The 40478-nt window shown below is 55.6% G+C and carries 39 protein-coding genes and 1 pseudogene; 19 read left to right on the top strand and 21 right to left on the bottom strand.

Going from position 1 to position 40478, the window contains the following annotated elements; translation table 11 throughout:
* Together ACR0AU_RS21110 and ACR0AU_RS21105 are read left to right on the top strand one after the other, a co-directional pair.
* Window positions 1-254: hypothetical protein (locus ACR0AU_RS21110; protein WP_480796255.1), on the top strand; the 254-nt coding region annotated here is incomplete at its 5' end.
* A gap of 224 nt (window positions 255-478) precedes the next feature.
* On the top strand, window positions 479-772 hold the full coding sequence (locus ACR0AU_RS21105; RefSeq protein WP_170425344.1) for a hypothetical protein: 294 nt from the start codon (window positions 479-481) through the stop codon (window positions 770-772).
* A 579-nt stretch (window positions 773-1351) separates the two neighbouring features.
* Here the strand turns inward: ACR0AU_RS21105 and ACR0AU_RS21100 are convergent.
* Entirely contained in the window at window positions 1352-1576 is a 225-nt protein-coding gene (locus ACR0AU_RS21100) for a hypothetical protein (RefSeq protein ID WP_217354367.1), read from the bottom strand.
* A 140-nt stretch (window positions 1577-1716) separates the two neighbouring features.
* On the opposite strand from ACR0AU_RS21100, the gene ACR0AU_RS21095 reads away from it, so the two are divergent.
* The 4 genes from ACR0AU_RS21095 (at window position 1717) to ACR0AU_RS21080 (ending at window position 7530) form a co-directional block, all read left to right on the top strand.
* Window positions 1717-3687, top strand: coding sequence for a BTAD domain-containing putative transcriptional regulator (locus ACR0AU_RS21095; RefSeq protein ID WP_480796256.1), 1971 nt, complete (start codon window positions 1717-1719; stop codon window positions 3685-3687).
* A gap of 704 nt (window positions 3688-4391) precedes the next feature.
* Entirely contained in the window at window positions 4392-5363 is a 972-nt protein-coding gene (locus ACR0AU_RS21090; protein WP_170512729.1) for an ABC transporter substrate-binding protein, read from the top strand.
* 67 nt (window positions 5364-5430) lie between these two features.
* A complete protein-coding gene (locus tag ACR0AU_RS21085; RefSeq protein ID WP_170512731.1) occupies window positions 5431-6459 on the top strand; it encodes an ABC transporter permease subunit in 1029 nt (342 codons plus the stop codon).
* A gap of 12 nt (window positions 6460-6471) precedes the next feature.
* Window positions 6472-7530: an ATP-binding cassette domain-containing protein gene (locus tag ACR0AU_RS21080; protein ID WP_170512733.1), complete on the top strand. Its 1059-nt coding sequence runs from the start codon at window positions 6472-6474 to the stop codon at window positions 7528-7530.
* A gap of 33 nt (window positions 7531-7563) precedes the next feature.
* Here ACR0AU_RS21080 and ACR0AU_RS21075 read toward each other — a convergent pair whose 3' ends face one another.
* Window positions 7564-8487: a LysR substrate-binding domain-containing protein gene (locus tag ACR0AU_RS21075; RefSeq protein WP_170512735.1), complete on the bottom strand. Its 924-nt coding sequence runs from the start codon at window positions 8485-8487 to the stop codon at window positions 7564-7566.
* A 235-nt stretch (window positions 8488-8722) separates the two neighbouring features.
* Here ACR0AU_RS21075 and ACR0AU_RS21070 point away from each other — a divergent pair, with 235 nt between their 5' ends.
* The 6 genes from ACR0AU_RS21070 to ACR0AU_RS21045 all read left to right on the top strand — a co-directional run bounded on the left by ACR0AU_RS21070 (window position 8723) and on the right by ACR0AU_RS21045 (window position 16844).
* The gene (locus tag ACR0AU_RS21070) at window positions 8723-10327 is read left to right on the top strand and encodes a fatty acid--CoA ligase (RefSeq protein ID WP_170512737.1); all 1605 of its coding nucleotides are present in this window, start codon (window positions 8723-8725) and stop codon (window positions 10325-10327) included.
* On the top strand, window positions 10324-11010 hold the full coding sequence (locus tag ACR0AU_RS21065) for a dimethylsulfonioproprionate lyase family protein (protein WP_170512739.1): 687 nt from the start codon (window positions 10324-10326) through the stop codon (window positions 11008-11010). The genes ACR0AU_RS21070 and ACR0AU_RS21065 overlap by 4 nt, the downstream gene beginning before the upstream one ends.
* 11 nt (window positions 11011-11021) lie before the next feature.
* Complete coding sequence (locus ACR0AU_RS21060; RefSeq protein WP_170512741.1) at window positions 11022-13142, top strand: 3-hydroxyacyl-CoA dehydrogenase NAD-binding domain-containing protein; 2121 nt, start codon at window positions 11022-11024, stop codon at window positions 13140-13142.
* Window positions 13139-14323 (top strand): acetyl-CoA C-acyltransferase, encoded by a 1185-nt coding sequence (locus tag ACR0AU_RS21055; protein WP_170512743.1) that lies wholly within the window; start codon window positions 13139-13141, stop codon window positions 14321-14323. Before ACR0AU_RS21060 ends, ACR0AU_RS21055 begins: the two co-directional genes overlap by 4 nt.
* 128 nt (window positions 14324-14451) lie before the next feature.
* The gene (locus ACR0AU_RS21050) at window positions 14452-15471 is read left to right on the top strand and encodes an AraC family transcriptional regulator (protein WP_170512745.1); all 1020 of its coding nucleotides are present in this window, start codon (window positions 14452-14454) and stop codon (window positions 15469-15471) included.
* 194 nt (window positions 15472-15665) lie between these two features.
* Complete coding sequence (locus ACR0AU_RS21045; protein WP_170512747.1) at window positions 15666-16844, top strand: acyl-CoA dehydrogenase family protein; 1179 nt, start codon at window positions 15666-15668, stop codon at window positions 16842-16844.
* 227 nt (window positions 16845-17071) lie between these two features.
* Here the strand turns inward: ACR0AU_RS21045 and ACR0AU_RS21040 are convergent, their stop codons facing one another.
* A complete protein-coding gene (locus ACR0AU_RS21040) occupies window positions 17072-17392 on the bottom strand; it encodes a hypothetical protein (protein ID WP_480796254.1) in 321 nt (106 codons plus the stop codon).
* Window positions 17393-17744: 352 nt separating this feature from the next.
* Between ACR0AU_RS21040 and ACR0AU_RS21035 the strand changes: the two genes are divergently transcribed.
* Window positions 17745-18665 carry a heparin lyase I family protein gene (locus ACR0AU_RS21035; RefSeq protein ID WP_480796253.1) on the top strand — a complete coding sequence of 307 codons (921 nt, stop codon included), beginning with the start codon at window positions 17745-17747 and terminating at the stop codon, window positions 18663-18665.
* A 130-nt stretch (window positions 18666-18795) separates the two neighbouring features.
* Here the strand turns inward: ACR0AU_RS21035 and ACR0AU_RS21030 are convergent, their stop codons facing one another.
* The 18 genes from ACR0AU_RS21030 to ACR0AU_RS20945 all read right to left on the bottom strand — a co-directional run bounded on the left by ACR0AU_RS21030 (window position 18796) and on the right by ACR0AU_RS20945 (window position 34006).
* Entirely contained in the window at window positions 18796-19761 is a 966-nt protein-coding gene (locus ACR0AU_RS21030) for a DUF4238 domain-containing protein (RefSeq protein WP_480796252.1), read from the bottom strand.
* 411 nt (window positions 19762-20172) lie between these two features.
* Window positions 20173-20367, bottom strand: coding sequence for a YqaE/Pmp3 family membrane protein (locus ACR0AU_RS21025; RefSeq protein ID WP_209251525.1), 195 nt, complete (start codon window positions 20365-20367; stop codon window positions 20173-20175).
* An 80-nt stretch (window positions 20368-20447) separates the two neighbouring features.
* Window positions 20448-22340 carry a type IV secretory system conjugative DNA transfer family protein gene (locus tag ACR0AU_RS21020; RefSeq protein WP_480796251.1) on the bottom strand — a complete coding sequence of 631 codons (1893 nt, stop codon included), beginning with the start codon at window positions 22338-22340 and terminating at the stop codon, window positions 20448-20450.
* 12 nt (window positions 22341-22352) lie between these two features.
* The gene (locus ACR0AU_RS21015; RefSeq protein ID WP_480796250.1) at window positions 22353-23366 is read right to left on the bottom strand and encodes an ATPase, T2SS/T4P/T4SS family; all 1014 of its coding nucleotides are present in this window, start codon (window positions 23364-23366) and stop codon (window positions 22353-22355) included.
* A gap of 102 nt (window positions 23367-23468) precedes the next feature.
* Window positions 23469-24302 (bottom strand): TraB/TrbI/VirB10 family type IV secretion system protein, encoded by an 834-nt coding sequence (locus ACR0AU_RS21010; RefSeq protein WP_170425218.1) that lies wholly within the window; start codon window positions 24300-24302, stop codon window positions 23469-23471.
* Between the two features lie 11 nt (window positions 24303-24313).
* Entirely contained in the window at window positions 24314-24994 is a 681-nt protein-coding gene (locus ACR0AU_RS21005; RefSeq protein ID WP_170425215.1) for a hypothetical protein, read from the bottom strand.
* On the bottom strand, window positions 24994-25812 hold the full coding sequence (locus ACR0AU_RS21000) for a TrbG/VirB9 family P-type conjugative transfer protein (RefSeq protein WP_170425213.1): 819 nt from the start codon (window positions 25810-25812) through the stop codon (window positions 24994-24996). Before ACR0AU_RS21000 ends, ACR0AU_RS21005 begins: the two co-directional genes overlap by 1 nt.
* Window positions 25812-26456, bottom strand: a complete 645-nt coding sequence (locus ACR0AU_RS20995) for a VirB8 family type IV secretion system protein (protein ID WP_480796249.1) — start codon at window positions 26454-26456, stop codon at window positions 25812-25814. The genes ACR0AU_RS21000 and ACR0AU_RS20995 overlap by 1 nt, the downstream gene beginning before the upstream one ends.
* 17 nt (window positions 26457-26473) lie before the next feature.
* On the bottom strand, window positions 26474-27538 hold the full coding sequence (locus ACR0AU_RS20990) for a TrbL/VirB6 family protein (protein WP_480796248.1): 1065 nt from the start codon (window positions 27536-27538) through the stop codon (window positions 26474-26476).
* Window positions 27535-28035, bottom strand: coding sequence for a hypothetical protein (locus tag ACR0AU_RS20985; protein WP_480796247.1), 501 nt, complete (start codon window positions 28033-28035; stop codon window positions 27535-27537). The genes ACR0AU_RS20990 and ACR0AU_RS20985 overlap by 4 nt, the downstream gene beginning before the upstream one ends.
* Window positions 28032-28778 carry a type IV secretion system protein gene (locus ACR0AU_RS20980; protein ID WP_480796246.1) on the bottom strand — a complete coding sequence of 249 codons (747 nt, stop codon included), beginning with the start codon at window positions 28776-28778 and terminating at the stop codon, window positions 28032-28034. The genes ACR0AU_RS20985 and ACR0AU_RS20980 overlap by 4 nt, the downstream gene beginning before the upstream one ends.
* Complete coding sequence (locus tag ACR0AU_RS20975) at window positions 28778-28915, bottom strand: hypothetical protein (RefSeq protein ID WP_480796245.1); 138 nt, start codon at window positions 28913-28915, stop codon at window positions 28778-28780. The genes ACR0AU_RS20980 and ACR0AU_RS20975 overlap by 1 nt, the downstream gene beginning before the upstream one ends.
* Window positions 28912-31278, bottom strand: coding sequence for a VirB4 family type IV secretion/conjugal transfer ATPase (locus ACR0AU_RS20970; RefSeq protein ID WP_480796244.1), 2367 nt, complete (start codon window positions 31276-31278; stop codon window positions 28912-28914). The genes ACR0AU_RS20975 and ACR0AU_RS20970 overlap by 4 nt, the downstream gene beginning before the upstream one ends.
* Window positions 31271-31549 (bottom strand): VirB3 family type IV secretion system protein, encoded by a 279-nt coding sequence (locus tag ACR0AU_RS20965; RefSeq protein WP_480796243.1) that lies wholly within the window; start codon window positions 31547-31549, stop codon window positions 31271-31273. Before ACR0AU_RS20965 ends, ACR0AU_RS20970 begins: the two co-directional genes overlap by 8 nt.
* A 3-nt stretch (window positions 31550-31552) precedes the next feature.
* A complete protein-coding gene (locus tag ACR0AU_RS20960; RefSeq protein WP_480796242.1) occupies window positions 31553-31834 on the bottom strand; it encodes a hypothetical protein in 282 nt (93 codons plus the stop codon).
* Entirely contained in the window at window positions 31831-32451 is a 621-nt protein-coding gene (locus ACR0AU_RS20955) for a lytic transglycosylase domain-containing protein (protein WP_254443024.1), read from the bottom strand. Before ACR0AU_RS20955 ends, ACR0AU_RS20960 begins: the two co-directional genes overlap by 4 nt.
* A gap of 736 nt (window positions 32452-33187) precedes the next feature.
* The gene (locus ACR0AU_RS20950) at window positions 33188-33601 is read right to left on the bottom strand and encodes a thermonuclease family protein (RefSeq protein WP_480796241.1); all 414 of its coding nucleotides are present in this window, start codon (window positions 33599-33601) and stop codon (window positions 33188-33190) included.
* A gap of 48 nt (window positions 33602-33649) precedes the next feature.
* Window positions 33650-34006 (bottom strand): hypothetical protein, encoded by a 357-nt coding sequence (locus ACR0AU_RS20945; protein WP_480796240.1) that lies wholly within the window; start codon window positions 34004-34006, stop codon window positions 33650-33652.
* A 419-nt stretch (window positions 34007-34425) separates the two neighbouring features.
* On the opposite strand from ACR0AU_RS20945, the gene ACR0AU_RS20940 reads away from it, so the two are divergent.
* The 6 genes and pseudogenes from ACR0AU_RS20940 to ACR0AU_RS20915 all read left to right on the top strand — a co-directional run.
* Window positions 34426-34884 (top strand): hypothetical protein, encoded by a 459-nt coding sequence (locus ACR0AU_RS20940; protein WP_480796239.1) that lies wholly within the window; start codon window positions 34426-34428, stop codon window positions 34882-34884.
* Window positions 34885-35252: 368 nt separating this feature from the next.
* Window positions 35253-36521: a helix-turn-helix domain-containing protein gene (locus tag ACR0AU_RS20935; RefSeq protein ID WP_480796238.1), complete on the top strand. Its 1269-nt coding sequence runs from the start codon at window positions 35253-35255 to the stop codon at window positions 36519-36521.
* A gap of 209 nt (window positions 36522-36730) precedes the next feature.
* Entirely contained in the window at window positions 36731-37684 is a 954-nt protein-coding gene (locus ACR0AU_RS20930; protein ID WP_480796237.1) for an autoinducer binding domain-containing protein, read from the top strand.
* 260 nt (window positions 37685-37944) lie between these two features.
* A complete protein-coding gene (locus ACR0AU_RS20925; protein ID WP_480796236.1) occupies window positions 37945-38625 on the top strand; it encodes a DNA-processing protein DprA in 681 nt (226 codons plus the stop codon).
* The gene (locus ACR0AU_RS20920) at window positions 38615-38998 is read left to right on the top strand and encodes a hypothetical protein (RefSeq protein WP_480796235.1); all 384 of its coding nucleotides are present in this window, start codon (window positions 38615-38617) and stop codon (window positions 38996-38998) included. Before ACR0AU_RS20925 ends, ACR0AU_RS20920 begins: the two co-directional genes overlap by 11 nt.
* Before the next feature lie 290 nt (window positions 38999-39288).
* A pseudogene (locus ACR0AU_RS20915) lies at window positions 39289-40119 on the top strand (ATP-binding cassette domain-containing protein); the annotation flags it as partial.
* Between the last annotated feature and the right edge of the window lie 359 nt (window positions 40120-40478).

Here is a 40478-nt window from a genome sequence, read left to right as displayed (position 1 = left end):
AGTTCCTGGCCCGCTACAACGATCATGACAGCGTTTCAGTTGGCACAACGGCGACTTGGAAAGACGCGGATGTTTCCACCGCTGCTGCCCAGTTCAACAGCCAAGGCGTTCCGGACAGCTACGAGCGCGCCGAGGCCGTTGTCGGTGAGCTGCACCAAGTTTCATCCAGCAAGATTGCCGCCGTGGTGCATGAGATTGCCCATACCCGCGAACAGGCCGCCCACGTCCATGAAGATGATGGTCACAGCCTTTAACCACGGAGGACATGATAGATGATTGTTCGCACTCTGATCTTGTTCGCCGCAGTCGCAGGGACTTGGTACGCGACGAAAGCACATACAGAAAAGCGCCTCACTACTCAGTGGCGGTTGGCGGTTGTGAAATGCGTTGCCGGGAATGCTGAGATTGCTGGATTGGAACAATGTGTCGTCCAGGCCGTCCGTCCATCGTCTGGTACATCTGTTGCAGGAGGCGAATGATGTTGGCAACAAATCAAAACCACTGTGCAGTGCCTTCAACTGCACAGATTGCGTCGATGATGGGGCATAACAACCCGCCCCCTGAGAAAGTCATCAAGCCGTCGCCCGACAGTGTTTTCGGGCTTCGGGCTGCATGGCTTCGGTTCGCGGAAAAGAGGGAGTTAGTCCGTCTTGCTAAGCTGCACGTTCGGATCGAGCGGAAAGAGCAAGCTCTGAAGGATCTGCGAGCCGAGCGCACCAAGATCATGAGCAGGTGTATCCGTCGAATGCGCCGGGCCTCTGGCAAGAACTGAGTGCCACGCATCGCCAGTGAAAAAGCCGCCCCAGGGCGGCTTTTCTTTGTTTGGGGTGGTCAACACATCAGGGGAGCCAGGTTGCACCGGTTTTGTCAGCAACGGCGAATAACTGCAGCTCTACTGTTCTCTGTCGTTCAGGGTCCACATCATAAAAGGCCGCTCTGAGCCCATAGCGGAAGTGTTGAATTCTCGCTGCGCGCACTCGCAGAGAAATCGTCGCCGCAACATCGCGAAATCCGCCTCTGCAGCGCGGCGAGATTATCCGCCATTCGTGCATGCCGCAGCGAGAATTTGACAGAATAGGACCGTGTTGCGGACGAAGCCGCCACCTCTCGAATGAAGGTTGTTGGCGGCAGCGTTGACTGACCAAAGCTGCACCGCAGTCTTTGCTCGAACGAGGATACGCGGAGATCGCCCGTGACCACGCCCGATGCCCTTTGCACCCTGACGTCCAATTCGCCGGCCGCCCGGATTCCTCCTGGACGCCTCGCTATTGCGATTTGATGGGCTTGGGAAGCATCGCGTCGTTCGGCCTTCTCCTTGTTTCAAGTGGCGACCACGCGAGCCGCGTTGCCCTCAAAAGACGAGCCAGAGCAGAGCCATCGCGCATAGCGCGACCGGTCCGAGCCGCCGTAGATGCTTGGGCAGGATGGGAGCAGCGGCAACCGGCTCCTTTCGTCGGACGGGCGTATGGGACCTACGCGCCACTTCTGCTTGGGTTCGAGCGACAGCGCCGAAGGCATCGATGAGCATGCTTGCCTTGTTGGGCGTCCAGTTGGGGCGGTTGTAGACATCGCGCATGGTGCGGTCCTCTTTTCGAGCGGTGATTGGGGCGATCCGGGTGTAAGAATTGTTGCGGGGGTCCGGGAGGCGGGCGTTACCGACGCGTGAAAAACGTGATAATACTTTGGCGTTTCGGTCACGGGAGGTTCACAAGAGTGATGCGTTACAGCCTGAAGCTCATGGGTCGCTTTCAGCTAGCCGCGCTGGGTGGAAGCCCAGTAGAAATGGCGTCGCATCGGATGCAGGCGCTCGTCTTAGCCCTGGTGCGGGCCCAAGGTCGACCGCTGCCGCGTCAGCGCCTGCGCGACCTGCTCTGGGAGGATCGGGGCGAAGAACAGGGGCGGAACAGCCTCCGCAAGTTGCTCTCCGATCTCCGGCGGGCGTTCGAGCCCACGATGGATCTTCCGTTCCGCATTACGACGAGCGACGTCGCTCTGGAACCGGAGGCCGTAGTGACGGACCTGGAGGAGCTCGCCTTGTTCGACGCCCCATCCGCCGGGCGTGAACTCGCTGCCCGACCCTACGCCGAACTGCTGCAGGGCGTCGACCTCCCGGGTGCAGAGTTCCAGCGTTGGCTCACGACCGAGCGGCAATGGGCGCTGGATCTTTACCTCGGTGCCATGTCTGGGCGCATGGGAATCCTCGAAGCGCGTGGCGATCTCTATGAGGCTCGGCAGTTCGCCGAAGCAGTCCTCTCCGCCGACCAGGCGAACGAAGCCGGGTTCCGCATTCTCATGCAGGCCGCGTGGCTCGACGGCGACCGGTCGGCGGCGATCCGGTATTTCGAGCGTTGCCGAGCGAATTTGGCGGCGGAGTTTGGCGTTGGGCCGGACCAGCGAACGATGGCGCTTCTGGAAACGATCCGCTCTGAGCCCGCCGAAGGCGTCAAGGCCTCGCCTCGGCGAGACGGTGTCCAGATGTCCCCGTTACAGGAGAAACCCTCGATCATCGTTCTGCCCTTTGATGCGCTTTCGGAGGAACCCGGCAATCAACATCTGAGCGATAGCCTGACCGACATGATTACCGGAGAGCTCTCGCGCTTTCACGACCTGCATGTGATCGGAAGCCGTTCGGCCTTCGAGTATCGTGATCGTGAGGACAGCGTTTCGCAGATATGTGCCCGCCTCGGAGTTGCCTTCGCGCTCACTGGAAGCGTCCAGCATGCCGGCAAACGTGTTCGGGTCGTTGCGCAGCTAGTCGACGGACCGACAGGCCGCGTGGCCTGGACCGACCGTCTCGACCGCGATCTCGAAGATGTTCTGGCGCTTCAGGACGAATTGAGTGAGACGATCGCCGCGCGGCTGGCATCTGGCTATGGCGGGCAGTTGCGCAGGGCCTGGCAGCGTTCCAGACAATCGACCCAACCAGCCGACATGGCTGCCTATGAGTGCTTCTCCCGGGCACAGGATGCGATCGATGACAACTGGTCGCCAGAGGGAGTGGCGCTTGGTCGGAACCTCCTGGTCCGGGCAGTGGATCTCGACCCAGGGTTCACGAAGGCCCGGGCAAAGCTCGCGTGGACTTACCTTCTGGACGCCTCCGAAGGGTGGAGCGCGGACCCAGAAGCCGACATCTTGCGCGCCGTCAAAGTCGCCCGCGACGCTGTTACCACCGACCCCTACGAACCTTGGGCCGTCTGGGTGATGGGAGCCTGCGAAATCTATGCTGGGCGCCACCGCGACGGCCTTGACTGGTTCGAGCGGGCGATCGAGCTCAATCCGAACGACGCGGATCTCGTTTGCGACTATGGCTACTACCTCGGGCTCGCGGGAGAGCCGGAGGCTGGACTTCGCGCGACGGAAAAGGCGATGCGTCTCCAGCCGCACCATCCGAGCTGGTATCTGATGCAGTATCAGCAGGTCCAGTTTGATGCGCGCCTCTACGCCCAGGCGATCGCAACAGGCGCACGATTGCGCGGATCGGAGACGCGGATCACTTGGATGTTGCTTGCGGCCGCACACGCTGGCTTGGGCGACATGGCGAATGCACAGGAAGCACTGGCTCGACTTCGGATCATGGACCCAAAGACCACCCTCAGCAAATGGACCGACCCCAGACTGCTGCCATACGCCGATGCCACTGCGCGGGAGCATCTTGAGGAATGTCTTAGCAAAGCTGGTCTCGACTGACAAAAGAGCAATGTGCGGAAAAGCAGCCGTTCGATCGCAGGCCTCGAGTGGCTGGCCCGCGCTCACAGCCGACTTGCGGCGTCGCGGCAGGGCGAGCCTCAACCGCGAACCGAAAGCCGCCGCTTCCAGTAGGCGGATGAGTCCACCCTTTCAGTGTAATGGTGTTGCACCCGGACGCTCGGTGGTCGGAAGCGGTCGCTCAATTGTCAAGGGAGCAACAGCGGCTCGGAGCCCAAAGTTACCGGGTGCTGTAGCCCGCGCTAACGACGGCAATGCGCAGATAGCGGACTTTGCAAAGTTTAATGGGCGGCTTAGCGCCACATAACGGCCGCCCGTTAAAAAAGCGCGAAGGTCTGTTCCGAGCCCAAATCTACCGATGCTGCAGCTAGCTCGAATGGGCGTGATGAACATGGAGCGGACGTCCTCGGGTGTGATCACTCTTCCTGCCGTCTTTTGAAAAGAGTCAAAAATTCACACGCATATGCCACCTAGGGATACACATCTGAGATGCTATCGTTGGAGCGAAGGTCATTAAATTCGAACCTGGCTTCATCTCTCCACCTGTAAACAATTGTACATGATTCAAAATTCTTTTCAGTTCTTTGCTCATAGGCCTGTCGGTACAAATCATTGCTACAAACAAGGCGAATTTTGGCTTGGAGCGTTTCTCCGTCCCTGTTTCGCCGACAACAAGGAGGAAAGAAATGTTCAAGATTTCAACGGGACTCGGGTGTGTATTTGCTGCGGCAATTACCGCCTCGGCGGCCCAAGCGGACGAATGCGGCGAAGTATCTATCATGCAAGGCGACTGGGGGTCTGCGCAGATCGTCACAGCGGTTGCGAAGTTCCTGATGGAGCAAGGTTACGGGTGCGACGTCACCGCAATGCCGCTCTCGAGCAACCCCGCGCTGGCATCCGTATCCGAGACCGGAGAGCCCGATATTCTGACTGAAATCTGGACAAACGGCGCGCCGGCTTACCAAGGGCTGGTTGACTCAGGTGCGATCATTCCTGTGACCGAAGTTCTATCAGATGGCGGTGTCGAAGGGTTCTTTGTTCCGAACTACCTTGTGGAGGAGCATCCGGAACTGGCAACAATTGAAGGCATCGCAGCCAACCCCGAACTCGTCGGAAATCGATTTCACAACTGCCCCGAGGGATGGACTTGTCTGAATGTCAGCACCAACCTGATGAAGGCAGGCGGGCTGATTGATGCAGGCATTGAAAACTTCGTGCATGGATCAGGCGAAACCCTTGCCGCTTCGATCGCTGCCGCCTACGAAAACAAAGAGCCATGGTTCGGCTTTTATTGGGCGCCGACTTCAGTACTGGGTAAATACCCGATGACTCTGGTCGATATGGGCCCCCATGACCCTGAAAAGCATGCCTGCAACATCACAGCGGAATGCGGGACGCCAGCAATGAGCGCCTTCCCTCGCAGCGAAGTGGTTACAGTTCTCTCCAAGGAATTCATGGCCGAAAACGCAGCAGTGTCTGAGCTGATGACAAATCTGTCCTTCACCAACGCACAGATGGGCGAAACGCTGGCATGGGTCGAGGACAACAATGCCTCCTACGATGAAGGTGCGGTGCACTTTCTGACGACCTACAAGGATGTCTGGGGGGCGTGGCTTAACAATGCTGCGCGCGACAAACTTTCCGCATTGCTGCAGTAATCTGCACGGAAAGGGGCATCCTCAGTGATGCCCCTAACGTACTGAAGAAGATCGGAAAGTGTAGATAATGGCCTTCTATGACAAGTTATTTAGCGTATTGGGTTTGAGCGAATGGTGTGGCACGTCAGACGATAAAGCGCCTCTTTCGCTGGCGGAGCTTGCGGCGCAAGCAGGAGGAGAAGAGGCCTCTGGGTCGCTCATTCCAATTCCCTCGTTTGATAATCTGCATGAAAGCTGCAACCGCATATGGCAGTCGCGCGATGTAACCAACGGGATCGAAGAAGGGTTTCTGGCAGCCAAACCGGTCCTGAAAACTGTTCTAGACCCGATCACACAACCATTGAGCTGGATGCTGGATGGCGCACTTTGGCTGTTTGAAGCGACGCCGTGGTTCATCATGGTTCCGCTTCTGGTGGCGATTTCCTGGTACGCGTCGCGTTCGCGTCCTGTGACGATCTTCGTCGCCGTCTCGATTATGCTACTGGCCGTCGTAGACCACTACGATGTGGCGATGCAGACCCTGTCGATCATCTTTGTATGTACGACAATATCGGTGCTGTTCGGTGTGCCCATTGGAATTGCCATGTCGAAATCCGACCGGTTGCAAAAAAGCGTCGTTCCGTTACTCGACCTGCTGCAAACGCTGCCGACCTTCGTGTACCTGATCCCTCTGATTTTCTTGTTCTCGGTCACGGAGTCCAAACTCTACGGGATTGCGATCATCCTTTACGCGATTGTTCCAGTGATCCGCCTGACAGATTTGGGCATTCGGCTCGTGGATCGGGACGTGATCGAGGCGGCCAATGCCTTTGGCATGAATGACCGCCAGAAATTGATGCGAGTACAATTGCCGCTGGCGCTGCCGAACATCATGGCCGGGATCAACCAGACCATCATGATGAGCCTTGCCATGGTCGTGATCGCCTCTCTTGTTTCGGCCCCAGGCCTTGGCGTGAACGTGTTGCGCGGAATCCGAAACCTTGAACTGGGTGTGGGCATCGTCGCTGGCATCGGCATCGTGCTGCTGGCCGTGATCCTTGATCGCGTGTCCAAAGCGGCTCTCACACGGGTCGATAAAACCCAAGTCAAGCATTAAGGAGCCGGTTCGATGACACAACCAATGGTCAGCCTGCGCGGGCTCTACAAGATCTTCGGTTCCAGCGACAAGGACGTGTTGCACCATGTCCAGCGTGGCATGGGCAAGGAAGAGCTGCTAGCGCAGCACAAACATGTTCTGGGCCTCAACAACATCAACGTCGATATGCAGGCCGGCGAAATCACAGTGGTCATGGGCCTGTCGGGTTCGGGAAAATCCACGCTGATCCGCCACCTGAACCGGTTGATCGAACCCACTGCAGGCGAGATCATCGTGCAGGGTGAGGACGTGATGGGCCTTTCAGAGGACGGGCTGCGCCATGCCCGTCAGGAAACGATGTCGATGGTGTTCCAGAAATTCGCACTTTTGCCGCACAAGACCGTGCTGAAGAACGCAGGCATGCCCTTGTCGGTACGTGGCGAGTCTGAGGCTGATTGCGATAAGGAAGCCGCCAAGTGGCTGGATCGCGTGGGTCTGAGCGGGTTCGAGAACCATTATCCAGCGCAATTGTCCGGTGGGATGCAACAGCGTGTGGGCATTGCCCGGGCGCTGACCGCGAACACACCGATCATGCTGATGGACGAGGCTTTCTCGGCTCTTGACCCACTGATCCGAACCGACATGCAGGACCTGCTGCTCGAGCTGCAAAAAGAGCTGCACAAGACCATCATCTTCATCACTCACGATCTAGATGAGGCGTTGAAGCTGGCCGATCACCTTGTGATCCTGAAGGACGGCTTTGTCGTGCAGCAGGGTGAGCCGCAGCATATCCTGCTGAACCCCAACGATCCTTACATCGAAGACTTCGTGAGTGACATCAACCGCGCACGGGTTCTGCGGGTCCGCTCGATCATGACCCCGCTTGTCGGCGGCAACGTGCCAAGAGAAGCCCATGGCGAAGTGGACGTGAACGACACGCTCGAAAGCATGATCGCGCGGTCCGGCGGGGATACGTCACACGCCTATCTTGTCAAAGATGGGGGGCAGACGGTCGGCACACTGGATATGACCGAACTGGTGCGCGCTCTTGTCCCTCGCGTCGCATCCGAGGCCGGTGCGCGTCAGTCCTGACGCGCGCTGACGGCAGAGCTGGAATTCAACAGATCAGGCCCGAAATAGCCGCATGGTTGGGTCGGCCTCGATCTGTTCGAACAGCCAGTCGATAAATGTATCGAGCTTGGGGTTGGGTGCACGCTCTTTTTGCGTCGCCAAATACCAGCGGCCTGGCTCGGGTACTGAAATGTCGAAGGGTCTAACCAGACGCCCCCTCTCAAGATCACGCGCGCAAAACGGTGCCCTTGCGACGCTGATACCGTGATTATTTAGAACAGCCTCACGGACAAGCGGGTAATTGTCGAAAACAGAGCCAAATTTCATCGTTTCGCGATCTAAGCCCGCCGCATCCAACCAGCAGTCCCAGTCATCCGGCTCATTCCATGTGTTTGGGACACTCAGCAACAGGAAATTTTTTAGCTCTTCCAGCGGCATTCCACCGCTTGCCGTTTTCAAGGCCTCCGGAGCACATACCGGGTAGATATCGGTTTCGAACAACGGGCTATAGTCAAAACGTTTGTCAAATGGTGGTGCATTGAACACGCCCACATCGAACCGGTGCATGTCATAATCACCGTCTTCAAAGGTAGAGACTATGCGCACGCGTGTGTCTGGATTATCCTGAAGAAATTCAGCCAATCTGGGCTGTAACCACATTGTATTGAAACTTGCGTAGGACTGAACGAGCAACACGTCCGGTTCTTCAGGTGTCTGGATGCGCCGTGTGGCTTTGATGATTCCCTGAATGTGTTCGCGTACTGGCGGGTAATACTGCTCGCCAGCCGGTGTTAGCTCGACCGAACGGCTTGTGCGTTCCAGTAGTTTAACGCCGATTGATGTTTCCAGTGCTTTGACTTGGTGGCTGACTGCCGCATGCGTCACACAAATCTCGTCCGCGGCCTTTCGGAAACTTTTGTGACGCGCCACCGCCTCAAAAGCGCGCAGTGAAACCAGCGTGGGCATGTGGGTGGTCATTGCAGCATCTCCTCGATGAAATCAATCGCTTACCCTCAAGCAGAGTTATCCGACGACCGGCGCGAATTTAGCAGGGTTTTGATACTGTTTTTCATAACCTGTCAGGGGGTAGCACGCAATTCGCGGTGCGATGTTATCGGTTAGAATTTCTTGATGAAAGGAAATTTCTTTCAATTCTTCGACTGGGTGAGAAATGCCAGATTAGCAGATAGAAATGTTATGGGATTCCACCGTCATGCCACCACTTTCACCATCGCCAAATGCATATGGCTATCCGTTGCTGATCAAACACTTGCTGGCCGGATCCCAGCTCTCGTCAGCCAGCCAAGAGATCGTCAGCGGCACCGAAATGCGGCTGAGCTACGCGGAGTTGGGCAAACGCGTGCGCCAACTTGCCAATTCTCTAAAGGCCAGCGGGATACATGAGGGCATGCGCGTCGGTGTCATGGATTGGGATACGCACCGCTATCTTGAATGTTTTTTTGCGGTCCCGATGATGGGCGCAACCCTTTTCACGATCAACGTGCGGCTGTCTCCTGCGCAAGTACTATATACGATCAACCACGGCAAACCGGACCTGATCATCGTGCATCGCGATTTCATGCCGCTCATTGAGGGTATCAAATCGGGCTTTGATCGGGACATCATCGTTGTACCGATTGGAGACGGTGAAGGGTATGAAGAGTGGATAGGTAAGGCCCCAGGCAGCTTTGACTTCCCAGACTTCGATGAAAACCAAACGGCAACCTTGTTTTACACAACCGGGACCACCGGCAATCCCAAGGGGGTGAGCTATTCACACCGGCAGTTGGTCCTTCACACGTTGGGCCTGATTGCCGGCTTCGGTGCGTGGCCCGGAAATGCCGGATTTCATCGCGGCGACGTTTACATGCCGCTGACGCCCTTGTTTCACGTCCACGGCTGGGGATTTCCATATGCCGCAACGATGCTGGGGCTGCGTCAGGTCTATCCCGGTCGATATGACCCTGACACAATCTTGCGATTGATTGCAGACGAAAACGTCACCTTTTCCCACTGCGTGCCCACGGTTCTGTCAATGGTGCTCGACCATCCGGGCTGCCCGCAAACTGACCTAAGCCAATGGAAGGTCATCATTGGCGGGGCCGCTATGCCGCGCAATCTGCAGGACCGGGCGGCGGCGGCGGGCATATCATTGCATGCGGCCTATGGGATGTCCGAGACCTGTCCGTTTCTGACGGTGACCGATTTGTCCAGCAATGATCCAGGGGTGCAGGCGCAAACCGGCTTTCCCGGCCCGCTTGTCGACCTTCGTGTTGTGACACCGGATATGAAAAACGTCCCGCATGACGGCGAAACAACCGGCGAAGTTGTTGCTCGGGCTCCCTGGTTGACACAAGGCTATCTGGACAACGCGCAAGCCTCAGATGAACTTTGGGATGGTGGGTATCTGCATACCGGGGATGTTGGGTGTATCCGCGAGAATGGGTCGTTGCAAATCACTGACCGCCTCAAGGACGTGATCAAGACCGGCGGCGAGTGGATTTCATCACTGGCACTGGAAAACATAGCATCGTCTTGTGGTGGTATCGAGGACGTCGCCGCGATCGGACTGCCGCACGCGAAGTGGGGCGAACGGCCAGTGTTAGTCGCTCAAGTCGCAAAGGATGCCGACCCGGATCTTGTACGCCAGAGCGTTGTGGAAGAAATCCAGTCGCGTGTCGACGCAGGTGAGATATCAAAATGGGCAGTTCCGGACGAATTAATCTTTGTCGACCGCCTTCCTAAAACCAGCGTCGGCAAGCTCGACAAGAAACTCGTGCGGCAAGATATTTCAACGCGCTCGGACTTAAAATCATGACAGACAAACAACACCGTATTCAGGCGCTTATCGGGTCCATTGTCACCTATCTGCAGGCTCATAGAGCCGTCACGCCCGGCGTCGATCTGACGTTGGACAAGCTGGCAACCATGGACCTGTCTGACGAGAGGCTCATTGACTTACCCTCCCAAGGAACCCGGCATGATGAGGTTCTGAAGAACGCCATCGACGGGGTTGTCGCCCCCGAATTGCAGGAAATCGCAGGTTGTCTGAAAGCGGCGAAGGATGATCTGATCTGGCGCGAAGACAACGCCCAATTCTATCCCCCTGGTGCCGAATTGGGCGAGGGATACACAAAGTGTAACCTACATACTCTGCTGATTGGGCCAGACGCATGTGGACATCACCATCCCGATTTCAACCTTGGCATTTTCATGCTGGGTCCACGGACGCTGTATCGCGACCACAACCACGACGCGCCAGAGCTTTATCTGAACCTGTCCGAAAAATCGGGTTGGCGGTTTGGCACTCGCGATTGGCAGGATTATCCGGCTGGATCACTTATCTGGAATGCGGCGGGCGATCCCCACGCCACCCGGGTCTATGATCAACCGTTCATCTCGGTCTTTGTCTGGCTCGAGAACGTGCATTCACCCTGCAATGTAATCCATTTCGACGACTGGGCAGAGGTCGAACAGGATCTTGCCAAACAGTCCAATTGAGGTTTCCGAACATGATTTCCATTAAACACACTGAGGGTGTCGCTTTCATTGAGCTGAATGCCCCACCGGTGAACGCCCTTGGCCTGAAGATGCGGCAGGCGCTTTCCTCGGCCATCCACGAGTTGGACGCCGATGAACAGGTCCAAGCTATCGTTCTATGCTCGGCTCTGCCGCTCTTTTGCGGCGGCGCTGACATCGTCGAGTTCCGAACCGGGGCAGTTTGGGACAAACCGGACCTGCCAGACCTGTGTGTAACGATTGAAACCAGCAAAAAACCCATTATCGCCGCGATTGCAGGCCCCGCTATGGGTGGTGCGCTGGAGATCGCGCTTGCCTGTGATTACCGTGTCGCCACGCCGGATGCATTGATGGGGCTGCCCGAGATCAAGCTGGGGCTGCTGCCAGGCGCCGGGGGCACCCAAAGGCTGCCACGGACTGCCGGGCTGGAAGCGGCAACGCAAATGATCCTTTCGGGTGATCCCGTGAAAGGCGAATATGCCCTGTCTTGCGGGTTGGTCGACGCACTGTTTGAAAACAACCAGGATTTTCGCGCGCATGTTTTGGGTTTCGCCACCCGTGTCAGCCATGAGGGCGATCCGAAACGCAGTTGCGCGGATATGACCGTCACACACCCTGATCCAAAGGGTTTTCTGACGCGATTCCGAGACCAGATAGTACCAAAGTCCAAAAACCTCGTCGCCCCTGAACGATGCTTGGTATCCATCGAGGCCGCGTGCGAATTGCCGCTGGTCGAGGGGTTGGCACAAGAGAAGGCAGGTTTTGCCGAACTGCTAGACACACCTCAATCGCGCGCCGGGCGGCATCTGTTCTTTGCAGAGCGTGAATGCACCAAGGTTCCGGGCGTTACTCGTGCTGACCGACCACGTGACATTTCATCGGTCGCCGTGATCGGCGCAGGAACAATGGGGCGCGGCATTGCCATCGCCTTTCTGCAGGCGGGGTATCCGGTCACGCTTCTGGAAACCACACAAACTGCGCTGGAACAGGGGCTGGATCAGGTCAGGGAGCATTTCCAACGCGCGGCCCAAAAAGGCCGGCTCAGTGCCGATCGGGCAGAGGCAATCGCCGCCAACGCCACAGGAACGCTCAACTACGGCGACCTTACAGAGGCCGACCTGATCATTGAAGCGGCGTTTGAGAGCATGAATGTCAAACGCCAGATTTTCGAAGCGTTGGACCAGCACGCCAAACCTGGCGCGATACTGACCTCAAACACATCGACGTTGGATCTTGATGAAATCGCCGCAGTCACGTCACGCCCGGAGGATGTGATTGGTCTCCATTTCTTCAGCCCGGCGAACATCATGCGCTTGCTAGAGGTGGTGCGGGGCGCCAAGACCGCTGCGGACGTCATTGCAACGGCAATCACGGTAGCAAAGAAGATCCGAAAGCTCCCTGTAACGGTTGGCGTGTGCTACGGCTTTGTTGGAAACCGGATGCTGGAACCATACTTCCGCGAAGGATCCCGTCTGCTTCTAGAGGGGGCGACGCCGAAACAGGTGGATGACGTCCTTGAAGGCTTCGGCATGGCCATGGGCATTCATGCGATGGCAGATCTGGCGGGAGTCGATGTGGGCGCCCGCGTGCGTCAGGAGCGGCGTAGTGAAATCGCGCATGACCCGACATACCAGGCTGTGCAGGACAGGTTGTTTGAACTGGGCCGACTGGGTCAGAAAACCGGGCGAGGAAGCTATGTCTACGAGGGGCGGACACGGGTCGAAGACCCTGAGATAGTTCAAATCAGTGCCCATTTGGCGGACCTGCATGGTGTGAAGCGCAGGGACATTGACGATCAGGAAACCCTTGAACGGTGTCTGTTTCCCCTGATCAACGAGGGCTTTCTCATCCTTGAAGAGGGCATTGCAACGCGCCCGGGTGATTGCGACCTGATCTGGACTAATGGCTATGGCTTTCCGAACTGGCGCGGCGGCCCAATGCACTATGCCGACGAGATTGGGTTAAGCCAGATTCTGGAACGCATGAACCACTATCGGCAGTCGCTTGGCGCCTATGGTGAGATGTGGTTCACGCCTGCGCCTTTGTTGGAAGAACTCGCAACCTCGGGCGTGACACTTGCCGCGCATTTTGATGCCAAAAAGGAAAAATCATGAGAGAAGCCGTTATCGTCTCAACCGCACGAACCCCTATTGGGGTGGCCTTCAAAGGTGCGCTGAACAACATCAAATCCCCTACCATGATGGGGCACGCCATTCAGCACGCGGTTGAACGTGCAGGCGTGGACCCCGGTTTGATCGAAGATGTCGTCATCGGATCGGTCCTGACTGCGGGAACCGCAGGCATGAATGTCGCTCGTTTGTCGACGCTGGCTGCGGGCCTTCCCAATACGGTGGCAGGACAGACGATCGACAGGCAATGCTCCTCCGGGTTGATGGCCATAGCGACGGCTGCAAAGCAGATCATCGTGGATGGTCAGAACGTCGCCGTGGCTGGCGGGCAGGAGAATATTTCCGCCCTGCAGAATGCCTATCTGAATTGGGCTGGCGATGAGAAAGATCCAAACGTTATCGCCCGATCTGAGCATGCCTACATGCCGATGCTGATGACGGCGGAAAATGTGGCGCGGACCTATGGGATCAGCCGCGAAGCGCAGGATGAATACGCCGCCCTGTCGCAAGCCCGGACGGCCCAGGCTCAGGCCACTGGCGTTTTTGACGACGAGATTGTCGCGATCACTGCGATCAAACGCGTCAAGAACCGCGAAACCGGAGAGGAAACCCTGGAAGAGGTGACCTTGTCAAAAGACGAAGGCAACCGGCCGGGCACGAGGGCCGAAACACTCGGGGCATTGAACCCGGTCGTCGAAGGAGGCCTGATCACTGCCGGAAACGCAAGCCAGCTTTCTGACGGGGCCTCGGCTTGTGTGCTCATGGACCGCAAAATGGCTGAGCAGCAGGGCCTGACACCGCTAGGTGTCTATCGCGGTATGGCAGTTGCTGGAAACGCACCGGAAGAGATGGGAGTCGGCCCGATCTATGCCATTCCAAAGCTGCTGAAGACGGCAGGTCTCCGCACGAGCGACATCGGCCTTTGGGAGCTTAACGAAGCCTTTGCCTGCCAGGTTCTCTATTGCCGCGACCATCTTGGGATCAATCCCGAAATCTATAATGTGAACGGCGGTGCCATCTCGATCGGCCATCCCTATGGCATGACGGGCGCGCGGCAAGTCGGGCATGCTCTGCTTGAGGGGAGGCGCCGTGGCGTAAAATACGTGATTACGTCCATGTGTGTTGGCGGAGGCATGGGGGCCGCAGCGTTGTTCGAAGTCGCCTGACCCTGCTGAAATGAGTTCAAGCAGAGCGTTATCTGGTTGAGACATTGACATTCAGTCATCTGCGAAAGCCACCATCTGCAAGCCTGCGTTTCATGTCGACCGGAATTGGTGATACCTCCTGAGGCGTTATGACCAATGTCACGCCAACGATCCTTTCCACGGTTTCCAGCCAGTTTGTCGATGACTGGCTGGCGGCGCTGCGTGCCCTGTGCCCAGAGGCGCAGATGGCGGCGCTGCTTAGCCGGTCCGGTCTGAACGCGGATACGCGCTCGCCGAATGGTCGCGTCACGCTGGATCAGATCGTTTGCCTCTATCAACTTGCCGCAGTTGAGACCGGTGATGAGATGATGGGGCTTTGGAGCAGACCCGTCCGGCCAAGGGCCCTACAACACCTTCTGACGACTGTCAGAGAGGCCACGTCTCTTGCATCTGCACTCTACCGGTTTTCGACCTTCTGGAACTTGCTGTTGGATGATTATCAGTTTGATCTGGATGACGCTGAAGGTGCGTTGGTGCTTACCCTGAAACCACAAGGCGATGTGCCGGTTCAGCGCTTTGGGCATATGCTGATCCTTAAGCTGGCGCATGGGCTTATGTCCTGGCTGGCCGGGCACGAGGTGCCGGTCAGAGGCGTCGATTTCGCATTTGATCGCCCAGCGTTTGATCAGGATTACGCGATCATCTTTCCCGCACCCTTTCAGTTTGGCCAGCCCGCCACCGCGATCTCGTTCGATCCGAATGCACTGGGCCGTGTGCAGGCGCGCAGCACATCTGATCTTGATCGGTTTTTGCAAAACGCGCCCCGGGACTGGATCTTCACCTCTTCGCGTGAACACACACAATCGCTGCGGGTGCGCACATATCTGGGTCAAACGGGTTGGGAGGCGGCGACCCTGACTCGGACTGCATCCGCGATGCACATGACCCCGCGCACCCTGATCCGCAGGCTGCAGGCGGATGGGACGTCGTTTCAGGCCATAAAGGATGCCCTGCGGCGCGACATCGCGATCCGCGACCTGCAGGCGGGGCGCAAAAGCGTTGAGGCCATCGCACATGATGTCGGCTTTTCCTCGGCTGCCAATTTCCACCGGGCCTTTCAACGCTGGACCGGCAGCACCCCCAGTTCGTACCGCAAGACGAATATCTGAGACGCGCTTTTTGTCACTTTTGGACAATACCCTGTCACCACGCGAGATAGAGCGAAGAAGTCTCTCCTGCTAAATCTTGCGCAATACAAAGCGTTCTCACCTAGTTCTCCTCTAGAAGCTTGACCCGCTGCCTGCTCAGCAGGTGCTGAAGTGTGGCGTCATGTGAAAGGAGCCGCTCACAAAAGGACCGACCAATGTCAGACAAACTCGCCACCATACTCCAAGCCGCACGCGACCACGCCGAGCAGGTCATCCTGCCCAATGTGGACGCCTGGAACGCCGCAAAGACATGGCCGCGCGAGGCCTCGGACAAGGCCGGGGCCGCTGGCCTGACGGGGCTCTATGCCCCCGAAGAGTTTGGCGGGCAGGGCTTGCCGCTGGCAGAGGGCATTCAGGTCTATGAACAACTGGGGCTGGGGGACGGCGCTTATGCCTTTGCCCTGTCGATGCATAATATCTGTACCTTCGCGGGCTGCGGCTATGGCACAGATACCTTCAAGGAAAAATGGGCGCGGGATCTGACCTCGGGCCGCAAGCTGGCGAACTTTGCACTGACCGAACCGCAATCGGGGTCGGACGCAACAAACATGTATTCGCGGGCCGTGATCAATGATGACGGCACTTGGACGATCAGCGGTGCGAAGGCATGGGTCAGCTTGGCGACCGAGGCTGATATCTATTTCACCGTGGTCAAAACCAGTGATGCACCCGGCCACAAGGATATGGCGATGATCGCCATCCCGGCCGACACCCCGGGCCTCAGCTTTGGTCCGCTCTACGATACCCCATCCTACAACTTCCTGCCTCTGGCCGAGATGTACATGGACAAGGTGGTGGTGAGCGAAGACAACATCATCCTGCCGATCGGTCAGGGCTTGCAAGGCTCGCTCATGGCGATCGATATCGCCCGTGTGTCGATTGCGTCAGGATGCTGTGGATTGATGCAAGCTGCCTTGGATACGGCTCTGTCCTATTCCAGGAACCGCAAGATGTTTGGCGGCCAGAACCTCGATCTGGACGGAATCCAGTGGATGCTGGGCGAGGTTGCAACCGATCTTGAAGCCTCCAAGCTGCTTTATCGAAAGGCGGCAGAATCCCTTGGCACACCCGAAGGCCCTCTGATGGCCGCCCATGCCAAACGGTTTGTTCCAGATGCAGCGGTGAAGGCTGCGAACACCTGTACGCAAGTGTTGGGCGGTATGGGGCTGTTGCAGCCTTATGGTCTGGACCGTTTGTCCCGCCTCGCGCAAATGCTGCGGATCGTGGACGGGACGACGGAAATCAGCCGCGTGGTTATCGGACGGGCCTTGCAAAAACGTGCTGCAGCCTTGCCTGATCTGCCAGTACCATTAGGATTTGGTGAGACCAGCTGAACGTCCCAACCTGCCGGAGAAGCGGAACCGAACTGAAAAAACCCTCAAGGATCGGTAAAATCGAAAGACCGGCCGCACATTTGCGGCCGGTTACTCGAACATTGCAGACCTTGGTGCAAACGCAGCGAATTTATCCTTCGTCCGCGTTTGGTGAGTTCGTGCGATGTGCAGCGAAGGATCACTATACTGCCAATCCGGAGTAAAATCCTTACCGCCCTATTCTGCACTCAGCCTGAATCGACCCCCTTCTCAATGACTTTCGTCACAGCATTGTTCACGATAGACGAACCCACTAGCTTCTTTTTTTCATCCGTTTCGGCGTCCATAATCTGAGCGCCCCGGTTGATTTCTGCGACAAGCGGTGTGATTGCAAAATCCCAAAGCACCGTGCACCAGATTCTCATTCGACTGTGCGCACAATCCTGCTGGGATCGTGCGTCAGAACTGCTGGCTATTGCTGTCGCAATGTTTGGTTGGGCGTTCAGAGCCCATTGCTGCCGTTCATCACGCTTCAGTCCTTTGCTCGTGCAGCGGGTTGCGAAGCGCACTGACCGGACATTCTCTGAGTGGTACTCAGATGGCGGTGACGCGGACAAACCGGACTTGCACAACTGCAGAAATTGCTGATGCAGCATTCGTTGGCAGGCGCAGCGAGCCTCTCGTTGTATCGCAGTCCAGATCACCGAAACGTTAATACGAATGCTGCGGATTCGCCCAAACCCAGACCGCCTTTTTGTTGCAAGCTGGTCTGACCATCGAGACGTGGACGAAGCTGCCTTCACCAAAACTAGGTCAGTATTGCAAGGGGTTGCATGCTGGGATGCTGCCGCTCGTATTTTGAGAATTCGCCGTGATCTGTTACTGTCGATAGGGTTTTAACAAATCTCTGAGAATAGTCTTATGTATGGGCGCATTGTGATTTTCGCGATATTCGTTTCGGCATTTGTAGCGGCCTGCCAAACAACCACCGGCGAGAATGAAAGCGCGGAAGTCGGGCGCGCGTTCATAAAGTCGTCATTTGTTACCAACAACATAGGAAGATTGAAGGCGCCGCATGGTCACCGCGTCACAAACGAGAGAGTGCGGCGTGGCAACCGCTCAGACCGCTTCGAGATGCGGCATAACGATTGTGCATACGTAAACAACAAAGAACTCGATTGCATTGAAGACCGACAGCGTGTCGAGCGCGAAGAAAACCCCCGTGGTAGATTCCAGAAAGTCGGGACATCAGCCTGGTATGGGTTTTCCTTGTACGTGCCAACCGATTTTCCGCAGCTCGATCCAGTGTCAGTTAACGTGCTGCAAGCAAAAATTCCTGGCTTCAACCCGCTTTGGCATCTGAATCTGCGCGGCCCGGCTGTAGTCCACTTTTATGATGATCGAACCAAATGCACTGTCGCAACGTTGAACAGTCTACGCGGACGTTGGACCGATTTTGTGATATATGCTGACTACAGTGCACAACCCACTAACCCTTCCTTTCAGATATGGTTAAACGGCGAACTACGTTGCCAAAAGTCATACAATTTCTTTCGAAACGAGTATGGCGCAGCTGGGAACAAACTGCACATGCGGCATGGGATTTACCAAGCCTATATCAGTCGTTGGCTCAAAAATAATGCCACCAAGCCGGTCAATATCAGTCGCTGGAGGGACCCAAACTCGAGCAGCTCCAGCTGGACCGGCACACCATTTGCACACGACTGGGGCGTCGAGTTACCCACGCAAGTTCTCTATTTTGATGAGTTCCGAATCGGGAATTTCCGCGAACAAGTCGATATTCGCATCCATGAAGCGGTTGGCGTTCAACCTGTCGACTAACGAGCACTTTGGGCTCTTGGCCGCCGTTCTCTTCGGATCGTTTTGACTAGCGGGAATGAGCCCTTTGCGGACGTTGGCATCGGTTAGAGTTTCTGCCATGGCATTGGTCCGCTTCCGTTAAAAGGAAACCTTAGTCTTCCAGTTCATTGTTGAGCGATCTGAGCGGGCTGTCTTCTGCTACTATTTCATGCCCGTATTTTGCGGCAATGCGTTCCATGGGTGTGGATTGCCGATGCGTGGCGAAGTGCTTCTGCACAAAGGCTTTTATTTTACCGTCTATGGTGCTGTGCTTTCCGAAGACGAAACTGACTGCATGCTGAACACTTGCTTTGTTCATTGCTTTGGCAAGCCTAGGACTACTCTGCGCCTCGATGTGCCTCATTGTTTGAATGTGTTGGGTTGCCACAAAAAGGCTGGTAGGGCCTATGGGCATCACAATGGCTGGATCAGGTTTTGCAAACGCCGGGTTCACCCATACTGGGCTATCCGAAGTTAACAGCGGGACACTACTATCCTCGAAATCGAGCACTTTCCAGCGCATATTATCGATGAACACACCAATACGCGGATTATCTATGAACTGAGGCAGGTACCGAATTATCCGGTCTACCTCGTGCGGATCAAGGTTAGCTAAGTGTTTATCAACGTTGTCCGGCGCACCTTCTGGGCGAATTTTTTCATATGCTTCTTTCAAGCCGGGAGTGATTTTTTCACTCGGTTCTGTGATTGACGACTTGAGTTGTTTTATTTCGGACGGCGTCCTGATCAACAGTGACCATATGAACCGCGACCATGCTCTTCTATACCGAGGATCCCACTTTGATTCTGGCAGCCTCTGATCGAGCAATTTAATTGCCTTGGCCGCTTCATCATCCAAAAGCTTCATAAAACCTTCTTCCATCACAGGGTTAGGCGGCCCTTCGAGCATTCTCATGGAATACAAATGTGGTTCATAACCAGTTCCTTTGGGTGAAGCCGATTCTCCTACCAGTTTATCAACGTGAGGACGACTGAAACGAAACACCTCCCCATCCTCTCCCGCCCAACGTTTGAGGTAAAACTTTGGGAGGTAATGATGCTTGACAGGGCTGCTCATGACTAAATCTCTGTAATGTGAGTAACTTGCAGCGAGCATAGATAATCCTAGATTCACGTGGCAACACCAAAGATTGCTCGCCGTTAATAGCAGCCTTGATGAACGAAGTTGCCGTTCCTGATGCCCTTAGCTGCAATCGCAGCGAAAGTCTGCTTGGTGGCCTCCCTGTCAGATATCAACCATCAAATGATTGAACAGCTTCAATCATTGAGATTGGATAGGTTGGCGGCAGAGGCGGGAACCGCTGCGATAGTTGATGTCTCCGCAGTTCCCGCCTCTTCAAACATCATTTGGTGTGATGGGCGTTCTTAATAGGAATGGGCGGCAGCCTTATTGGGAACCACGCGGCAGTCCTCTGGGAATACGCAGTGATTTCTGCCTTTAGCCGTTTCAGCTCGATCTCATCCATTTCTATGCCCTATCCTTAGTCGCGGCTTTGATCTTCTTGTCTGTATTGTACTGGCTGAGCGAATACACGGCCCAAATTGCCGCTGGTATCCAGCCAATCAGCGTCAGTTGCAGGAGTAGGCAGAAAAAGCCCTGAAAAGGGCGTCTGATCGTAAAGAACACCACAAACGGAAGCAAAATCGCGAGTATCAATCTCATCTTAAATGACCTTCTGATAGTTAGACCGTTATGTTCTCACGATCATGGTTAAACGCAGATTTACTGAAACAGCACCCCCGTCAAGCGGAGGCACTGCTTTCTGGCCGTTTGGCTCTCATTTTCTCCATCGCCATATCTTTCGCTGACCGGCTTTTGCGCTCTGCGACCGTGCGCTGCGCATCAAATGCCGCCTGAAGTTCCTGATCTTTTTCCGAAACCTCTTTCACCGGGGCAGGGGCCGGTTTAGCATCAGCCAGAGCCTTTGCCGTGTCCCGGGCCTGTTCTTCAGCAAGATCGATGTGTGTGCCTTTAATCTTGGGAGCGTCGCCGCCCAAGAACTGCATAAAATACGGATCTTCGAAGTATCGGATCTTGTTTGCAATCACCGGCATCTTGCCTTCGCGGATCAGAACAACCTCATTTTCAGGCAATCGGCCAACGTGTTCGGGCCGGAGCAGGCGAATGCCTTCCTCGCGTTCCGATATGCTGCCCATTTCCATTTTGCCGAGCGCCCGAGACTTCGACTTGCTCATTACTGTTTTGTCACCGATGGATCTGGACACGTGTTCGCGTACCTCTGAATCTTCGGACGCCGCAAACATCTGCGTCCCGGCGTTTGCCAGCATCGCCCGCACACCTTCATGCCCATAGATGTCCTGCAGGCGCGACAGGGTTTGCGAAATCACAATGATCCGACCGCCGAACGATCGCATGGTGTCATACGCTTCAACGACGCGCTCAAGGTGACCGAGACGCTGAAACTCATCGAGCAGCATCAAAACCTTGAACGGCTCATCTTCGCCCGGTTCAACGGTTTCGATTGTGTTCACCAGATCGAGGAAGAACAAGCGAATGAGCGTCCGGAACTCTTTGACCTTTTTCCCTGGCACAGAAAAGTAGATCGAGGTGGGGCGCCGACGCAGATCCTCAAAGTTGATGTCATTGCCCTGTGTTGCTCTTGCCACAGACGGGTTGCGCCAGAGCTGCAGGCCGGAGTTGTTCATAACCGAAATCGTTGACCGGAGGATTTTGGATTCTTCGGCTGCAAGATTCAGGAACTCATCTGCTGCCCGGGCATAGCCTACTTCTTCGGCCATCTTTTCATAATCCTTTTGCTTGGTCGTTTTGACCAGGCGCAGAATCTCGGAAACGTACGGACGGTTCCGCTTGATCGCCAACATCGCCATTGCGCAGAACATGCCCTCGACGCCACCCAAAAAGCCCTGAGCGGATGAGCTGGGCGTGTCGAACATCTGGGTTGCGACCTGAATTACTTCTTCCCAACGCCGATCCAGATTGTCTGCGCGAGCTGCGCGGCGCAGCGGGTTATAGCTGTGGCTTTTGTCGGGGTTTTCAGGATCGAACACAAAAACCTCATCGCCCATTGCTGCCCGCCGCGCGCCGGTTGTCTGGAAGATCTCGCCCTTGATGTCCAAAACAACGCAGGAGCCGTTGAACCGCAGAATATTGGGGATCACAAAGCCGCTCGTTTTACCCGAGCCAGACGGAGCAATGAACATCGCATGTGGTTTTTGAACAGTCGGACCGGGCTTATAGAAAATCGCGTTTTTCTCTTTTGGTGGACCGAACTTGGCAAAGACAATTTCACTGTCCAGCTTTGATTTCAGCTTCAGAGGTGCCGCGTATCCTTCTGTGACGAGCTGAGGCGCTTTCGCAAAAACCGCATCCCCGTATTTGGTCGAGGGGCCGCGCAGAGCAGCGGCCACAAACGCAAATGTCAGAACGCAGACGGCCACCACAGCCACAAGCCCGATGACCTGTTGTTCTTCTGCAGGCCGTGCGATGAACTTTTCCGGTATCGCCCAGATGTCCAGCCCCCGGAAGCCTTTCGTATTCAGGTATTCGATGACCAGGCCGACCACCAACACCGCACAGGCTGAAGTAGCGATAAAGCCCATTGTGCCGGCTATCGCTACCTTCTTGCCTTTTGGGAGATCCTGAAACTCAGCCATAACGTAAGTCCTTCAATTCAGTTGATCAGCAGTCATCAGAGGCGGGAAGATCACACCGTTGACCTTCCGTTCGTCTCCGATTTTTTTCATGTGAACGATCATGTGAATGGTGGCCCTGATATCATCGACCACCTCTGACTTTTGAACGGTCGGAGATCCGCGCCGCACCATTTTGCTCATCCGCCCGATGGCATCGACGGGCGAGTTGGCGTGCATGGTGCAGACAGATCCGTCATGGCCGGTGTTCACCAGTTCCAGGAACATATTCGCGTCGTCGCCCCTGATTTCACCGCACACCAGCCGATCAGGTCGGAGGCGAAGCGCCGATTCAAGCAGCTTTGTCGGGGATCGAGGCCCATTTTCTTCGGAACGATCAGCAAGCAAGCCCACGAAATTTGGTTGCTCGATGTCCAGCTCTGCCACTTCCTCAATTGTCACGATCCGTTCGCCTGGATCGACACGTTTCAGCATGGCATTAAGAACGGTGGTTTTACCCGACGACGTACCGCCCGCGATAATCACGTTCCATTTGCATTGCATCGAGAGGTCCGCCAGCTCGTCAAAGCTCATCGTGCCCGCTGCGAGGGCAGCACGGGTGCTTTCGAGCGCGCTGTGGTCGTTGCTCTCGGCCAACGGGGCCTCTTTGCTGGCGAAGCTGAACGCGCCCAGGTCAACGCTTTTCACGCGGAGCAGGCGGATCGCAACGGACCCCACGCCGGTTGTCGCAGGTGGGATAACAACCTGCACCCGAGCTTTGCCCTCTTTTGTCGGGACATTGGCCGTCGCAATGGGTTTCTTTTCTCCGAATGTCACGTCGCTGAAACCGGCCACGCAGCGCCCGATATTGCCAACATCATCCTTGGTCAGAGTGATGTCTGTCCTGGTCATGTGGGTAGTGCCCATTTCCTCAACCCAGACCGAGCCGTCTGGGTTCACGGAAATCTCGCTCAGTTTTTCGTCATGCAACAGATGCTCGATCTTGCCAGTGTAGTATTCCAAAAGGCCGTTGCCGTATCGCCCGCTCATATTTTTATCCTTGTTATTCCGTCAAAAAAGGCCGCTACCGCATTCAATTATGCAGGGAGCGGCCGGAAGGGCCGACGATCCGGCCGCCTCAGAGGTTCGGTCTCAGAAGTTGTCGAAAACCACGTCACGCTGCAGGATGGCGTTGATGCGGCTTCCCTGATCTACATAGATGGTTGGCGTGATCCGCAAATAGTCCTCCAACGCTGCCGCTGTGGCATTCTGCAAGTTTGAACCGACCTGCGTTGCCAGATCCGTTTGCACCGAATTGCTGCTATCGTTGTCGGCCACGAGCGCGACCGGCGCGATCCCGATGATCGAGAGCAACGCGGCAGTCCCAAACCGTTCACCGAAATGCGTATCGACACGTCCGGTTGCGCCAGACCGGCCCTGACCATCTGTCCCGGCTGAGCCAATTTGCGCAGACAAGCCATCCGGCGTGATAACCCGACTCCAAACGACAGCGATCCTTGTTTGCGCCAGCTTTGTATCAGCGCGGTATTCGCCATAGAGTTTAGATCCGCGCGGCAAGAGCAGCCTTGTCCCATCCATTGAATAGACGCCGCGCGTGATCGTCGCCACAACACTACCCGGCAGCTCCGAGCTTACAGCCCCACCAAACACAGCGGTTAAAACCGTGCCCTGAGTCAGCGTGCGCGACGGATCGTCAATGATCGAGGCCCCCACGATGGGCGGATATTCTTCGACCAAGTTGTTTTGCCATGTCGTGTTCGGGTTTTCCTGATAGCCGCGTTGTTCTTCAGGCAGGCGAGTGCTTTCCGGCTGAACCTGGACCGGCTGAGGCGCAGCCGGGAAGGGCTGGAAAATCACCGGCTGCGAACCGCTATTGATTGGTTGATAGTTTTGCCCTGTACCATCCTGCGCAAATGCGCTTGAGGCCAACGTGACCAGGACGAGAGTAAGTGCTGTTCTGTTCATCGTCAGCTCCATCAATTTCTGCCGTATGGGTTTTCATCGAACACAATGCCGTCTGACTTGTTCTGGCGCTCGCGCATCCGCTTGAGTTCTTCGAGCCTGCGCCGTTCGTCCTCGGTCAGACCTTGGGTTTGCAGATGGCTCATGCTGGCGAGTGCCCGCGCCTCGGCATCAGCAACAGCCTGGGCAAGCTCAGTCTGAAACTTTTTCTCGCGCTCGTCGTACCTGACCTGCAGGCGTTCATTGGTTAGTGTGAGCGTCGCGATTTCACCGTCTTTTTCCGACAGAGAAACCTTGGCGTCCATCAGCTCGTCTTGCAGATCGGAGATCCGACCATTCTGCTGTTCGATGGTTTTCAAGGCTTGTTTCAGCCCCTCGGAATCGACCTGAGGCACTGTAGCCGGTGTCGCAACTGCAATTGTCTCGGGCAGGGCCTCGGTTTCTGGCTCATCAACTTCCGGGCCACGCGCCGTCAAAAGCCCGTAGCGCTCACCGCCGCTTGGCTGCAGAGCATCGACTCGCACGCCTGCACGTGAGGTTTTGCTATCTTCGCCCAACACAAACAGCGCGAAGCCCACGAATGCCGCTCCGGCGATAGCAACGAAGATGAGCTTTTTGGGCTCAATCTTCTTTCGGGCACGTTGCGGCGGCTGTTCAGCCGCGGCCCGCGCCGCAAGTATCTGATCCCTATCCATCACTTGCCCGCCGACGTTTGCTTGACTGTTTGCGATGTGACAGGACGCCCAGTCACACTGGCCTGCCGAAACGCGTCGCCATCGTTTCGAACACAGATCGAAGTGTCCTCGATGCGCAGTGTCCAAAGATCTGAAAGGCCCTGCACCTGGATAATGCCGCGCTCTTTGACTGTGGTGTTCACCATCAGCTCACGGCCATCAGGCAGGACACGGAAGATACCCGGCAGCTCCGCATCCTGCGGGATCTGCATGTAAGTGTGAACACCGTCATCCCATACGGCGGTGGGCGCGAAGTCTGCTTTGCCTGAGCGTGAGTAGTTTTGGTTGACGAACCGGCCCGTTGGTTTCGGCTCGCTACGCGCTACCGGTCCACGGCGCGTTGTGGTCCCACCGCTGTTGTTTTTGTTATAGAACGTGACCCGGAACGGAACACGTTTACGTTCGGCGGCACTCTCAGCCGGAACCAGATAGAAGTTGTATGTCCCGCGATTGGTCAGGACGGTCAGGTTTGAATCCGAGTTCAGGATTTCCGGCTTGAACGCAATAACGCGACCTTCCTGCAGGCGGGTGATCTGAAAACTTTCAGTGTCGCCCGCACCAATGCTGCGGACGGTTTCACCCTGCGGAAAGTGAACATAGGTAATCAGGCGTTCACCCACCGGGATGCGGTACACCTGGTTCTCGACATAGTGGAAATGCGTGATGCGGTGATCCGCGTTCTTTCCGTCTGGCGTCGGTGTGATTTCAGCGAGTAGAGGCATAGAGAATGCCAAGACTGCTGCTGCGGTGGCGGTGAGTGTTTTGAAGGGCCGCTGCATCAGATGTTCCCCATGGCGTCGACGCGGTAGTTGGTGACAACAAAGCCAAATGGATTTTCCAGAAGCTCATCCATCGACGTCACGATTTTTTCCTCAAACCCGTAGGTCACTGTGACCACGTACCGAGCCGAGGCGATTGGTTGGTTTGGCACGAGCAGGGATTTGCGGATCTCAACCTGGACCGTTTCGTCATTGACCGGCGACACGCCCAGTATTTCGGTCTGCACCTTTGTCTTGGGCGTATAGATTTCGTCCGGGTGGTTGTCGTTCGAGCCATCCCACAGTTCGCGGTAAGACGTTTCGGCCAGCTCATCAGAACGACGTAGCACCGATTTCAGGCGCTCGTTGTTATCCTGGACATCATAGGTTTCCCGGTCGCGCACATAGTTTGCGACTTCACGGAAGGCCATCGCCTCAGAAGGTTCCAGTTCTTCCACCTTTTCAGTCAGCAGGACCGGCAGTTTCGTGTCCGGATCAATGGAGAATGGCACCGCGCGGATTTCCTTCAGGGGAAGGAGCATCGCCCAGCCAATCATAGAGGCCACACCCATTGCCATGCCAACCATACCGAACACCTGCCATTTGAAGGCATCGCGGCGTGCGCCCAGAAAGAGTTCTTTTTCGTGATCTGTCACGTGTGACATTTGCTCTGCACCTCGGATTACGACGATTTTTGTTGTGGTTTTTCACGAGCAGCTCGAATGCTCTGCCGATAGCGGTCAGCGGCGTAGCTCTGGCGAGCCGCGCCATCCTGATTGCGGGCTCTGTGTGCTATGTCCCGACGCGCTTGCATTGCGCGAGAGGCGCTGTCACGAACCCCTGTCCCGTCTCGGGCCGCGGAGGCCATAGCGGCGGCAGTTTTTCCCCCAGCAACTGTGCTGCGTCCCGCACCAATGGTCGTGCCCATCACGTTTCTGGCTGCGGCTGCGGCCCCCGAAGCAACTGCAAGCCCCGACGATGCAGAAACGATTGCCCCGGACATTCCACCAGCCAGTGACGGGATTTGTGTGAGCATCACTATTGAGATAATGCATACAGCCAGAAAACGACCGCTTGCCGTCATGTTATTCACGTCTTCGACCGTGTTCAGCTCAGCGACAAACAGCGTTTGAATCAGCGACACAATTCCCGTCAGTACAACTATGACCATGACGAGACCCACAGTCGTTTTCGCCCAGGCCGCGAAGATATTGGCTGTTGCCGAGCTGAGCAGCGTTGCAATGAAGACGGGGGCTAAGCCGAGTAGCACTGCCATGCCGCCTTTCGCAATCAAGGCGATCCCTGTACCGAAGGCGACAATAATTGCCCCGACCACCCAGAGAACAGCGCCGGTTATGCTTAGGCCCCACGTGGCATTCTCAATGGCGGTTTGCCCCATTGTGAAGCATTGGTCGGCTATGTCATCGAGCGCCTGCCATACGTTTGTTGTCCCGGTCAGAGCCCCGGCAATACTGTCTGGCAGGCTTTGAATGCCATTGTAGACCGGTTGGAAGTACGACCAACTTGACGCCATACCAATGATGATTGTCGCTCGAATGATCCAGCCAACGTAACCACCGAACCCGATTTCTCTGATTTGAAGTACGCCGTTGATCAACATCGCTACGAAGATCAGCGCGGCAATTGCCCAGAGGGCGGATGCAAGATCCGCCGCCAGGCTGTTATATGCTTGCTGCGAAAAATTGCTTATCGCAGTTTCAATCGAGCTGACAAAATCCTGGATCACGGCCCACATGCCTCCTGTAACACGGGACCGAGGTTGTTCAGCCGAGCTTTTTGCTCCTTCTTGAGTTCAGCATGTTGCGATGAGGGTTGGTTCCAGAATTCGGGTATATCCGCACCAACAACTTTCATTGCGGCGGTACGGCTCATGTTTCCGAGTGGACATGCCGTATCAAACTCTTCACCGGCTTTTCGCAACCTGCATTGTTCTGCCGTATACTCATGCGCAGCGATTATCTGTTCATTGAGGATTGCGACTGACCAATTGTTCACCAGATATTGTTTGTCTGCTGGTTGGCCCGCATCGGCCATACGGGCTTGATCTTCATCGACAAACTGTTTGGCGACGTTGTTGACGCCTGTATTCCCGAAACACACCCGATACTCGCCAAAGGGCCAATCAACATTTGGCGTGGGGCGCAGCTTCAACTGGGCCGATGCAGCCCCCGCGAAAACGGCGGCTGCTGCAATGTTTAGGATAAGAGTTGAGCGGAGTTTCATTGTGAGGTTCCTCGTACATAGTTGCTGAGCGTCGAAAGATCGGCAGCGTTTGCAGCCAGATCCGTGCCCGATGCCAGAGCATTAGCTGAGGTTGCGCGCAAGATTTCTATTTCAACTTGAAGGAGTTTTAGGAGAACCGCCGTGTTGTAGTCTATTGCATCCTTCAGATCTTCCTGTTGGCCGATTTCACCGCGGAGCTTTTCGGCGTCTTCGGAGAGTTTGCCCGCCATGTCATAGCCCTGTTCGCCCAAGGCAGATGCCATCAGACCCGCGCCACCGCGCTCTGAGAGAATGCGCCGGGCCGGCACATCTGACGTGCTGAACTCTTTCAGAATGCCGTTGTTCAGTCCCAGACTGATTGACCTGCGTTCCATCGCCAGCCCGGCCACGCCGGGAAGATCGCCTATCGTGTCTTCGGTTGCATCCAGCGCATAGCCGAGCGTGTCAGCGGCAGTCGCCAGCTTCAAAAAACTGCGGCTGTTGAACTCGTCCAGGTCCGTCAGGCCGGAAATGGCCTTGAAGGAGTTTTCCAGCATGGCACGCTGTTGCTCGAGCTTTTCGTATTGCTGCAACAGCTGTTCATACTGGCGGACCATTTCAGCAATTTCTTTGGCCGAGTTGGCGGCGTCCTGTGTAATGGCTGTGGCGTCGATGGTCGGAACACCCTGTGCAGCCGTCATGACGGGCAGGGCGGCCAGAACAGAAACAGCAATGGTTGCGCGGAATTTCTTTGAAATATTCATCAGACAAGCTCCAGGTTTTCAGGAGGGGTCATGCGCTCAAAGTCGCAAGCGCATTTGCTGCGATAGCCCGAATAGGTGTTGGTGCATGCGGCAACGGCAGCCAGAACAACGAGGGCGAGGGCAAGGCGAGTTTTCATGTGATTTCCTTCCAGAAGTTGGGGTTTTGACGCCAGTCAGGATCAGGGAATGATTTTCCGTCTGATCCGCTCAGAACACGAAGAAGCGGGCCGAGTGCACCGACATCAACATCGAGCCAGACACTCTCATCACCCTTTTTCATGAGCATCACGCGGTCGCCAAAATGCGCCCGCAATGCACCCAGCTCTGCATCGTTCAGACCGATTGCCCGGTAATCCGCTTCATTACCGGATCGGGACGGGAACAAGAGCTGCGTGCTGGTGTTTTCCAGGATCGACTTACTGGCCGCTGATGACAGGAGATGATCGGGGATCTGCGTCATCATCATCATCATGACGTTCAGCTTCCGATAGGTTGTGTAGGCGTTCTTGAGGATTTCCGCGCCGTAGGGGTTGCCTGCGATCACCCAGGCTTCATCAATCACAAAGACAGTGGGCACTTTCGCGGCACAACGGCGCTCGATCTGGCGCATGACATAGCTGATCCACGCCAACCGGACCAACTCGTCATCCAGAACTTCAGAAATGTCGAACACAAGATGCCGGTCGCCAGAGACAAACGGATCTGAGCCACCTTCGCCAAACATCCACGACAACCGCCCGTCACCAGCCCATTCGCTGGCCCGCTTGAACAGGTTCTTGTCGTCGTCAAAGGCTCTGAACCGATCTGCCAGTGAATCAAAGTTCTGGAGCTGTGGGGGCAAGGTGGCGTTGGCTTGGCAAGCCTGTGTAATCTCGTCTTTCTGTTCGGCGGTCAGCTTTTCGTCGTAGCTCATCAAAGCTGTGACCCAGTTTGCCAGCCAGCTTTGCCCAGCCTCATCCGTTTCCGTTTGGAAAGGATTCATGCCGGTGGGTTCGCCAACTCGGACGCGAGTGTACTGCGCCCCAAGTGCTCGCATGGGGGCTTCCATTGCCCGGTCTTTGTCAAACGCGATGATCCGTACGCCCTGCGCAACCGCCATCGTCGCCAACAACATCGCAATCACGGTCTTACCTGACCCGTTCGGACCCAGAACGATGGTGTGGCCGGAAGGCAGGTTCTCAGCGTCCGAGCTGGTCTTGGGCAGGTGCAGCGAAACATCGTAGCTGTCCCCATGTGTCGTTGGAAACGTCGCCAACGGACCCGGCCAGGGCAGCTTTTCCGCGTCCAACCCTTTGGGCCTCATGTGGAACGCAACCATGTCCGCAAAGTTCTGATCTGTGATCAGTTCCTCACGGGCGCGGAACGCGAAATTGCCGGGGTGCTGCGCGAAATACACCGCCCGCGCCGACATCGCTTCGCGTTTGACCGTGCCGCCCGAAATCTGAATTTCACCGATGATATGCTTTTCGGCGGTTTTCAGATCTTCCTCATTCCCAAACACGCAGATCGAAAGGTGGTGCTTACCCAGAGACATCGTGCCCGAAGCAATGCCATCGGCCAGGATGGACAAGTCCTCTTCCAGCGACGTCGCTTTATCACCAGCCGAACGCATCTGACCCGATTTGCGGCGTTCCATTTCCTGCGCCTGTGAACGGCTGATCGGCAGGAAGGATTGCGAAATCACGATATCTACCGGCAGGTCCAGCCCGTCGAAAATGCCGGGGAACGAAGCCATAGGATAGTTCTTCAGGGAATAAACGCGAATAGAGCGTTCCTGGTCATCGCCAGACAGGAGTTTGCCCGTCTTGCCCTGAAACAGCACGTCCTCTTGCGGCATGTTGAAAGCAATTGGCTCCGCAATGTTTGTATGAACGATTGGCTGATAGCGCCCGTTTAGCAGCATCCCATAGTAGCCGAGCCAACGACCCTCGCTGAGCATCAGCCGGCGCACACGGGCCTCGCCCAACGTGCCCGCCAGTGTAGTAAACACACCGTCGAGCTGTTCGATCATTTCGCGGCGTTCCTCGTCGATCGTTCCTGACGACATGCCGAATATTTGCTTGGCGCGTTCATCCTGGCGCTTTTGGAGAATGGCGCTGATGATGATCTTGCGTTCTTTCAGTTCCGCATCGATGGACGCTGAGCGCATCGCCCGCGCCACTGCACCGGCAAAGCCGGTTGGATCAGTGATGACATGACCAGTCTCGGCCGGAACGGTCAGGCGATGAATGTAGAATGCGACCTCATTTGGAGTGGTCCGCAGTACACGTTCAAAACGCTCGGCCAAAAACTCGAATTCGGCTTCGTCCAGAGTGTTTGCGTTGATTCCGGTGATTTCTGCAGCGGCGATAAGGCCACCGTTGCGTGTGGAAATGACCTCATCGTCCACGACATAGCCATACGGCAACATCTGAAAGAGGCTCATTTCATCCTTGCGCCAGCTCGGTTCTATCAACGAGCGGGCAAGGGTCCACATGCCTCGGGCAGCAGGCTTAGGCACTATAGTAATCTCCCCCATGATGCTGGCGGTTTTTGGTGCGTGGAGTTTTGGAGAGCGTCACGGACAGGATGCGGAAGAATGCCGGTTCCCATTCGTAAAAGAGGCGCAGCCCGGTATAGAAAACAAAGCCCGCAATGATTGCTGGCGCTACTCCGAACGAGAAGAACGCAAGCATGGTCATACCCGCGATCACCAAGAGATAGATCACGGGCAGGCCGCCCCATTCTGCGGGGCGGCTCAGGCCGCGAAAGACCGTATTGCGGCGCGCCATCAATCAGGCTCCGATGAAGGTGTCAGCAAGGCCGATAACTGCACCGACGACGATTGCGATCACGGGGCCTTTCAGCGAACCCCAACCGAACACGTAGGCGAGACAGCCCCAGATGAAGCCAACCGCTGCAAGGCTCACGCCCACGACCTTCGAGTCGGCCAGTGTCTCGTTGATGAAGTCGCCAATGGCATCTTGCAGCCAACCAGCGGAGGCGGGTGCAGCGGTGATGATGAACGCAGTGATCGCGAAGAACGCGGTCTGTTGGATGAAGTGGGTTCTGTTCATGAGGAAGTGCTCACTTTGCTTAGGATTGTCCGCACGTAGTTGCGGGTTTCGGTGAAAGGGGGAACGCCGCCATATTCGACGACGCGGTGTGGCCCGGCGTTGTAGGCGGCAAGCGCCAGTTTCCAGGTTCCGAACGCGCGGTACTGCGCCGCCAAATAGCGGGCACCACCATCGAGATTTTCTGCAGGGTTCTTTGGGTTCACGCCCAGGTCTTTTGCCGTTCCCGGCATGAGCTGTGCGAAACCGATGGCACCCTTGGGCGACAGCGCATCGGCCCGATACCGGCTTTCCTGCCAGACCAGCGCCATGAACAGCTCGGCCGGAATGTCATGCCGATCCGCCGCTGCGTGAATTTCTTTGACGATCCGTTCCTGCGACCAGCCACCGGAAGCCTTTCGCGGCCGCGGTGCTTTGCCCGCTATGGCGATCTTTTCCTGTGGCTTGGCTTTGGGCGGTTGTGGCTGTTCGTCCAGTTCGTATTCCCGCATCCGGATCGGTTTCACCACGCCGTCAACGATTTCTGCGCGGGCGCCATTCAGATACACGCTGCCATCGGGTTCGTATTCGATGACTTGGGAAAAAGCAGAGCTGGTCGCCGCGAACCACAACCCGAACATCGAGGCTGAGCGACCGCAAAACGTTCCAAAAGACTGGCTAACATTAACGTTATCGGAATTTAATTCGCGTTGTTTTGAACGGGATGGCTTGAGTAGCCTTAATGCTGCCGCACCTGTTTTGTAGGTTGCGGATGTGTTTCGGGTGCAGATCCGTCTGAGCCTGAGCGCAATCTCTCTTCGGTGTAGCACCACATGCATCGAAGAGAGCCTACTGTAAAAAGTGTCAGGCTCGGTTTTGGTGCATTCTGCTGTGTCGAAGGCAACTGTGATCACCGTTAAGCCTTTCAAAAATAGGTCAGCAAAGTTTACATAATAGGCATTACGAGGCATAAGGCCGGACGCTGCGAAGACGGGGATTTCAGGGCAATGGACAGCGCAACGCTCTTCACAAGCTCTGCACCAAGCCGCAGTTCAGCCTGGGTCTCTCAGCCTGAAAGTTTGGCCGAAATGTCGGGATGCCCCGCGCGCCTCAATCGTCAGACAGCGCTAAGCTGTCGGAGGCGCAGACAGGTTGTCCAGGGTTGCGCCCATTGACTCTGGCGCGGTGCTGTCCAATCTAGGACCGGCATCTAGGACTGCTGTTTTTACCATAGTACAGTTCTCTCTTGATGTTGGAGGAATGCCCGGATGGATTTGGGCGTTTCTTGTCCTGTCGATTGTTGGCGCAATCGACAGGACCGCTCATTGCTCAGTCATTTCATTCCGTTTTCTGTAATTTGTTGTTCAGTCCTTTCCTTCAGCCGCACCAGGACCGGCGTTTGCCGCTCGAATACGGGCGCGCAAGACCTTCTGAAATCAGGATGGATCCGACCTCTTTTCCGCCGGTGCGCGCGATCGCCAGAAAGCGGCCGTACTTGTCCAGTTCTGGCTCAATTTCCAATTCCACCTGCCCGTTGGTCCGGATGATCTCCGTCAGCCGGTCCTTGGCCTTAAGTCCGAGTGCTCTTTCAGCTTCACATTGCGCCCGAAAGGTCTCCGGCGTGTCGAACCCAACAAGCCGATACCGATCGTCACCATGACCGATTGTATCGCCATCGACCGCAAACACTTTCGACGCAGACAGGAGTTTTGTTGTTCGCTGCTGATCAAATTGTTGCGCAACGTACAGTAATGTCAGCGATGCGACGCTGAGGACCACGAGCTTTTTCATGCGCCCAACCCGAAATCACAGATCGGCTGCGCGCTCAAAAGTGAACCGCTAGGATTCTGATTTTGCGTCCAGGGCCTGGGCCGCTTCCAGACCTTCAGGGGTGATCGACTCAATCGTGTAATCCGATTTGACGCAGAGAATGCGCCCGTCGCCAAATTCCTGGTGATGCTTAAAAAGACCCGGCCAGAGATCGAACTCTCTGGGCTCTGCGCCCGCTCGAGAGATCTTCGACTTGCACAATGCCCCGACATAGTTCGGAGAGCTGTAAATGCAGTGGTACTTTGGTCGTCCAAGGGAAGCGAGTCCGATAAATTCGTAGCGGCACGTAAAGGGAACCTGATCTTCTTTCAGACCCCGAACCATCTCAATGGTTACCACAGTGTATTGTCTCTTATTGTCCGCCATGACGACCCCCTATGAGCCGCCTTCTACATCCAAAAGTTGTGGACTAAAACACAATCTACGTCAATATAAGAAAACACGCCAATATACTATATTAGATTGTCAGGGGCATATTGGCCGGATATTGCTTAAGGGATTCGCAAGCAGGAGAGACCACCTTGAAACCCCTCAAACCCAGAATTCGAGCCCGTGCAAAGGTCCTTGCAGTTGCACTCGGCATACTGCCAGCGTCACAGGCCAGTGCCTACCCAATCGATTGCGCGATTTTCCTGTGTCTAGCAGGTGGCTGGCCCGGATCGCCTGATTGCAGTGCTGCGAAGGCGGAGTTCATACGGCGTATCACACCCTACCCGGTCGAGCCGCCGCTCCAACTGTGGCGCTGTCCGATGAATGCAGCACAAAGCGCGTCAGGTCTCAGCCCAATGGACAGATTGGATGCCATCAAGCTTACCAGTGCCAATCCCGATCCGGAACTTCCAACGCACATATCCTCGGAGCCAATGCTGCTGGAAGCTGTGACTTCTGCTGAGGCGGCTCGTAATTTCTTCGGACAATTCTCCGATAGATCGCAGGCCACGCCGGTCAGCGTCGATCTCTCCTCATCCGATTTCGACGTGGTCAGATCCATCAGGGTTTGGGATGTGCGCCACTACAGCTATCGCCGCCGCTCACGGGAGGGTGATTGCGAGCGATCACTGGATCTTGTTGTCGGCACCTATGACGACAAGGCGAGCTTTCAATGGTCTGATCGCGCGCCTGCTCCAATCCCAGCCTGGCTCCCCCTGGGCAATCGCTGTGAACCCCCCAGCTATTTCCGCGGCGTTGGCGTCGAGTGGACTGACACGTTCGGGATCAGCGATTACGAGTTGGTCAAATACTGACGGGCGCGCTCATCATCAGGATGCGATGATCCTGGCTTAGCTGCATAAATTGTCGACTGCATTTGCCCACAAGGCAGTCTGGCCCAGAGGAAATACCCGACCCCAATAACAAAAAACCCCCGCAAGGCGGGGCCTCAGCGGGGATCTTCCTAAGTCACGTTTGATCACCTGATTTATAGGAAACTCCCAAAAACCTGACAAGGATAAACGCATCTGTGCGAACGGTTTTTCTTTGTCTTAGTGCTGAGGTTCGACCCGCTTTGCTTCGCAAACGAGAAACAGAACATGAAGCAATTACGCCAAATCCAAGTTACCACCGCACGACACTGTTCAGGTCTTCCGGATTCACGCCCAGCGAGGGCGAAGCCATGAGTTTCCGACAGATATCCACTGCCCGGCTTCTGGACCCGAAGCGCTTCCACAACGGCCTGCCTGACGGCTGGAATCGGGACCGGTTTCGGCAACTCTGCGTCTGCTACGCACAGATCAGAGGTGCATCGGCGCAGTGTATTCGCACCTTTGAACTCATCATCGACATGATCTCTCCAAACGCGTTTCGCGATCCGTCTCAGGTCCCTTTTTGCTACGCCCGTCAGGAAACGCTGATTGCCGGGCGTGGTTTGACAGATCGGACGGTCCACAATCACGAGCGAGAGCTGGAAAAGATTGGCTTGATCGAACGCAGGCTTGGCGCAAATGGTGCGCGGTGCAAGCGTAAGGGACTTGGCCTCTTCCTGGCGCCCGCCCTGAACCTCATACCCGAGATGCTCGACGCGGAAGCACAAAACAAGGCAGACAAGAAAGAACATGACGCACTGCGCGGGGATCGGTCGCGCCTTTATCGATATGTGAAATACAGCCTGGCGGCGCTCGTTTCACTCCCCTGCCCTCCTAAAGGCACTGAAGACATGATGGAGGCGTTTCGGTCCTGGCCGCGTTCCGACAAGCTGAAGTACATGTCGCTGGATCGGCTGAAATGCCATGTTCAGGCCGCTCATGACCTTTGGAAACGCATCGAAGTACATGTCGCAAAACCCGGTGAAATTTCGGGTGCGCCCGAAGCTTGTTTCGGGTCCCATATACAAGACCAAATTGAAGAAACAATTCTGTCCTGTAACGCCGATGGCGAGAATTCAATGTCCTCGGCTGAAGCCTCGGAACCAGATTGTCCTGGCTCCGGGCCTGACGGCCCGGCGCATTGCTTAGAAAGCAATCATCCGACGGATGCGGCAGCGCACAAGACCCAAAAGCTGCCTCGGGTGAACAATCGTATTCTCTATGAGCTAGCCTCATCCGAGCTGCGCATGCATATCGATTTTGCCGGGGGTGGAGATCAGAACCCCAGCCCAAGCCTCTACGCAATCGAGACCGGCGTTTGGTCCCGGCTTTCAGAGATCGGCACCAATATCTCCGCCTGGCATGACGCTATCAATCGACTGACGCTCATGGGTGCGATCCTGGCTGGATTGATCACAGACGCAAGGCTGAGTGATCCGAAACTGCCGCAGGTCGTCAACCCGGGAGGATATCTTCGGGGCATGGTTCAGGCAGATGAACGCGGCGAGTTGAACCTGATTTCCAGCTTCATGGGGCTGTTGGCCCGACGGGCACGAGAAGAGGAAAAACAACTTCGATAGTGTCGCGAGAAAGTTGTTTTGACCGTTTCGGTGGGTACGCTGCCAGCCACACAAATCTATGTGCCTCATCGGCAGGTTTCCGCTCTGTTTCCGTCTTCTGAACAGAACTGTATTCGCATCTGTGATTGGATACGGGAAATCCCGAGTGGTTTGTTCAGCTTTAGGTTGCTATGCGGCCTCAACGGCAGCGCGGAACAGAAAGACGATCAATGAAAATTGCGGATATTGGCAGGTCTGAACTGGACTTCAGACAAACCGGCGAGGCACGCCTTCAGGAGATTTGCCACAGGTTTGGATTTGAGAATGCGTCTTATGCCCATATCGACAAGTCGCAAAACATCGTTCACGGCTGCACCACGTTTCCGGGTGAATGGACCAGACACTATATCGAAAACGACCTGATCCTGGCCGATCCCCTCATTCGGTTCGGTGCCACTATGATCGCTCCAATTGATTGGGCAGCATTCGACAACCAAGCGGACTATGCAGCGCTTTTTGAGGCAGCCAGAAAATTCGGCGTTGGCCGCAACGGCATGACTATTCCGGTCATCAATCCTTTTGGTGAGCGTGGCGTGTTTACCGTCACATCCAATGCACCTCGCGCCGAATGGGAGGCATTGATCGCGACAATGCTCCCTGCCCTGCGCCACGAAGCCCAGATATTGCACTTGCTTGCGCTGGACGTCATCGAAACCGTCTTCAACTTTCCATCGGACTCCCTGTCTGGTGACGAGCTGGATGTCCTGAAGATGCTTGCGTCGGGTTTGATACCGTCTGTCATTGCCAAACAGACGGGAAACTGCTCTCGAACGGTGGATGCGCTGATATCTTCGATCACCACCAAGCTGAAGAGCCGGACGATCGAACAAGCGGTTGCGCGCGCAGTCAGTACCGGGTTTCTCAAGTGGAGCGATTTCTTTGCAGACCCGGTGGCAGAACTGGTCGATATGGAACATCGGACGCTCTGCGGCGGGATTGTCCGTTGGTCTGGCAGAACACACGAGCTAATCGCATTCGAAGAAGGTAGGTTAGTACGAAGTCTCGAAAGCTTCCATTCAGTTCAGATCGAAGATCTGGTGGTGGAATTTGGCCTCAACCCAGCTGAAATCACCGAAGTGTTCGGAGATTCAGACGATCAAGCCCTGTGGATCAGATATCTGTAATTGCGATCAGAGAAGAGCTTGTTCGTTTTGCTCGCTACCCGGAGAGACCCCATCCAGCCAAACTCTTCTCACGTTTGAGCGTGCCTACAAGCGGCCGACGGATTGCGTTTTTCCTGAACGCTCCAAAAAAAACTTGAGGACATTGCACTCGAACAGACCGTTGATCGGAGTTTCTCTGACATATTTCTGGAACACAGATTCCGATTAGGATATTCTTAGAGCAAAGGGAGCAAGCGGCACCAGCCGACATCAGAAAAAGCATGAACAAGCCTTTCACGACACAACAGATTCTGGGTCAACTCAGTGACATCGAGGCAAAAAACGCGCCGAACGAGTTGTATCTTGAAGGTGACAAAACGCTACTGACAGATGGCCTGCGCGTTGCAATTGTTGGTTCTCGAAAAGCCAGCCCGGAAGGAATTGCTCGTGCACGTGCATTCACAAAAGTGCTCGTGGAACATGAAATTACGGTCGTAAGCGGCCTAGCTGAGGGAATCGACACGGTCGCGCATGAAACGGCAATAGCGATGGGCGGTAAAACCATCGCGGTACTGGGCACTCCTCTGTCTCAGGTATATCCGGCAAAGAACAAAGAATTGCTTGATGTTATTAAACGCGATCATTTGGCAATTTCGCAATTCCCGGAAGGGTACCCACCCAAGCGTGATAACTTCCCGCGCCGTAACCGCACAATGGCGCTGATTTGTGACGCGACAGTTGTTGTTGAGGCAGGTGAAAAAAGCGGGACGCGCCACCAAGGCTGGGAAGCTATCAGGTTGGGTCGTCTTGTTTACATCATGCAAAGCGTTGCGCAGAACCCAGATTTGTCTTGGCCCAAAGAAATGATCGGCTATGGCGCGCAGGTCTTAAGGCGCGAAGACCTGCCGGACATTATTTACGACATTCCAAGTTTCACAGCAGGCGGTGTAAGTGCCTTCTGAATTTCCTTACGCGACCTTTGCAAACTATTCACCTCGCGGCATGAGTAAAACGTCACTTCGCTCACGTCGCATCTGCGGCAAAATCAAGGCCGGCAGCGTTTCGCAGATCGAGAAGGCCCTGCCCCACCTGAAAAAACCGGAAGCCAAAGTTCTAGAACCCTTTTTGAACTCTGAAGTAACGCTCGTTCCAGTTCCGCGTAGTGCACCGTTGGCGGAAGGTGCATTGTGGCCAGCCAAGGTTTTGGCCGATGTCCTAGCGGAAAACGGGTATGGGAGAGACGTCTCACCGCTTGTCGAGCGTATCACTGCGGTTCGAAAATCCTCTTCATCCCCGGCAAGCGAACGTCCTTTGATAGATGTCACTGTACCCTAATTAATCAGATTCTGCGGATTGGAAGCATTCTCGGCGTTTTCTGTACCCTTAATTGCAACATACCCACAGGCTGTACTGCGGGTGAGAGGTCGACGCTCTTTGCTTAGTAGAGGGCGATATCTGCTATGAAGGCAATCGAAGCGGGAAAGGTTCTCCACAGATCTGACGGTCTGGCAATTAAGGGTACAGTATTGGAATTAACGGTACAGTATGAAAATTAAAGGTACAAAACGCCATTGAAATTGCTAGGAAATTTCAGACGAGAATCTGATTAATTAGGGTACAGTGACATCAACCGTCTCATCGAACCCAGTGCGGGCGAGGTTTTGGTCGATGGGCAGGACGTTTTGGACCTTGCCCCCGCAGCCCTTCGAAACTTGCGACAAAAAACCATGTCGATGGTTTTTCAGAAATTCGCGTTGTTGCCGCATCGAACCGTGTCGCAGAACGCCGCGATGCCCTTGTCAGTGCAGGGCGAGGCAGAGGATTTACAGACCCGAGAGGCCGAAAAATGGCTCGACCGCGTCGGTCTTGGTGGCTACGGCGACAGATATCCGTCGCAGCTGTCTGGCGGGATGCAGCAGCGCGTCGGCATCGCCCGTGCATTGACGGCCAATACCGACATCATGCTGATGGACGAGGCGTTCTCCGCCCTCGATCCGCTGATCCGCACTGATATGCAGGACTTGCTGCTTGAGTTGCAGCGCGAACTCCACAAGACCATCGTTTTTATTACACACGATCTCGATGAAGCTCTGAAGCTTGCCGATCATCTGGTCATTCTCAAGGATGGCGCGGTCGTCCAACAAGGCGATCCGCAAGATATCCTGCTCAACCCCGCCGATCCCTATATCGAAGACTTCGTCAGTGACATCAATCGCGCTCGCGTATTGCGCGTGAAGTCCATAACTTCAAAGCTCACTTCAGAGACCTTCGATGGAGATATCAACGCGGACAGCAACTTGGAAAGCCTGATCGCCAAATCGGGCGGTGACACAAACCACATCTATAGGGTTGTGGAAAATGGCGAAGCCATCGGGCAACTGGATATGAGGGACTTGGTGAAAGCATTGGTTCCAAGCATTCGCTCCGTTCCCAACGAATGCGACCCAAGTGCCTGAGCGGAGATTAATCGCGAGGCTGGTCTGATTTTCCTCTCCGACACGTTGGGACGGTTTTCTCAAGTACTCTTTATTTCCAACGCGGCCAATCGTGACTTCTTGATTTCGGTCCTCTCACATTTGGTTTTTGAAAGCCGGAATTGTCCGGTGTCTCGAAGGTCTGGCCAGATTGAGGCGAACGAACAGTCTCGGTTGGTGCCAGATCCGCTCAAATATATGGCCGCTTCGGTGATCTGCACTGCGCCGTAACAAGGATCATGCCGCAGATGGGGTCGAGTGCGGCTGAGTGCTAAATCCCCCTTTAAGCAGTTTTTCGGTGATGCCGCCGTTCGTTTATTGCGCGGCGGATTCAAGGAGAT

This window comes from Ruegeria sp. CG1 (assembly GCF_056537265.1).
The sequence above is the reverse complement of the archived record's forward strand: the minus strand, read 5'-3'. Positions and strand labels throughout refer to the sequence as shown.

Coding starts and splice junctions, on each gene's coding strand:
- ACR0AU_RS21075 (WP_170512735.1), bottom strand. CDS start 8,487: ATGACCACCCACATGCCCACGCTGGTTTCACTGCGCGCTTTTGAGGCG.
- ACR0AU_RS20950 (WP_480796241.1), bottom strand. CDS start 33,601: ATGAAAAAGCTCGTGGTCCTCAGCGTCGCATCGCTGACATTACTGTAC.
- ACR0AU_RS21065 (WP_170512739.1), top strand. CDS start 10,324: ATGACAGACAAACAACACCGTATTCAGGCGCTTATCGGGTCCATTGTC.
- ACR0AU_RS21050 (WP_170512745.1), top strand. CDS start 14,452: ATGACCAATGTCACGCCAACGATCCTTTCCACGGTTTCCAGCCAGTTT.
- ACR0AU_RS20980 (WP_480796246.1), bottom strand. CDS start 28,778: ATGAATATTTCAAAGAAATTCCGCGCAACCATTGCTGTTTCTGTTCTG.
- ACR0AU_RS21045 (WP_170512747.1), top strand. CDS start 15,666: ATGTCAGACAAACTCGCCACCATACTCCAAGCCGCACGCGACCACGCC.
- ACR0AU_RS21080 (WP_170512733.1), top strand. CDS start 6,472: ATGACACAACCAATGGTCAGCCTGCGCGGGCTCTACAAGATCTTCGGT.
- ACR0AU_RS20960 (WP_480796242.1), bottom strand. CDS start 31,834: ATGAACAGAACCCACTTCATCCAACAGACCGCGTTCTTCGCGATCACT.
- ACR0AU_RS20975 (WP_480796245.1), bottom strand. CDS start 28,915: ATGAAAACTCGCCTTGCCCTCGCCCTCGTTGTTCTGGCTGCCGTTGCC.
- ACR0AU_RS21020 (WP_480796251.1), bottom strand. CDS start 22,340: ATGGCTGAGTTTCAGGATCTCCCAAAAGGCAAGAAGGTAGCGATAGCC.
- ACR0AU_RS21025 (WP_209251525.1), bottom strand. CDS start 20,367: ATGAGATTGATACTCGCGATTTTGCTTCCGTTTGTGGTGTTCTTTACG.
- ACR0AU_RS20925 (WP_480796236.1), top strand. CDS start 37,945: ATGAACAAGCCTTTCACGACACAACAGATTCTGGGTCAACTCAGTGAC.
- ACR0AU_RS21055 (WP_170512743.1), top strand. CDS start 13,139: ATGAGAGAAGCCGTTATCGTCTCAACCGCACGAACCCCTATTGGGGTG.
- ACR0AU_RS21015 (WP_480796250.1), bottom strand. CDS start 23,366: ATGAGCGGGCGATACGGCAACGGCCTTTTGGAATACTACACTGGCAAG.
- ACR0AU_RS20955 (WP_254443024.1), bottom strand. CDS start 32,451: ATGTTCGGGTTGTGGTTCGCGGCGACCAGCTCTGCTTTTTCCCAAGTC.
- ACR0AU_RS21000 (WP_170425213.1), bottom strand. CDS start 25,812: ATGCAGCGGCCCTTCAAAACACTCACCGCCACCGCAGCAGCAGTCTTG.
- ACR0AU_RS21085 (WP_170512731.1), top strand. CDS start 5,431: ATGGCCTTCTATGACAAGTTATTTAGCGTATTGGGTTTGAGCGAATGG.
- ACR0AU_RS21070 (WP_170512737.1), top strand. CDS start 8,723: ATGCCACCACTTTCACCATCGCCAAATGCATATGGCTATCCGTTGCTG.
- ACR0AU_RS21030 (WP_480796252.1), bottom strand. CDS start 19,761: ATGAGCAGCCCTGTCAAGCATCATTACCTCCCAAAGTTTTACCTCAAA.
- ACR0AU_RS20995 (WP_480796249.1), bottom strand. CDS start 26,456: ATGTCACACGTGACAGATCACGAAAAAGAACTCTTTCTGGGCGCACGC.
- ACR0AU_RS21090 (WP_170512729.1), top strand. CDS start 4,392: ATGTTCAAGATTTCAACGGGACTCGGGTGTGTATTTGCTGCGGCAATT.
- ACR0AU_RS20930 (WP_480796237.1), top strand. CDS start 36,731: ATGAAAATTGCGGATATTGGCAGGTCTGAACTGGACTTCAGACAAACC.
- ACR0AU_RS21105 (WP_170425344.1), top strand. CDS start 479: ATGTTGGCAACAAATCAAAACCACTGTGCAGTGCCTTCAACTGCACAG.
- ACR0AU_RS20945 (WP_480796240.1), bottom strand. CDS start 34,006: ATGGCGGACAATAAGAGACAATACACTGTGGTAACCATTGAGATGGTT.
- ACR0AU_RS21035 (WP_480796253.1), top strand. CDS start 17,745: ATGTATGGGCGCATTGTGATTTTCGCGATATTCGTTTCGGCATTTGTA.
- ACR0AU_RS21095 (WP_480796256.1), top strand. CDS start 1,717: ATGCGTTACAGCCTGAAGCTCATGGGTCGCTTTCAGCTAGCCGCGCTG.
- ACR0AU_RS20965 (WP_480796243.1), bottom strand. CDS start 31,549: ATGGCGCGCCGCAATACGGTCTTTCGCGGCCTGAGCCGCCCCGCAGAA.
- ACR0AU_RS21100 (WP_217354367.1), bottom strand. CDS start 1,576: ATGCGCGATGTCTACAACCGCCCCAACTGGACGCCCAACAAGGCAAGC.
- ACR0AU_RS21010 (WP_170425218.1), bottom strand. CDS start 24,302: ATGAACAGAACAGCACTTACTCTCGTCCTGGTCACGTTGGCCTCAAGC.
- ACR0AU_RS20985 (WP_480796247.1), bottom strand. CDS start 28,035: ATGAAACTCCGCTCAACTCTTATCCTAAACATTGCAGCAGCCGCCGTT.
- ACR0AU_RS20940 (WP_480796239.1), top strand. CDS start 34,426: ATGGACAGATTGGATGCCATCAAGCTTACCAGTGCCAATCCCGATCCG.
- ACR0AU_RS21005 (WP_170425215.1), bottom strand. CDS start 24,994: ATGGATAGGGATCAGATACTTGCGGCGCGGGCCGCGGCTGAACAGCCG.
- ACR0AU_RS20935 (WP_480796238.1), top strand. CDS start 35,253: ATGAGTTTCCGACAGATATCCACTGCCCGGCTTCTGGACCCGAAGCGC.
- ACR0AU_RS21060 (WP_170512741.1), top strand. CDS start 11,022: ATGATTTCCATTAAACACACTGAGGGTGTCGCTTTCATTGAGCTGAAT.